Origin of the sequence: Clostridium neonatale, assembly GCF_001458595.1 — a bacterium.
Lineage (GTDB): Bacteria > Bacillota > Clostridia > Clostridiales > Clostridiaceae > Clostridium > Clostridium neonatale.
Window position 1 is genome coordinate 1095760 of sequence record NZ_LN890328.1, and the last position, 57671, is coordinate 1153430.

Annotated in this window: 47 protein-coding genes (2 of these 47 only partly in view); 2 read left to right on the forward strand and 45 right to left on the reverse strand. The window is 27.2% G+C overall.

Annotated features, from left to right (window positions below):
- The 3 genes from treC to BN2920_RS12110 all read right to left on the reverse strand — a co-directional run.
- Positions 1-1176, reverse strand: the 5' portion of a protein-coding gene (treC, locus tag BN2920_RS12100; protein WP_058295262.1) for an alpha,alpha-phosphotrehalase. It extends 483 nt beyond the left edge of the window; the window shows 1176 of its 1659 coding nt (coding positions 1-1176); its start codon is at positions 1174-1176; its stop codon lies off the left edge, out of view.
- Between the two features lie 72 nt (positions 1177-1248).
- Complete coding sequence (treP, locus tag BN2920_RS12105; protein WP_058295263.1) at positions 1249-2658, reverse strand: PTS system trehalose-specific EIIBC component; 1410 nt, start codon at positions 2656-2658, stop codon at positions 1249-1251.
- Positions 2659-2888: 230 nt separating this feature from the next.
- A complete protein-coding gene (locus BN2920_RS12110) occupies positions 2889-3578 on the reverse strand; it encodes a class I SAM-dependent methyltransferase (protein WP_058295264.1) in 690 nt (229 codons plus the stop codon).
- A gap of 183 nt (positions 3579-3761) precedes the next feature.
- Between BN2920_RS12110 and BN2920_RS12115 the strand changes: the two genes are divergently transcribed.
- A complete protein-coding gene (locus BN2920_RS12115; RefSeq protein WP_058295265.1) occupies positions 3762-4664 on the forward strand; it encodes a LysR family transcriptional regulator in 903 nt (300 codons plus the stop codon).
- A 243-nt stretch (positions 4665-4907) separates the two neighbouring features.
- Here the strand turns inward: BN2920_RS12115 and BN2920_RS12120 are convergent, their stop codons facing one another.
- The 10 genes from BN2920_RS12120 to BN2920_RS12165 form a co-directional block, all read right to left on the reverse strand.
- On the reverse strand, positions 4908-5765 hold the full coding sequence (locus tag BN2920_RS12120; RefSeq protein WP_058295266.1) for a DUF3298 and DUF4163 domain-containing protein: 858 nt from the start codon (positions 5763-5765) through the stop codon (positions 4908-4910).
- 3 nt (positions 5766-5768) lie between these two features.
- Positions 5769-6254 carry a sigma-70 family RNA polymerase sigma factor gene (locus BN2920_RS12125; protein ID WP_058295267.1) on the reverse strand — a complete coding sequence of 162 codons (486 nt, stop codon included), beginning with the start codon at positions 6252-6254 and terminating at the stop codon, positions 5769-5771.
- 244 nt (positions 6255-6498) lie between these two features.
- Positions 6499-7242, reverse strand: coding sequence for an OmpA/MotB family protein (locus BN2920_RS12130; protein ID WP_058295268.1), 744 nt, complete (start codon positions 7240-7242; stop codon positions 6499-6501).
- A 17-nt stretch (positions 7243-7259) separates the two neighbouring features.
- Complete coding sequence (locus tag BN2920_RS12135) at positions 7260-8033, reverse strand: flagellar motor protein (protein WP_058295269.1); 774 nt, start codon at positions 8031-8033, stop codon at positions 7260-7262.
- 312 nt (positions 8034-8345) lie between these two features.
- Positions 8346-9371 carry a hypothetical protein gene (locus BN2920_RS12140; protein WP_058295270.1) on the reverse strand — a complete coding sequence of 342 codons (1026 nt, stop codon included), beginning with the start codon at positions 9369-9371 and terminating at the stop codon, positions 8346-8348.
- Entirely contained in the window at positions 9364-9855 is a 492-nt protein-coding gene (locus BN2920_RS12145; protein WP_058295271.1) for an RNA polymerase sigma factor, read from the reverse strand. The genes BN2920_RS12140 and BN2920_RS12145 overlap by 8 nt, the downstream gene beginning before the upstream one ends.
- Positions 9856-10071: 216 nt before the next feature.
- A complete protein-coding gene (locus tag BN2920_RS12150; RefSeq protein WP_058295272.1) occupies positions 10072-12417 on the reverse strand; it encodes a glycoside hydrolase family 31 protein in 2346 nt (781 codons plus the stop codon).
- Positions 12418-12694: 277 nt separating this feature from the next.
- On the reverse strand, positions 12695-14071 hold the full coding sequence (locus tag BN2920_RS12155) for a sensor histidine kinase (protein WP_058296909.1): 1377 nt from the start codon (positions 14069-14071) through the stop codon (positions 12695-12697).
- Positions 14061-14753: a response regulator transcription factor gene (locus tag BN2920_RS12160; RefSeq protein WP_058295273.1), complete on the reverse strand. Its 693-nt coding sequence runs from the start codon at positions 14751-14753 to the stop codon at positions 14061-14063. Before BN2920_RS12160 ends, BN2920_RS12155 begins: the two co-directional genes overlap by 11 nt.
- 93 nt (positions 14754-14846) lie before the next feature.
- Positions 14847-15722, reverse strand: a complete 876-nt coding sequence (locus BN2920_RS12165; RefSeq protein ID WP_058295274.1) for a MurR/RpiR family transcriptional regulator — start codon at positions 15720-15722, stop codon at positions 14847-14849.
- 256 nt (positions 15723-15978) lie between these two features.
- Between BN2920_RS12165 and BN2920_RS12170 the strand changes: the two genes are divergently transcribed.
- Positions 15979-17358: a glycoside hydrolase family 1 protein gene (locus tag BN2920_RS12170; RefSeq protein ID WP_058295275.1), complete on the forward strand. Its 1380-nt coding sequence runs from the start codon at positions 15979-15981 to the stop codon at positions 17356-17358.
- A gap of 77 nt (positions 17359-17435) precedes the next feature.
- Here BN2920_RS12170 and BN2920_RS12175 read toward each other — a convergent pair whose 3' ends face one another.
- The 32 genes from BN2920_RS12175 to BN2920_RS12330 form a co-directional block, all read right to left on the reverse strand.
- Entirely contained in the window at positions 17436-18392 is a 957-nt protein-coding gene (locus BN2920_RS12175) for a flavodoxin family protein (protein ID WP_058295276.1), read from the reverse strand.
- Positions 18393-18421: 29 nt separating this feature from the next.
- Positions 18422-19255 (reverse strand): methyl-accepting chemotaxis protein, encoded by an 834-nt coding sequence (locus tag BN2920_RS12180; protein ID WP_058295277.1) that lies wholly within the window; start codon positions 19253-19255, stop codon positions 18422-18424.
- Positions 19256-20341: 1086 nt separating this feature from the next.
- Positions 20342-21313, reverse strand: coding sequence for a Gfo/Idh/MocA family protein (locus BN2920_RS12185; protein ID WP_058295278.1), 972 nt, complete (start codon positions 21311-21313; stop codon positions 20342-20344).
- A gap of 267 nt (positions 21314-21580) precedes the next feature.
- Complete coding sequence (gene mutS / locus BN2920_RS12190; RefSeq protein WP_058295279.1) at positions 21581-24409, reverse strand: DNA mismatch repair protein MutS; 2829 nt, start codon at positions 24407-24409, stop codon at positions 21581-21583.
- A 271-nt stretch (positions 24410-24680) separates the two neighbouring features.
- Positions 24681-25304 (reverse strand): cytidylate kinase-like family protein, encoded by a 624-nt coding sequence (locus BN2920_RS12195; protein WP_058295280.1) that lies wholly within the window; start codon positions 25302-25304, stop codon positions 24681-24683.
- 286 nt (positions 25305-25590) lie between these two features.
- Complete coding sequence (locus BN2920_RS12200; protein ID WP_058295281.1) at positions 25591-26535, reverse strand: L-lactate dehydrogenase; 945 nt, start codon at positions 26533-26535, stop codon at positions 25591-25593.
- 393 nt (positions 26536-26928) lie between these two features.
- A complete protein-coding gene (locus BN2920_RS12205) occupies positions 26929-27642 on the reverse strand; it encodes a gamma-glutamyl-gamma-aminobutyrate hydrolase family protein (RefSeq protein WP_058295282.1) in 714 nt (237 codons plus the stop codon).
- A 111-nt stretch (positions 27643-27753) separates the two neighbouring features.
- Positions 27754-28743: an ABC transporter ATP-binding protein gene (locus BN2920_RS12210; RefSeq protein ID WP_058295283.1), complete on the reverse strand. Its 990-nt coding sequence runs from the start codon at positions 28741-28743 to the stop codon at positions 27754-27756.
- Positions 28736-29728 (reverse strand): ABC transporter ATP-binding protein, encoded by a 993-nt coding sequence (locus BN2920_RS12215; protein WP_058295284.1) that lies wholly within the window; start codon positions 29726-29728, stop codon positions 28736-28738. Before BN2920_RS12215 ends, BN2920_RS12210 begins: the two co-directional genes overlap by 8 nt.
- Positions 29729-29741: 13 nt before the next feature.
- Positions 29742-30581 (reverse strand): oligopeptide ABC transporter permease, encoded by an 840-nt coding sequence (gene opp4C / locus BN2920_RS12220; protein ID WP_338132744.1) that lies wholly within the window; start codon positions 30579-30581, stop codon positions 29742-29744.
- A gap of 13 nt (positions 30582-30594) precedes the next feature.
- The gene (locus BN2920_RS12225) at positions 30595-31557 is read right to left on the reverse strand and encodes an ABC transporter permease (RefSeq protein WP_058295286.1); all 963 of its coding nucleotides are present in this window, start codon (positions 31555-31557) and stop codon (positions 30595-30597) included.
- A gap of 410 nt (positions 31558-31967) precedes the next feature.
- Complete coding sequence (locus BN2920_RS12230; protein ID WP_058295287.1) at positions 31968-33647, reverse strand: peptide-binding protein; 1680 nt, start codon at positions 33645-33647, stop codon at positions 31968-31970.
- Between the two features lie 468 nt (positions 33648-34115).
- Entirely contained in the window at positions 34116-34358 is a 243-nt protein-coding gene (locus BN2920_RS12235) for a cyclic-phosphate processing receiver domain-containing protein (protein ID WP_097919279.1), read from the reverse strand.
- A 1-nt stretch (position 34359) separates the two neighbouring features.
- Complete coding sequence (locus BN2920_RS12240; protein ID WP_242868368.1) at positions 34360-34983, reverse strand: hypothetical protein; 624 nt, start codon at positions 34981-34983, stop codon at positions 34360-34362.
- A gap of 108 nt (positions 34984-35091) precedes the next feature.
- Complete coding sequence (locus BN2920_RS12245) at positions 35092-35922, reverse strand: ATP-binding cassette domain-containing protein (protein WP_058295288.1); 831 nt, start codon at positions 35920-35922, stop codon at positions 35092-35094.
- 229 nt (positions 35923-36151) lie between these two features.
- Entirely contained in the window at positions 36152-40729 is a 4578-nt protein-coding gene (locus BN2920_RS12250; RefSeq protein WP_058295289.1) for a DUF5057 domain-containing protein, read from the reverse strand.
- Between the two features lie 205 nt (positions 40730-40934).
- Positions 40935-41420 carry a prepilin-type N-terminal cleavage/methylation domain-containing protein gene (locus BN2920_RS12255; protein ID WP_058295290.1) on the reverse strand — a complete coding sequence of 162 codons (486 nt, stop codon included), beginning with the start codon at positions 41418-41420 and terminating at the stop codon, positions 40935-40937.
- Positions 41421-41431: 11 nt separating this feature from the next.
- The gene (locus BN2920_RS12260) at positions 41432-43750 is read right to left on the reverse strand and encodes a hypothetical protein (RefSeq protein WP_058295291.1); all 2319 of its coding nucleotides are present in this window, start codon (positions 43748-43750) and stop codon (positions 41432-41434) included.
- Between the two features lie 10 nt (positions 43751-43760).
- A complete protein-coding gene (locus BN2920_RS12265; protein ID WP_058295292.1) occupies positions 43761-44603 on the reverse strand; it encodes a prepilin-type N-terminal cleavage/methylation domain-containing protein in 843 nt (280 codons plus the stop codon).
- A 10-nt stretch (positions 44604-44613) separates the two neighbouring features.
- Positions 44614-45882, reverse strand: a complete 1269-nt coding sequence (locus BN2920_RS12270) for a hypothetical protein (RefSeq protein WP_058295293.1) — start codon at positions 45880-45882, stop codon at positions 44614-44616.
- Positions 45883-45884: 2 nt separating this feature from the next.
- Positions 45885-46442 carry a PilN domain-containing protein gene (locus tag BN2920_RS12275; protein ID WP_058295294.1) on the reverse strand — a complete coding sequence of 186 codons (558 nt, stop codon included), beginning with the start codon at positions 46440-46442 and terminating at the stop codon, positions 45885-45887.
- A gap of 16 nt (positions 46443-46458) precedes the next feature.
- Positions 46459-47613, reverse strand: coding sequence for a pilus assembly protein PilM (gene pilM, locus BN2920_RS12280; RefSeq protein ID WP_242868370.1), 1155 nt, complete (start codon positions 47611-47613; stop codon positions 46459-46461).
- Positions 47614-47775: 162 nt separating this feature from the next.
- Complete coding sequence (locus tag BN2920_RS12285) at positions 47776-48258, reverse strand: prepilin-type N-terminal cleavage/methylation domain-containing protein (RefSeq protein WP_058295296.1); 483 nt, start codon at positions 48256-48258, stop codon at positions 47776-47778.
- 75 nt (positions 48259-48333) lie between these two features.
- Complete coding sequence (locus BN2920_RS12290; RefSeq protein ID WP_058295297.1) at positions 48334-49536, reverse strand: type II secretion system F family protein; 1203 nt, start codon at positions 49534-49536, stop codon at positions 48334-48336.
- Positions 49537-49571: 35 nt separating this feature from the next.
- On the reverse strand, positions 49572-51431 hold the full coding sequence (locus BN2920_RS12295; protein WP_479680407.1) for a type II/IV secretion system protein: 1860 nt from the start codon (positions 51429-51431) through the stop codon (positions 49572-49574).
- 142 nt (positions 51432-51573) lie between these two features.
- The gene (locus BN2920_RS12300; protein WP_058295298.1) at positions 51574-52329 is read right to left on the reverse strand and encodes a prepilin peptidase; all 756 of its coding nucleotides are present in this window, start codon (positions 52327-52329) and stop codon (positions 51574-51576) included.
- Positions 52330-52343: 14 nt separating this feature from the next.
- A complete protein-coding gene (locus BN2920_RS12305) occupies positions 52344-52832 on the reverse strand; it encodes an ATPase, T2SS/T4P/T4SS family (protein ID WP_058295299.1) in 489 nt (162 codons plus the stop codon).
- 912 nt (positions 52833-53744) lie between these two features.
- A complete protein-coding gene (locus BN2920_RS12310; RefSeq protein ID WP_058295300.1) occupies positions 53745-54932 on the reverse strand; it encodes a class I SAM-dependent rRNA methyltransferase in 1188 nt (395 codons plus the stop codon).
- Between the two features lie 147 nt (positions 54933-55079).
- Positions 55080-55931: a cysteine ABC transporter substrate-binding protein gene (locus BN2920_RS12315; RefSeq protein ID WP_058295301.1), complete on the reverse strand. Its 852-nt coding sequence runs from the start codon at positions 55929-55931 to the stop codon at positions 55080-55082.
- Positions 55932-55942: 11 nt separating this feature from the next.
- A complete protein-coding gene (locus BN2920_RS12320; RefSeq protein ID WP_058295302.1) occupies positions 55943-56731 on the reverse strand; it encodes an amino acid ABC transporter ATP-binding protein in 789 nt (262 codons plus the stop codon).
- Between the two features lie 20 nt (positions 56732-56751).
- Entirely contained in the window at positions 56752-57429 is a 678-nt protein-coding gene (locus BN2920_RS12325; RefSeq protein ID WP_058296911.1) for an amino acid ABC transporter permease, read from the reverse strand.
- A 10-nt stretch (positions 57430-57439) separates the two neighbouring features.
- Positions 57440-57671, reverse strand: partial view of an amino acid ABC transporter permease gene (locus BN2920_RS12330; RefSeq protein ID WP_058295303.1) — the end only. Its footprint extends 428 nt past the window's final position; only the last 232 of its 660 coding nucleotides appear in the window; the start codon falls outside the window, past its right edge; the stop codon is at positions 57440-57442.

Sequence of the window (57671 nt, forward strand, 5' to 3'; positions counted from 1 at the left end):
TGATTTTTGTAAGATTTTAAAATAATTTTTTGATTCCACATCTCTATATTGCTCTATTGAATCAAAGTCTGGATTAGTCATTCCAATTTCTTCTCCTTGGTAAACATAAGGTGTTCCTCTCATCATATACATTGTAGTTGCAAGCATCTTTGCACTTTCTTTATGATATTTATCAGTGTTCCCAAATCTAGATACTATTCTTGGCTGGTCATGGTTGCACCAAAACAGTGCGTTCCATCCATTTCCTTTCTCCATCTCTTCTTGCCAAGATTTAAAAAGTGATTTCAATTTTTTAAAGTCAAAATCCATTAATGTCCATTTATCACCTTTATCATAATCGACTTTTAAATGGTGGAAATTGAAGACCATTGACAGTTCCTTTTCTTTAGGATTTGTATACTTTATGCAACTCTCAATTGATGTTGAAGACATTTCTCCTACTGTTACTATGTCCTCATATTTACCAAATGTATTTTTGTTTAATTCTTTCAAATATTTATGAATTTTAGGCCCATCCGTATAAAATCTTCTTCCATCTCCAATCTGATCATTTTCAAATTTTTCTGGTTTTGAAATGAGATTTACAACATCTAAACGAAATCCTTTAACTCCCTTATTAATCCAAAAAGTAACGATTTTATATATCTCATTTCTTACTTCTTCATTTTCCCAGTTTAAATCTCCTTGTGTCCTATCAAATAAATGTAAATAATATTCATTAAATTTTTCTACGTATTCCCATGCACTACCACCGAATTTTGATTGCCAGTTAGTTGGCTCCTTTCCATTAATACCTTTTTTAAAAATATAAAAATCTTTATATTTTTGATCTCCATTAAGTGCATTTTTAAACCACTTGTGTTTTGTTGATGTATGATTAAATACCATATCAAGCATTATTTCAATATTTCTTTTTTTGCACTCTAATACAAGATTGTCAAAATCATCAATTGTTCCAAAAATAGGATCTATATTATAATAATCTTCTATATCATATCCATTATCAATCTGTGGTGATACGAAAAAAGGAGTAAGCCAAATATAATCAATACCTAATTCGCTTAAATAATCTAGCTTTTCAATTACTCCGTTTAAATCTCCAATTCCATCTCCATTTGAATCATTAAATGATTTAGGATATATTTGATATACAGTACTTTTTTTAAAGTCTTTCATACTGCAAATTCCTCCTTTTAAATTTATAGTTAATATTAATTTGGATTAAATACTGTTAACTTATATTATTTTTTATTCAACTAATTTTTTCTTACCTAATACTACTGTTAATATAAAAGGGACAACTATTGCTATTATCATGCATATAGCAAACATTAACATATGTTTAGGTTGAATTGAAAGAATTCCTGGAATACCTCCAACCCCAATTGAATTTGCCATAACTCCACTTGAAACTGATACAATTGCTGCTACCGCTGAACCTGTCATTCCTGCTAGAAATGGAAATCTATATTTAAGATTTATACCAAATAAAGCTGGTTCAGTTACACCTAAATATGCTGAAATACATGCTGGAATTGAAATCTGTTTTGCTTCTTCATTTTTTCTTTGAAGATAAATCATTGCTAAAACTGCTGAACCTTGAGCGATATTTGACAAAGCAATCATTGGCCATAAAGATGTCCCACCAAATTCAGCCATGAGTTGAAGATCTATTGCATTAGTCATATGGTGTAATCCTGTTATAACAAGTGGTGCATAAAGGAACCCAAATACTGCTGCAAATATACTTCCAAATGATGAAGTTAGTCCACCATAAACAATTTTAGAAACCCATGCTCCTATTGCCCAACCTATAGGTCCAAGTACAACATGAGCTATTAATACAGTTGGCACTAATGCTAGAAATGGAACTAAAATCATTGAAATAGAATCAGGTACTATTTTTCTAACAGCTCTTTCAAGATATACTAATACAAAGCCTGCAAGAATTGCTGGTATTACTTGTGCTTGATATCCAATCATATTTACTTTTGCAAAGCCAAAATCCCAATAAGGAATGCTTTCTGCACCTGCAACTGAATAAGCATTTAAAAGCTGGGGTGATACTAAAGTAATACCAAGAACTATACCAAGTATTTGTGTTGTCCCCATCTTTTTTGTTACAGCCCATGTTATTCCTACAGGTAAGAAGTGAAATATGGCTTCTCCTATTAACCATAAAAAGCTATGAACTCCTGCCCAAAATTGAGATATTTCTATCAATGTTTTTGTGCCATCTTCAAACATTTTGATTTCACCAATTATATTTCTAAATCCTAATATAAGACCTCCAACGATTATTGCTGGTATTAATGGTGCAAATATTTCTGCTATATTAGCCATAACTTTTTGAATGAAGTTCATATTTGATTTAGCAGCATCCTTAACACTCTCTTTACTAACTCCTTCTACGCCTGCAACTTTTGTGAACTCGTTATAAAAATTGGCTACATCGTTCCCTATAATAACTTGAAATTGTCCTGCTTGAGTAAATGTACCTTTAACAGACTTTATTGCTTTAATTTTATCTTCATCAGCTAAAGAAGTGTTATTTAATACAAATCTCATTCTTGTCGCACAGTGAGATACTGCACCTATATTTTCTTTTCCACCGATATACTCTAATAATTGTTTAACATCATTGTTATAATTCACCATAATCTTCTCCCCCTTCTTTTACATATACGTATATGTTGTAAATACATAATAACTTATACGCATATGTATTGTCAATGTTTTCATAAAACTTTTTTTAATTTAAATTTTTTTTATAAAGCCTAATACTAAGTATTTTCAAAACTTTAAATAATAAAAGAATAAGATCAATCCTCTTATTCTTCTATTATTTATTAAACATATATAATTTTATAAACTTGTATTATTAATGCTTATTTTATTGCATAAAATCCAGCCTGCATTTGTGAAACAAAAAATACTTCGCAATATTTAAATCCAGCTTTCCTTAATAAGGCTATATGATCTAATATAGTAATAGGATAATATGCTTTATCAAATCGCTTTTTGTGATTCTCAACTATCTCTTTACTCCTTCCAGAATTTAGCTGACATTCAGCCCACCTATTTAACCCTATTTCAATTCCTTTATCACTTAATGGTTTAATATTTTCAAAGGTTATATATATCCCTCCCTTTTTCAATATTTCATAACAATTTTTAGTTGCTTCTTCACGTCTCTGCCGATTTAAATAATGGTGTACTTGAATTGCTGTAACTACATCAACACATCTATTTATAGTATTTTTTAAATTTTCAGAAGAACATCCTGATATAAATTCAATTCTATCAGAAAAATTTTTTAATTTATTCTTTGCTATATTAATCATATTATCATTGCAATCACTTAAAATAAATTTAGTATTCTTAAATATATTATTTGCAATTTCTACAAAATTACCTGTACCACATCCTGTATCAAGCCATATTTCACAGTCATTCTTATATGATTGTACTAAATCAATAGTTTCTTTATAAAACAATTCATAATATTGAATTGTTTTATATATATTTCTATCATATTCTTTTGAATTATGTGCGGTTTTATTATCAATTATATTCACATTTTAAATACCTTTCTGCATAAGCGTTAATTTAGTTAGTTCGTCTAAATGTTTTATATGATTTTTCATACTCATTATTAGTCATTAATACAATCTTATACATATTATTGGTATAATAGAAATATCAATAATTCATATAATGTATAACTTATGGTTATACATTATAATGTGAGGGAGCCTTATATGAACATTAATTTAGAATACTATAAAATTTTCTATACAGTTGCAAAATGCAACAATATCTCTGATGCAGCTGACAAGCTTTTTATAAGTCAGCCTGCAGTTAGTAAAAGTATTAAAAAACTTGAAGAAATGCTTTCTATAAAACTGTTTTACCGCAAGTCACGAGGTGTTGCCTTAACAAAAGAAGGAGCATATCTCTTAGAATATGTAGAAAAAGCTTTAACAAGCTTAAATGATGGTGAAAAATTAATTGATAAATTAAAAACTCGAGAAACTGGAAATATAAAAATTGGCGTCAGTACTACTCTTGGAAAACATTATTTAGTTCCAAGATTAAAGAATTTTATAAGTTTATATCCTAATATAAAAATAATTATAATAAACAAAAGTGCTCAAGAAACATTAAAATTAATTGAAAACAATATAATAGACATTGGAATAGTAAGCAATTTAGTTTCATATGAGAAATTTAATTATAAAAGATTATATGAAATTCATGATATATTTGTCTCTGGTCCAGAATTTTCAAAATATAAGAATATTAATACATTTAACGATTTAACTAAATTATCATCACTTATTTTATTAGAAAAACATAATATTTCAAGAATGTATTTAGATAGTTTCTTTAAAATAAATTCTGTAGAATTGAATCCTACAATGGAAATTGACAATATGGATTTATTAATTGAGCTTACCAAATTAAACTTAGGCGTTTCATGTACAATTGAAGAATTTGTCTCTAAAGAGGTTAAGACAGGTGCATTAGTGAAAATTGATTCACTTCCTACGCTTCCTAAAAGACATATAATTATGATTTCAAATAAAAATTTTTCTTTATCTTTAGCAGCACAAAGTTTTTGGGATTGTTTGTCTAATAACTGTTTTAACTTTTTAATATAAGTTGAATAATTCAAATATCTTTAGAATTTGATAAATTTATACAATATAAGTAATTACATAGAAAATAAGAAATGCTTAAATTTATAAATATTTAAGCATTTCTTATTTTTTATAAAATCTTTTTTTAAAATCTAAATTAACTTCTACTTCAAACTGATCTGAAATAATGATTTTTTCTGGATTAAATACAACTTTATATTAATTAGCAGATATATTTTTATTAGTAGTATTAAATCTATTCTTTTATTTTGTTATTTCAAATTCTTGCATTCCCATAAATCCAGGTGCAACTTCATACTTATCAAATACAATTACAGGATTTTTTGATGAATTTAAGTAAAACTTTGTATTTTCATCAATAGAAGTGAAGCCTCCTTTTTCTTCAGAAAAATACACAATATTCAGATCTGCCTCACTTTTTTCCTTCATTTGTTTTTTTATGCTTTCATTTGCAATCTCTATATAGTTATCACCAAGAATATCTTTTAGTGTAAGTTCTTTATTATTTTTTATATCTAAGTTATAGTAATTATTTAATCCATATGCACTAACCCAGCTTTCTGTACCTGTTATTACAAATGAAACAATATCTTCATCTTGATACTTTACATCATATCCAACATTAACCTTTATGTTATGCTTAGCAAATTCTTCTTCTGTCCCGCCAGTTGCTATGAAAGCCTTTTTATATTCTTGTATTCTTTCATCAGCTTCTTTTACATAGCTGTCTATTTTTTCTTGTATTAAACTATTAACATCTTTAGCTTTTTCTGAATCTATTGCTGGAACTTCAACTTTTATGTTCCTATCTTTATTTTTATCTTCATATGAACGTACTGTTAATACTTTCATTACATTTCCTATAATAGGTATATTTTGCATTGTATCTGCAAATACTTCACTAGTATTTACTCCTATTAATATTGCTAATACGAATGCTGCTGCAATGGTTGTTAAATACTTTATATAGTTCTTCTTTTTCATTGGGACCACCTTATTTTTTCCTTCTTCATTTTTTATACATTTGTCTATAATCAAACTTAATTCATTAGGAATTTTAATGGATTCATATATTTTCTTTGCATCTTTTAATTCATTCATAAATCATACCTCCTTAACTAGAAGTTTTAGTTTTTTTAATCCAGAATATAATCGCGTTTTCACAGTATTTAAATTTGTATCTGTTATTTCAGATATTTCTTTTAAAGTCATTTCTTCATAATAATGAAGCATTATAACTGTTTTTATATCTTCTGATAATTTATCTATTGCATTATATAATTCAATTCCTTTATAATAAGCTTCCTCATGATATATATCTTTTTTTACATTCTCTTTTTCGTATAAAAGCTCCTTTTGAGCTTTCTTTATATACGCTAAACATTCATTAACTAATACCCTATAAAACCATGTTTTAATATAGTCTATATTTTTTATAGTATTATATTTTTCTAAGGCTATGCAAACTGCATTCTGAACTATATCAAGTGATGAATCTTTATTCTTAGTATAACTATAAGCTAAACGGTAAAACTTATCTTGATTATTTAAGATATAATGTACTACCTTTTCGTAATTATCATTTTTCATTTTAGTTACCCCTCCTCTTTTGATAAATATAATTATTTAGCTATATAAATTGGCACCATATTTTATATAGTGTTTATACTATATAGATAAATAACTATTAAAAAAAGTTTGAATTATATAAAATTTTTTTATTATATATTTATATTAATTTAGAATAAAAAAACAAGCAAACCTATATATAGTCTGCTTGTTTTTTTATAATATATATTTTTTTATAAGTCATTATAAATAAAATTAATACTCTTTAACTATTAGTTTCTGATACATTATATTTACTATTCAATATAACAATATCAACTCTTCTATTTTGAGCTCTACCATCTTCACTGTCATTTGATTGTAATGGCCTATATTCTCCATAACCTACTGCTGATACTCTGTTTGGATTTATATTTCCATCATTAACTAAAAATTCAGCAACATTTGATGCTCTAATTGATGATAGCTGCCAGTTTGAATGATAAAGTTCATTACTTATAATTACATTATCAGTATGCCCTTCGATTCTTATATAATTGTCCATTTCATTTAATACCTTTGATATTGACATTAAATCATTCTTAAAATCTTCTTTAACTATAGCTTGTCCAGTATCAAAAAATACATTATCACTAAAACTTATACTAAGTCCTCTTTCTTCAATTGATGTAGTTATTCTTCCTTTTAGGTCAGAGTTTTCTACAATTTTATCAACTTGTGCTTTAACGTCTTCTAGTTTTTCTTCCTCAGTCTCTTCTCCTAAAGTACTATCAATTACTGGTCCACTTTCCCCGTCTATTACATCTTCACCTTTGGGACCAGAATTTTCAAATATTCCACTTACATAAAATGCTTGTCTAAAAGAATCTGATAGCTGCTTATATTTTTTACTATCTACATTAGATGATGCATACAGTATAACGAAAAGTGCCATAAGTAATGTTATTAAATCTGAATATGTTAGTAGCCATCGTTCACTATTTTCAGGCTTTTCTTGTCTTTTTTTCATAAAAACACCCCTCTAAACTACTGTATATTAAATTTATTTGCTTCTACATCTGTTAAGAAAGTTTGTAGTTTGCTTACAAGTACATTAGGGTTTATTCCTTGTTGTAAGAGGCATATTGCTTCAAGACATAATTCTCTTTCAATTATTTCTTCTCTATCATATACCTTTAGTTTATTTGCTACAGGTAACCATAGGAGATTTGCTGATGATATTCCATATAATGTAGCCATAAATGCAGATGCTATTTTAGGCCCTAAAACTGTTGGATCACTTAAATTACTAACAACTAATACAAGTCCCATAACTGTACCTATTATACCCATTGTAGGAGCATATCCACCGGCAGCACTAAACATGTCTATTCCTGACTGATGACGCTCAGATATTTGCTCTATTTTAGTTTCTAAGATACTTCTTAGCTCTGTTAATTCAACACCATCAGTAACCAGTTGTAATCCTACTTTTATAAAAGGATCTAACTCTGGCTTTGTAGATTCTGCTTCAAGTGATAATAAACCTTCTTTTCTAGTTTTTATAGATAGATTATGAAAATATTCTATTTTTTGTTTTATATCGATATTTCTTTTTTTAAAAGCAATTCCCATGATCTTGAAAAATTTTTTTACTACTTTACTAGAACACGAAACCCCAACTGCTCCAAAAGTTCCTCCAAAAACAATAATCAATGCCGAAATCTGAATCAATGCTGCTGGCGATCCACCTTCCAACATAAACCCACAAATTAAACTTCCGAATGCAAATAACAAACTTAATATGATAATAATATCCATATTATCTCCTCCTTTATACCTTACAATGTTTTAATAAAAATTTAAATATTTTCATTCAATTGATAATAGCACTTTATTCATCGGAGTATTGTTAAAGAAATGTTAATTTTTTGTTAAATAAGTTAAATTTTCAAGGTGATTGTTATAAAATATTAGTTTTTTCTAAGCTTATTAACATTAAATAACAAAAATGAAGCATATGAAATTACTGATATTAAATCATCATATACTTCATTTTTATTAGAATAATATATAAGTAATTATAATTTTATACTTTTAAAATTATAACCATTAGATGAACATATAGTTCATTTAGTTAATACTCTTAATCATATCAATTAAATCATTTTCGTTAATGCCATTTGGACTATAAATAGAATATGAGGCATTTTCATCAGTCCAACTAGATTCATTAATTAAATTATTATCATATCCTTTTACAGCTACACTTATTTCATTTATATTAATCTTCTTTTCAAATGGATATATAGTATATTCTTCAGGTTTATTTTCTTTATTATTTTCAATTGTAAAAGTTAGTTCATTTTCAGCAGTTTTATAATCTATTTTTACTGTATTGTTAGAAATGACGCTTATATTGTCAATATTAAATCCTTCTGGAATATTTTTTAGCGTTTTAAATTTAAATCCAACTTCATTTTCAGCATCTTCTATTGTATTTACCTGTTTAATATTAGAAGCTTCTTCTTTTAACATACTTCTTTCTAATCCTGCATCATATGAAGCTACAGATATTTCATCATTTTTTTCTGAACTATTTTCAGAAGTATCAACTTCCTTACTCTTTGCAGTTTCCTTATTATTATCATGTTTTTCAATATTTTCATTTAAAGATTCATTTGCTTCACTAATTTCTTTTTCAGGTATTTCTATAATATTATTTTTTGAATCTGAATTTTTAATCAAAGGTGAATTAGATTTATCATTATTTTTTATATCTTCATTTTTAACATTTGAAGGAGAATTGCTTTCATTTTTTATAGTATCTTTCTTAGTATTTTTATTTAAGTCTTTACTATCTGCATTTGTCTTTTCTGTATTATTATTTAAGTCTTCATTGTGCTTCATTTCTATATTCTTAGTATTTTTATTATTTTCAAGACCAAATATCTTTAAGAAAAATCCTCTTAAATTTATGCATATCAATATACTTAGGCAAGCTACAAGTGTTCCCATGGATCTTTTATATAATCTATTTTTATTATTTTTCTTAATTACAAATTGCTTGTCCGAATTAATAGTATTATGTAATATTCTATTTTTTACTTCTTCACTCATGAAAACTGAATCCATTTGTTCTTTGTACTTCTTACTCAAAATCATATTCCTCCTTTAATGATTTTTTTAGAATATTTCTTGCTCTATGTAATAATGAGCGTACCGTTGATTCTTTTTGGTTTGTTATTTCTGATATTTCTGCTGTCTTATATCCTTCATAATAATACAAAAATATTATTTCTCTATATTTTACTGGCAGCTTCATAACAGCATCGAGAACAGTAGTATCTTTGTACTCATCATAATATGGCATTTCTATCAACTCTTCTTTTTTCTTAAACCATGAAGACTTAAGTTTATTTTTGCAAATATTTCGCGTAACACAAATAAGCCATGATTTTTTATGATCATTATTTTCAAATATATCGATATTTTTTAATAATTGTATAAAAACTTCTTGAACTATATCCTCTGCATCATGCATATTTTTCATATATGAATATGCAAGTCTATACAATGTGTTTCCATAAGTTTCTAAATCTTTAGAAATAATTTCATCCGTACGCAATGAAACATCATTCATAAAGCTCATCCTTTCATCTACTCAACAATATGAATAGTCCTAATTTAAATATTATATCTATGAAATTATATAAAATACGTATTTAATAATTATTTTTCCAATTATAATACAACCTACCAGTGGAAAATGTTGCACTTTAAATAAAAAAATATTCAATACTAATTTTTTAGTATTGAATATTTTTATTACTTAATTAGCTTTAAAAATACTACAATATTATAAATTAATAGTTATAATATTATTATCACTAATTTTTTCATTTTGTCCATTAATTATTACTTTTTTATTATTTAAATTGTGGATTCTAAATTCCATTTCTCTTAATTTATCATTATATCCTTTTTCTAATGTTTTAACTTTTATTTCAACATTATCATCTACAGATACTTTAATCTTGTAAGCATTATATTCTCCTATTTGATATTTAAATGATTCCCCATCATCTAAATAATGATAATATCTGCTCTTACTTTCTTTGTTTCCTAAGAATACTTCAAATATCATTTTCTCAGAAACTTTTTCACCAATATAATTTTGTTCTTCTGAAGTTGCAATAACAGATCCTGCTTTAATATATATAGGGCAAATATCTATTGGTGTTTCTTTTATTATATATGAGCCTCCTTTAAATTCTTCTTTAGTCCAATAATCTATCCAGTTATTACCAGAAGGTAAATATACCATTCGAGCTTTCTTGCCTTGTTCAACTACTGGTGCAACTAATATGTTATCACCACACATAAATTCATCATTTATTTCATATGTGTTTTTATCATTTTGATAATTAAATAATAATGGTCTGATAACTGGAGCACCGTTTTTACTCATGTTCCACATTAAGTCATATAAATACGGAATTAATTTATAACGAAGCTTAATATATTTTTTATTTATTTCTTCAGTTAACTCATCAAATGCCCATGGTTCTTGGTCTCTTGTTCCCATTGCGGAATGATTTCTAAAAAGTGGTGTAAATGCACCTACTTGTACCCATCTTTGAAGAAGTTCAGCTGATGCATCATGTCCAAATCCTCCTACATCAGTTCCACAAAAGCCAAAGCCTGAAAGCCCTAAATTCATAAGCATTGGAATAGACATTCTTAAATGCTCCCATGTACTTACATTATCCCCAGTCCATACTGTAGAATATTTTTGAGTACCAGAATAGCATGCTCTAGTAACTATAAAAGGTCTCTTTCCGGTCTCACATTTTATTCCTTCATAAGTTGCTTTATCCATAAAATGAGCATAAACATTGTGAGCTTCTTTATGCATTACAGGTATACCATCATTATCAAACATAACATCGTCTGGAAGAGGTCCATTAAAACTTGCTGGTTCATTCATATCATTCCAAATTCCACTAACGCCATTATCCATCATTATTTTTTGATTTTTAGCCCACCATTTTCTAACATTTGAATTTAAGAAATCTGGAAATACAGATGTGCCAGGCCATACTTCATTTCTATAAGTTATTCCTTCATTATCTTTTGCAAAATAACCATTTTCAAGCCCATCTTTGTATATATTGTATTCTGTGTCTACTTTTACACCTGGGTCGATTATAGTTACTACTTTAAATCCCATATCTCTTAATCTTTTAAGAAGACCACTTGGATCTTTAAATTTATTTTTATCCCATGTAAATACTCTATAGCCATCCATGTAATCTATATCTAAATATAAAGTATCGCATGGGATGCCTCTCTCTCTAAAATTATCAGCTATTTCCATAAGTCTTTCCTCATTTTCATATGACCATCTGCATTGCTGATATCCAAGAGTCCAAAGTTGAGGAAGTGGAACTGTTCCCGTAAGTTTAGTATATCCTTCAACTACTTTTTTAACTTCTGGTCCATAAATAAAGTAGTAATCTAAATTTCCATCATCAGCTGCAAAATAATAGTACTCCTTATTATCATGTCCCATATCAAAATATGTTTTAAAATGGTTATCAAAAAAAATACCAAAGGCAGTTGTATCTTTTATTGAAATTAAAAATGGTATAGACTTATAAAGTCTATCAAAAGTCTCACCATGTGGACTTGGATTATCTGTATTCCAATTTACATAGTGGTATGATTTTTTATTTAAATGACCTGTCTTTTCACCAAGACCATAGAAATACATATTATCTTCCATTTTTTTTGATACATAAACTTTATATTCATTTTCACTATTTATATTATGTCCTTCTGCTTCAGCTAAAGAAAAATCTCCACTACGTCTTTTAAATGGCTTATACTCCCCCTTATAATCAGCACATAATATGTTTCCTTCTATATCATAGATATTTACAAGAAAGTTATCAAAAATATCTATTATTAGCTTTTCTGTCTTTATTTTAAGAAAATCGTTTGATTTTTCTACTTCAAATTTTATAGTATACTTTTTTAAATTTTCAACGGATTTTGAATTTCTTTCGTTTCTAAAAAATGGTACGAAAAAATTAATTATATCGGATTTTATTATTTTTATTGAAACATCTTGTTTTTCAAATTTTATCTTGACATCGTTATCATTAATAGCATAGTCTATTAGTTTTCCATATTTATTCACTAGTCAACACTCCTTCAAAACATAATCTTAATGTAATTTTTTTCTATGATTATATTATAACTGTATTCTACTAATATTTCTAACAATATTAAGAGAAATAATTACACTATATTGACATTTTTATAAAATTCTTTAGCATTAAATAATGTTTAACGTAGCTAAAAAATATAAATCTCTGATTCAACAAGCTGTAACTAAAAAATTGTGCTGCACAATTAAGAATATCTCATTGTGTAGCACAATTTTTGCCTTTACAAAATGTATTGATAGTATTAAATCATACTAACTTTTTATTCAAGCGTATTTTAAAGACTGTTCCTTCATTTTCATTACTTTTTACATCAATACTTGCAGAATGTAAGTTTAGTATAGTTTTTACTATACTAAGTCCTAATCCATTACCTTTAGTTTTATTTCTACTCTTATCTCCTCTATACATTCTTTCAAAAATGAAAGGCATATCTTCTTCTTTTATACCAATCCCATTATCCATTATTTTTATTATTACATGATCCGCATCACTTTTTATAAGAATATATATTTTTCCATTTTCATTTGTAAACTTAATACTGTTTGATATAATATTTATAAACACTTGCTTTAATTTATCAAAATCACCCAAGACATCAAAATCACTACCCTCTTTATTCAAAATAACTTCAATCTTTTTTTCATGTGCATGTAGTAAAAAATCACTTATTACTATTGAAATGAGCTCATGAATATTTATATTTGATATATTTAATACGGTATCTTCACTTTCAATAGCCTTTAATGAATTTAAATTATTTAATAATCTGCCAAAACGTATTACCTCATCGTTCAAATTGACTAGTTTTTCGTTAGTTATAGGAATTATGCCATCTATCATTGCTTCTAAATTGTTTTGAAGAATATTTAAAGGGGTTCGTATTTCATGAGAAATATCAGAAATAAGCTGTTTCCTAAGAGAATCTTGATTTTTAAGAGTGTTTCCTAAAGAATTTATACTAACAACCAAATTTTCAATTTCTTCTATATCACTTTCTATATTCAATTTTGAATCATAATTCCCTTTTGATAAATTTACTGAAGTATTAGAAACGGCTTTAATTGGGCGTGAAAATTGCTTTGATAGAATAAGGCTTATTATTATAACTATAACAATTGTAATTGTGCCGCTAAATAATATACTTTTATTTACTTGAAACTTAAAATTCATGTCTTCTGCTGAAAGTAGAAGTGGTGAATAGTCTCCTATGATAACATATCCAACTGTTTTTTCATTTATATTTATGTTAAATGTTTCAGTATTATATATTCCTTCTCTTTTTTCAGCCTTTATATTTTGTATATGTTCTTTATGTTTTATATCATTTGGATCCATCTCCCATACCACTTTGCCATTTTCATCTAAAAGACTCAAACAATAATCACTCATATACGCTTCATGCATCATTTCTTCACCAGAGTGTGAATCCCATTTTCCATCTCTTCTGTATATTTGCTGAAAATATCCTACTATTCTTGAATTCCTTTTATCTTTTACATTTTCTAAATATGAATCAAATGTTTTTGTTATAGTTAAATTAACAAGTATTGCAGTAAATGAAACAGCTATTACAGAGCAAAATATAATAATAATACTTATGTGTTTCTTTATACTATGCTTCATTTTTTTCACCAAATTTGTATCCTATTTTAGTAACTGTAAGTATGTATTCAGGATTTTTACTATCTATTTCAATTTTCTTACGCAAATTTTTTATATGAACATCAATGATCCTATCTGAACCATCAAAATCTATTCCTAGAACTCTTTCTATAATATTTTCTCTTGTAAATACTTTACCTTTATTAGAGGCTAAAAGATACAATATATCAAATTCATTAGGAGTTAAATTTATTTCCTTATTATTTAAACAAAAGGTTCTCTTATCATTATTAATTATCATATAACCATTATTGATGGATATAAAATCTTCTTTTTTAGTGCCTCTTAATCTTCTAAATAATGCATTAACACGTGCTGTAAGCTCTCTTGGGCTTAGTGGCTTTGTTAAATATTCATCAGCTCCAATGCTTAATCCATTGATTTTATCATTTAAAGTTACTTTTGCTGTTAACATAAAAATATATACATCAGATATTTTTCTAAGTATTCTGCATACTTCTTCACCTTCAATATCTGGAAGCATTAAATCTAATATAACAAGCTTAATATTGTTTTTTCTAAATAATTCAATGCCATCAAGTCCATTTTGACTGCAGAATACCTTATATCCTTCTTTTTCAAGATATGCCTTAAGTATTTCACTTACACTACATTCATCTTCAATAATCAAAATATTATTCATAATTTCACCTCACCTAATTTACTATATTATACTAGTTTATTATATAATTATGAATTTTATATGTAGATTTGATAAATAAATACATAATCTATGTTAATCATCATTAACAGGGCTATGTGGATGCCTTTGATCATACTTATTATCCATTGATATCTTATATTCAACGTTTTTATCATAATCTTTTTGAAATATGCATGAAAAAATCACATCCAATATATATTGCATAGATGTTTTAGATGCAAAAGGTGCAATTTTTCTAAATATTTTTTCACGTGAACCAATATTAATTATATAGTCTGCATACTTTATAAGTTCGTTTTCACCTATTGATGTAATTAATATTATTTTTGATTCTTTCTCTTTTAAAAGTTTTGCTATATTTACTATTTCTAGAGTTTCTCCTGAATATGAAAGTATTATTGAAATATGATTTTTTGAAGCATTATAAGCCTGAAATGACTGTTCTCCTGGAAGTGTTTTTACTCGTATGTTTCTTCCTATACGCATCATTTTATGTTCAAAATCTAAAGCTGCAAGTATTGAATTTCCAAGCCCATAAACATCAATGTCTTTAGATTTATATAATAAATCAACTATTTTATTAAGATTATCATAATCTATTAGGTAAAGTGTATCTTCAATTGCTTCTCTATTTAATAATGCTATCTTATGGGCTATTTCTTCTTTTCTATCATTTTTATTAAATGGGAAGTTTACATCAATACGATTACTTTTATTTAAATCAGCTTGGAGTTCTGCTGAATATTTAATTTTAAAATCACTATATCCTTTAAGTCCAAGCTTTTGGCAAAGCCTAACTATAGTTGCTGGAGATGTATATGTGTTATTTGCAAGATCTCTAGCTGACATTTGAAGTACCTTATCTCCTTTATTTAAAATATATTCTGATAATTTCTTTTCTGAATCTGAAAAATCCATTTGAAATTCTAATTTTGTCATTATACTCATTTAATTTCACCTCTTAACTATATCTGCATAGAAAAATAGTATTTAAATTACTATAAATGCGTTTTTATTTCCTATAACATATTTTGGATTTAATTATATCACGAAATTTTTTTTCATAATATAGTGAAAATATAATATTTTTATGAAACATAATTATAGGAATATCTAATAGTATTTACATAAAACTTTCTATAAAATACAATGAACCCATAGAAACTAATCAAAGTATTTATACCATTAGAGGAGGATATATATTATGAAAAAGACTTTAGATAGTAATTTTTATTGGGGTGGATCTGTTTCATCATTCCAAACTGAAGGTGCATGGGATGAAGGAGGAAAAGGCTTATCAATTTATGATGTAAGACCTACTAATCCTGAATTCTCTGATTGGAAGGTAGCAATTGATGCATACCATCGTTATGATGAAGATATAGTTTTAATGAAAGAAATGGGCTTTAATTTTTATCGTTTTTCAATTTGCTGGTCAAGAATAATACCAAATGGAGATGATGAAATAAATGAAGAAGGTGTTAAATTCTATAACGATTTAATAGATAAATTAATAGCAGCTGGTATTGAGCCAATGATTACATTGGTTCACTTTGACATGCCTTATAAATTAGTAAAAGAATATAATGGCTTTGCATCAAGAAAAGTTGTTGATTTATTTGAAAGATATGCTAGAGTTTGTATGGAGAGATTCGGAGACAGAGTTAAGCATTGGATGACATTTAATGAACAAAACTTACATGCTACTATGCTTAGAGTATCTAATGCAGAAGAAATTCCAGAGGGAGTATCTGAAGCTAAACACTTATACCAAGTAAACCATAATGTATTTATAGCACATTGCAAAGCTACTAAGGCTCTTAGAGAATTAGTTCCAGATGCTAAAATGTGTGGTATGACTACTGTCTCAAATTTCTATCCAGAAAAATGCACTCCTCAAAATAACTTATTTGCAAAACAAGCCTATAATTACATCAATGCATTTCATTCAGATGTGTTTGTAAACGGAGAGTATCCTTCTTACATGGTATCTTACTTAGAAAATAGAGGCTGGATGCCAAAATTTGAAGAAGGTGATGCTGAATTATTAAAATATACAGTAGATTATTTAGCATTTTCTTATTATAGATCAAATACATTAACTGAAGGTTCTTTTGATAATGAAAGACCATATGGAGAAATAATTAATGAACATGTTATTAAAAATCCTTATTTAGATGCTACTGAGTGGGGATGGGAAAAAGATGCTATTGGATTTAGATGGACTCTAAATGAAATGTATCAAAGACATCATATGCCTTTATTTGTTCTTGAAAATGGTATGGGGGCAAGAGAAGAATTAGATGAAAATGATGAAATTCATGATGATTATAGAATTGAATATCATAGAAATCACATTCAAGAAATGAAAAATGCAATTCTTGAAGACGGTGTTGACTGTATGGGATATATTACTTGGGGACCTATTGATATTCCAAGTTCAGGCTGCGAAATTGCTAAACGTTATGGATTTGTCTATGTAAATAGAACTGAAAAAGATTTAAAAGACTTAAGACGTGTACCTAAAAAATCATTTAAATGGATTAAAAAAGCATTTGAATCTAATGGTGAAGATTTAGTTTAATTATAAAAAGTAACAAGATTTATTCTTTAATTAATCTTGTTACTTTTCCTATTCATTAATAAAATTTTTTAGGTATACTACTTTTTATTTATTTCAATTGTAGGAAAGTTAATATCTTTATATTTTTGAATTTTTTCTTTTACAACTTTTAAATTTTCATCTGTATAAAAACCACCTTGTGTTGTAGCAATTTCTTGAACATGATGATTTCTACCTTCTGGTGTTGTACGATCTCGTATCAATCCATTTTCAGCAATAACAAACTTCCACTTTCCTTCTTTTGTTTTTTCGAGTGTTCCTCCTGCTCCGCATACTTGACATTCTACTTCAAAACTTACTCCATCCCATTGAGGCTCTCCTAAAATTAAAGCATTAGAATGACAGTTTGGACACCACCCCATATCTTCATCTCCAAGCCATTTTCTTTCAGATACAGGCGTGTTTAATGATTTCATTATATTTTCTCCAACTTTATGTGCTCTTTCAATTATTTCATTATGTAATAGACATTGTTTAGGAGCAGGAACTCTTGCTCCCATATACATATCAATTACCTTATAATCATTTAAAGAACAAGTTACTTGAAGTGCTTCCAGGGACATTGACTGCCATGCACGTGTAGAGCCTCCTACAGAAATAAGCCCTGCAACCTTATCTTTATGCACTATTTCCCCAAGTGCTTCTAAAAACGGTGTCTCATAGCATAAATTTCTATGCATAAATCTTAAAAATGTAGCACTTGGCATTAAATAATATGTAGGAACAGAAACAATAATTGCATCAGTGCTAAGCATTACATCCATAATTGCTTTTTTATCATCTTTATTTTCTAATGTACAAGGAACTTTCTTTCCTTCTACCATTCCCTGTGTACACGCAGTACAGCCTGTACAATCTAGAATATTATAATCTCTAAGATTTATCATTTTTACATCAGCACCTTGATCCTTACATGCCAACAGCGCTTCTTTTAATAAAATTTCTGAATTAGAATCTTTTCTTCCGGCTGTTATACCTAATACCTTAAAACTCATAACACTTTTCCTCCTTATATTCGAAAAATTTATTGATTTTCTGCTAAATCTTCTAGAATCTTTGATGTACTATTTAATTGTTCAAGGGATGCTGATATTTGCTGAAGTGCTGCAGATTGATTTTGTGATACTTCATTAGTTTTGCTTAGATTCTCATTTATACTTTCTATTGATACAGAAATATCTTTTATTATTGTGTCAATTTTGTCTATAGATTCCTTAGATGTATTTGATAATTTTCTTATTTCTTTAGCTACAACGGAGAAACCCTTTCCATACTCTCCTGCTCTTGCAGCTTCAATTGATGCATTTAATTCTAAAAGATTAGTTTGAGATGATATTCCTTGAATAATTCCAACAATTTGATTTGAATCCTTTGCCTTGCTATTGGCTTCCGTTGTTTGTTTAAATACATCTGCATTCATGCTTGCTAAATCTTGTACTCCAATTGTTACCTCATTTATTCCTTGAGATATCTGAGAAATAGACTCAACCAAACTCTCTACTATTCCAGTCATTGTATTATGTTTAGCTAAACTGAATGATAAAATTATTATTCCAGCTATATAATCATTATTATCTCTTATAGGGAATACGCAGCTCTTAAATGCCACTCCAAAAATATGTTCAGGAACTATTTCAACTTTTTCTTTACCAGTCTTTATGACTTCAAGTACTTGTGGCAATGTAGTATTCTCACCTTCAGATATATGCAAATCTAAATCTTTTCCGGGTTTATAATAGAGACATTTTTCTCTATCCAAAAGGCCTATTGAAATATCGTTATTAAATAAGATATTGATGTACGGAATCAACTTGTACACTACGTTTAAAGCTTCATTTTCAATTTTTTTAACTTCCATAAAACCCCTCTTTTCATTACATATTACAAATTATATTTCATAAGTAAATTATATCATCTTTTTCTAAAAAAATACTATATTTTTGTCATATTAATGTTTATATTATATAAGCTTAACTAAAAATAGAGTAACTTTAAAACATATCTTAAATAAGGGACGTAGAATCGGAGTTTAGTGGATAAGAACCGAAATTCAATATATGATAGGCTCGATTGTAGTGGAATTTCAGCTAAAAATTCTAATGGCAAAGGCTGCACCCAAAAATGTTTGCTCCAAAAAGCAAGTGTTTGAACAAACAATTTTGGTACAGCCTCTGCCAAAGAATTTAAATGCTGAAATTTCCAATACAATACTACGCCTATTCATATATTGAATTTCTTTGTTTTTCTCTAAAATAACAGACACCTAATTTATGTTTTGAGGATTATTCAATGCCTAAAAATATAGTTTTCAATCAATGGCATATAATTTATTGGACTACTTAGAAAAGTCATCTATTTCCCAATAAATAATAAAATATCTAAATTGCAGTATAGCCCATCTTCATCTACTGATGAAGATGTTTCCTTAAGCAGAGAACCCAAATCTATGATTTGGTGTGAATCGCTTATGCCTACGAATATATATGAGTAGGTATTTCATTTATTTATGATATGCCTTTTTTTTAAGGATAAGATATTAACTTTTTAAATCTTTAACATCTATAAATAACTATTCCTTAATTTAAAAATGTATTTATGCATAGCAACAATAATACCGATACTCTGAATTTAGATGAAACAAAGAAATAAAGATCTTATGTGTGCGGTGTCTTGCATTCAAAAATTGAGCTTTAGAATTCTTCATGTAGACTTGTTCCACAATTGTTTGTCCAAGGCATATTAAAGGAAACATCTTCATCGGTAAATGAAGATGGGCTATACTGCTAAGTTCGTACCTCACTAAGCATTATATGCCTTGGAGCAAACATTTGTGGGTGCAAGTCTGCATGTTTGAATTCTTAGCTTCATTTTTGTAGCAAGCGACCACAACATAAGAGCTTTATTTCGGTTATTCACACTAAACGCAGTACGTCCTTTATTTATGTTAAGAATACTTATTTATATCACGTATATGATCTATGATTTTTAATATTTCTATTGAGTTATTCCAAGTAAAGATATCACTTTCTATTTTTCCAAGTGCTAAACATTTATGTACTTCATGTATTTCTCCATACATGTCATCATTTATTAATGAAAGTTTTTCTTCATATTCTCTTCCATCATTTAAAATTACTTTATAACTTTCCGGCCTATTAAATATTGGTATGTACATTTTCCCAAATGTTCCTTCTATTATTGCAGTTCTTTCTTTCTCGCCATCAATTCCACCTTCTATATTTGCAGTAACATCTCCTTCAAATTTTATTGAAGCTTCAAAATGAACATCTATACTTACTTCATCAAATTTCTTTTTCTTAATTTTCTTATTTATTGATAAAATCTTTTTATCACTTAAAATTCCAAGTACAAATGCAATAGGATATGAAGCTACATCAAGTACTGCTCCTCCATCTTCTTTATTATATAAATATGAATTTTTATCTACATTTGGTTTTGAACAAAATCCAGCATATATATTTTTTATGTCTCCAATAACGCCACTTTTGAGTACATCTTTTATTAAATCAAACATAGGAACAAAAGGTGTCTTCATAGCTTCCATGTAAAAAGTTTTATTCCTCTTTGCACACTTTAAAATTCCACCTAATTCTGATGAGTTTAAAGTGCTAGGCTTTTCACATAATATTGCTTTTCCTTTATTTAATCCTCTAATAGACCACTTTGCATGAAATCTATGTGGAAGTGCTATATAAACTGCATCTATATCTTGATTGTTAAAAAGTTCATCATAAGATTCATAGACTTTAACATCTTTATAAGCTTCTTTAAAATACATTCTCTTGTTTTCTGTTTTGCCAGCAACAGCAACGAGTTTTCCGTCTTTCTCATATTCAAGGCTTTTTGCAAAGCGCTTTGCAATGTTTCCAAGTCCTATTATTCCCCATCTTACCATTAAAAATCCTCCAGTCTTAATATTTAAGAACTTACAAATAACTATAACTTATTATTTACTTTTTTCTTTACTTAAGTAATTTCTTTTAATTATCATAATCATTATTAATTATATACTATTAATACAAATAAAACCATATAATCAACAAATACGAGCTTTACTAAAATATAAGACAAATGTATTGTAAATTTTGGTCCTGTTAAAAATAGACCATATCAAAATTAATAATAGTATTGATATGGTCTAACATAATTAAAATATATACTTCTAGTTGCTTAATTTTTTAGAATCGCTAACCAGCTTATAAAGTCTATTCATAGCTTCCATAGGATTTAAGCCTAAAATATCAATTTTGCTTATTTCTTTTATAAATGAATCTTTTTCTAGTGAATCAAATCCTATTTGCATAGAATCATTAGTACTCTTTTTATGCTTTTTACTATGTTGTTCTTCTTTAAGCTGTTTTATTTCATTTTGCAATTCTTCAATAATTTGTTTTTGCTTTTCTATTTCTTTTAAATTATTACTTTCATCTATATCTACTTTATTCTCATAAACATTAACACTTGCATCACTACTTACTTTTTCTTCGACTATAACTCTGCTTTCATTTACATCTATAGCTGCTTCTTTAAATGATTCCTTATTTTCTTTTATTTCTGAAAAACTTGATACATTTTCAATATCAAACTTATTTTCACCTTCAAGATCAGATAAAATTTCACGAGCACGATTTATAACTTCATCTGGAAGACCTGCAAGCTTTGCAACTTCTATACCATAAGATTCATCTGCACCGCCTTCGATTATCTTTCTTAAGAAAACAACGCTGTCATTTGTCTTCTTAACAGCAACAGAGTAATTTTTAACTCCAGGTAATATTCCTTCAAGTTTAACAAGTTCATGATAATGTGTTGCAAATAAAGTTTTACATCTTAAATCTTTATTTTTAGTTATATATTCAATAACAGACCATGCAATTGAAAGTCCATCATAAGTTGAAGTACCACGTCCAACTTCATCAAGAAGAACTAAACTTTTAGATGTAGCATTTTTAAGAATATTAGAAACTTCCCACATTTCAACCATAAAAGTAGATTTACCGCCAGCTAGATCATCTGATGCTCCAATTCTTGTAAATATCTTATCACATATTGAAATATCTGCTTCTGTTGCTGGTACAAAAGATCCAATTTGCGCCATAAGAGTAATAAGTGCAACCTGTCTCATATAAGTAGATTTACCTGCCATGTTAGGTCCTGTAATAAGTAATAGTTCTTTATCTGTTTGATTACATGTTGTGCTATTAGATACAAATTCACCGTTGCCTATTACTTTTTCAACAACAGGATGACGTCCATCTTTTATTTCTATAGTTCCTTCTTCGTTTATCTTAGGTTTAACATAATCATTTTCAAGAGCAACTAAAGCTAAAGTTGAGACCGCATCTAAGTTAGAAATTATTCTTGCTGCCTTTTTTAATCTACCTATTTCTTTTTCAACTTTATCTCTTACTTCAACGAATAAGTCATATTCTAAATTAACAAGCTTTTCTTCAGAACCTAAAATCTTATTTTCTAAATTTTTAAGATCTTCAGTTATATATCTTTCAGCATTTGCTAGTGTCTGCTTTCTTATATATCTTCCTTCTGGAATACTATCAAAGTTAGCTTTGCTTATTTCAATATAGTAACCAAATACTTTGTTATATCCAACCTTTAATGATTTAATTCCTGTAAATTCACGTTCTTCATTTTCAAGCGCTGCAATTTTTTCTTTTCCATGAAGCTTCACATCACGAAGCTCATCTACAAGTTCATTATATTTATCCTTTATAATGTTTCCTTCTTTTATTGTAAGTGATGGATCTTCTTTTATTGAATCTTCTAAAAGAGTTCTTACATCAGAAAGTTCATCTAAGTTTTCATAATACTCCATTAAAAGATCACTTTTTGCGTATTTTAAAAGTTCTTTAAGCTCTGGTATTTTTTCAAGAGATGCTTTTAAGCTCAGCATATCTTTTGCATTTACATTTTTATTTGATATTTTTCCAACAATTCTTTCAATATCATAAATTTCTTTAAGTGCTCTTCTTAAATCTTCATTAAAACTTATTGAATTATATAGTTCTTCTACACCACTAAGTCTTTTTTCTATTTGGGATTTCACAATAAGAGGTTCATCAATATATCTTCTTATTGTTCTTCCCCCCATAGTTGTTGCACTTTTATCTAAAACCCATAAAAGAGATCCTTTTTTAGTTTTTTCTCTTATGCTTTCAGTAAGTTCTAAGTTTCTTCTTGAATTACTGTCAATAACCATGTAATTTACTATTTCATATTGTTCAAGTAAATTGATATTGCTTAAACTCATCATTTGAGTTTCATATATATATTTAAGAAGCACTCTACTTGTAATTTCACGTAAGTTTTCAAGAGCACCGGCTTCAAGATCTGAAAATTGAGCTATAAGTTCTTCCTTAGATACTACAAATGTATTAAAGTTCTTTTTAGTTATAAGTGCAGAACATACACCTTTTATTTCGTTTATAATATCCTCACTTGTATTTTCATCTAATAAAATTTCTTTTGGTGAAAGTTTTGCTATTTCATCTAAAAGACTTGCCATAGAATATGAAAAAGATGTTGTCTTAAATTCTCCTGTACTTATATCAGATGTAGCAATTCCAATTATTTCACCATCTTCATGTATAGCCATTAAATATGTATTATCATTTTCAAGATTAGAATTATTATCTACAAATGTTCCTGGAGTTATGATTTTAACTACTCCACGTTTTACAATTCCCTTAGCTTGCTTTGGGTCTTCAAGCTGTTCACAGATAGCTACCTTATATCCCTTATTAACAAGTCTTGGTATATATGCAGCTGCAGCATGATGTGGTATGCCACACATTGGAGCTCTTTCTTCAAGTCCACAATTTTTCCCTGTTAAAACAAGTTCAAGTTCTCTTGATACTGTTATAGCATCTTCGAAGAACATTTCATAAAAGTCACCTAATCTATAAAATAGGATACAGTCACTATACTGCTCCTTTGTCTTCATGTATTCTACCATCATTGGCGTTAAAGCCATAATAAAAAGCCTCCTTTATCGCAATGCTATACTTTTATATCTATAATTTAATTTCTAGTATTGTATAGCTAGAGTGTTGTCTATTTTTATATTTTTTAAACTTAAAATTCAGTCTTATTTTAACATAGCTTGATTATGTAATCAAAGTATTTAATATAACTCATTTGTAATGAGGAGTTAAAAATGAATAAAGAAGAAGAAATAAAAGTCAGATATTAGTTTAAAATTCAAATCATAAATTTTAAACTATATCTGACTTTCTAACAACAAATTAATTTTCCATTCTTAAATTTATATATGATTTAATTAATTGTACACTTTTTTCAAATCCGAGCACACTGGTATCAATACTCAAATCATAATTTTTAGGATCTTCCCATTTTTCTCCTGTATGATAATAATAATACTCACTTCTGTACTTATCCATTTTTTTAATATGCTTAGCTGCATCTTTTTCGTTCATACATAGGCGCTCCATTTCATGCTTAATACATTCTTCAGCACATGCATGAATAAATATTTTAAATACATTTGGCTTATCTTTCAATATATAATCTGCACATCTTCCTATGACAACATATGATTCTTTTTCAGCTAGTTCACGAAGTACCTTGGCCTGATAATTAAATAAATTATCATTAGACGTAAAATCACTGCTTTCAGGAGGTATTAGTTCTCCTTGATAAACTTTTTTAGATACTTTATATAACAAACTCTTTTTCACATGTTCATCTACGTTTAAGAATAATAATTCGTTAATTCCACTATCTTCTGAAGCAAGACGTAAAAGCTCTCTATCATACATATTGATACCATAATCATTTGAAATCATTTTCCCAATTGTTGTTCCACCACTTCCACATGTTCTTGTAATTGCAATCACAAAATTTTTCATATCTCTCTGCCCCCTCTTTTAATAAAAATGATTATATTTAATTATCGAAATATTTTTATTAAATTTATCAATTATTGTAAAAATATAATTTGCTTAAATTTTAATTATTAACCATTCTTTAAATTATATGTAATAAAATCATAAAAGAATCATATATGTTATTATTTATATAATTTTTTAATAAAATAGATTCTAAAAAAATGATTAATTTAAAATATAAAAAACTTATAAGCAAATGTATCGATTATTTTATTTGCTTATAAGCTTTTTATTATTTATCTAAATTCTACTTAATTTTACTAATGTTTTCTTTAATTACACTGCAAGAATGCTTAAATTCTTTTAATTCTCCATCATTTAATTTAAGCTCTAATACTTTTTCAACTCCATCTTTTCCTATAATACATGGAGTACTTGCAAATAATCCTTCTTCACCATATTGTCCTTCAAGAAGTGTTGAACAAGGCATTATTTGCTTTTCATCATGGAATATGCATTGAACAAATCTAGCCAAAGTTGAAGCAATTCCAAATTCTGTTGCACCTTTACCAGTAAATGTTATCCATCCTGCAGCAGCAGCTTCTTTAGCTAATGTTTTTTTATCTAAATTTCCAAATGTTTTTGGATCTTCAATTTCAAGTTCTGAAAGTGGCTTTCCAGCAAATGAAACTTGTGACCATGCAGCCATTTGAGATTCTCCATGTTCTCCAAGCATATATGCACTTATTGATTTATGATCAACACCTGTTTCACGAGCTATGATTGCTCTTAAACGTGAACTATCAAGGCCTGTACCTGTTCCAAACACTCTGTTTTTAGGAAAACCTGAAAGTTCATAAACTCTTTTTGCAATAATATCACATGGATTTGTTATATTAATAAAGATCCCATTAAATCCGCCATCTACAACTCTTTTAATAAAGCTATCAACCATGTCTATGCTTCCTTGTAATTCATCTAAACGATCATGAGTCTGAGTTATAATTCCAACACTTATTACTACGATATGGCAGTCTTTAAGATCCTCATATTCACCTGTTTTTATGTTTACTCTGTGAGGCAGATATGTAACACTATCAATTAAATCCTGTCTTTCACTGATTGCTTTTTGCTTGTTAGTATCAACTAAAATTAATTCATCTACAATTCCTTGAGTAGCTAAACTAAATGCACAATGTGCACCAACATGTCCAACTCCAATGATTCCCACTCTTTTTAAATTTGTTGTCAAAATAATCATCTCCTTACACTACTGTAAATTATAGTCTTACAGATGATAAAAATCAATTATTTTATATATTTTATTGATAAATTCACTATAGAGTTAGAGCTTTGTTAGCACATTCATATGTTTGGTTTTATCTTTTGACCTTTTATGCTTATCTTTTTTTGGATTAACATCTATTTTTGATAAAGCTCTTTCGCTGTTAATATGGAATGTAACTTTTACATCATTATATGCATATTGATACAATGTCTTAATATCAAAAATTCTATTAAATACCTAAATGCTCTTAATAAATAAACAAACCAAACTATAAAAATAGTTTGGTTATAAAAATTTAATCTATACCCTTCGTAAAATATTAACAGTAATACTAACATAAGTTTCACTCTGTATATTTTAATTCTGTGAGCATATTTCCACAAACTCTTGAAAAAGTCTTAGCTGATCTTCCATTCCTTCTGGATGCCATTGAACTCCAGCCATATAGAAGTCACCTTCATATTCAACTCCTTCAATGACACCATCTTCACAGCACTTTGCTGCAACTCTTAAATTTGATCCTATTATTTTTATACATTGCTCATGAAAAGAATTAACCTGAACTTCGTTCTCATTATATATATCTTTAAGAAAGGAATTCTCACACAGCGTAACCTTATGAAGCTTTTCATCAATCCTATGACCTGTTCCTTTATGATACACTTCAGTATTCAGTTCACTATCAATACTCTGTACAAGAGTTCCACCTTGAAGTACATTAATAAGCTGGCAGCCTCTGCATACACCTAAAATAGGTTTTTTCTTTTTCTTTGCTACTAAAAACAAATCTCTTTCAAATTTATTTCTAAGATCATCTTCTTTTGCTTCTTTTTCCAAAGACTTTTCTCCATACCAATTTGATTTTACATTACATCCTCCAGTAAATATAATTCCATCAACATCTTCAATAAGTCTATTAAGCTCTTCCTCACTATATTTCTGAAGCAATGGCAGAATTATAGGTATACCATTTGCTTTTTCAATTTTATCTATATATTCATATCCAACCTGTGAGTAATTTCTAAATACATCTTTTCTAATATATGATGTAATCCCTATAACTGGCTTCATTTTTAATCCCTTTCTTCTCAAATTTATTTATCATTTAGTATTTCTGATCTTATACATTATATTATGTTTAACAACTACATATATTTACATCATTTTATCACATATACATCATTATTTTTCAATATTATGACATGCTACAAAATGCTCTTTTTTTATCTCTATTAATTCTGGATTTTTTTTAAGGCACACTTCACTTGAATACCTACATCTGTTATAAAAGCTGCATCCCTTATTTTCTTTTGAAACTTCCAATTCATCCTCATCAAGATTTACCATGACTTTTCTAAGTTTTGGATGTTTTACAGGAATTGATTCAAGAAGCTTTTTAGTATATGGATGAACAGGATTTTCAAAAAGTTCATCTCTGTTTCCTATTTCAACTATTTTACCAAGATACATGACAGCAATCTTATCACAAAAATACTTCACCACACCAAGATCATGTGATATGAATAAAAAAGTAAGTGAATATTTCTCTTTAAGTTCATTTAATAAATTAATGATTTGCGCTTGTATAGAAACATCTAGTGCTGCTACTGGTTCATCTGCCACTATAAATTTGGGCTGTACTGCTAGAGCTCTTGCAATTACAATCCTCTGTCTTTGTCCTCCACTGAATTCATGTGGATAGCGATCCATAGCGTCTTTATCCACTCCGCATATTTCAAGATAATGCTCTGCCATTTCAAGTGCTTTTTTACCTTTTGCAAGTTTATGCTTTTCTATTCCTTCTGTAATTATCTTTCCTATTTTCATTTTGTTATCAAGGCTTGCAAAAGGATCCTGGAATATTATCTGCATATCCTTTCTCAAGGCTGACATATCTTTACGGCTTATTTCATGCTTATTTTCAAAATCGAATAAGATCTTATCTTCAAATACAACTCGGCCTCCATCACCTTCTATGAGTTTTAATATTGCTCTTGCTGTAGTAGATTTTCCACATCCTGATTCACCGACAAGACCAAAACTTTCACCTCTTTCAATGGAGAAAGAAACATTATCTACTGCATTTACAGATGATTTTTCCCTTCCAAAGAAATCTTTATCAATAACGTATTTTTTTCTTAATCCTTCAACCTTTAAAATAACATCACTCACTTTTATCCACCTCCTTTTCATAAAGCCAGCATGCAGCCATGTGTTTTTCATTTATTATAAATAAAGGTGGCTCTAAATCTGTACATTTTGAACAGAACTTTTTACTACACCTTGTGCTAAATCTGCAGCCCTTTGGCATTTCATCTAGTTTAGGCACCATACCATTTATACTTGGAAGAGACTTTCCAACTTGTCCCATATGAGGCTGTGATTCTAAAAGACCGATTGTATACGGATGTTTTGCATTATCAAAAATCTCATTAACATCTGCTTTTTCAACAATCTTTCCTCCGTATAAAACTACAACTTCATCACATATTTCTGCAACTACAGATAAATCATGAGTAATAAAAAGGATTGATGTATTCCTCTTTTCATTAAGCTGTTTAAGAAGATATAAAATCTGAGATTGTATTGTAACATCAAGTGCAGTTGTTGGTTCATCTGCAATTATTATTTCAGGCTCACAACTTAAAGCCATTGCAATCATGACACGTTGACGCATTCCTCCACTTAAATTATGTGGATAAGCATTATATATTTTTTCAGGATTAGGTATGTGAACATCCTTAAGAAGCTCAATGACTTTATCTTTAAGCTCCTGTCCCTTAATATTTTTATGTATCTTTAACGGTTCTCCAATCTGTCTTCCAATCTTGAATAACGGATTAAGGGAAGTCATTGGCTCCTGAAATATCATAGAGATATTGTTACCTCTTATTTTTTGAAGCTCATTTTCCTTAAGCTTTGATAAGTCTTTTCCATTAAAGAAGATCTCACCTTTATCAATACTGCTTGTCTTCTCTGGAAGAAGGTTCATTATTGATAATCCTAAAGTACTCTTACCACATCCTGATTCCCCGATCATGCCAAGGATTTTTCCATTATTCATATCAAAGCTGACATCATCAACTGCAGTAACCTTACTATCACCCTGAAGAAAGCTTACACTTAAATTTCTAATAGAAAGCTTTTTTTCATCCATAATATTACGCCTCCTAAATTTTCATTTTTGGATCAAGGGCATCTCTTAACCCATCACCTACAAAATTAATACACAATACTGATAAGAATACCAAAAGTCCTGTCGGTATCCATAACCACCATTCATACTGAAGCACCCTCATGCTCTGTGCTGCTGAAAGCATATTCCCCCAGCTTGGCTGTGGCTGTTTTACCCCAAGACCAAGAAAACTTATTCCTGCTTCCATCAAAATTCCATTAGCAACATTAAGTGTTGCATTTACAATAATAGGTGATAATACATTAGGAAGAAGGTGCTTACTTATTATTTCAAAACTACTAAGTCCCATAGCTCTTGCTGCTTCAATGAATTCACTCTGTTTTAAAGATAGAATTTTTGCCCTTACAATACGTGAAACTCCAGTCCATTGAAGACACCCTATTATAAGAATGATATTCCATACACTTGCACCAAATAGTGCTGCTATTGTAATTGCAATCACAAAAAAAGGAAAACACATTACAGTATCAACTACACGCATTACTATATTATCAACCCATTTTCCATAAAAACCACTTATGCATCCAAGACTTACTCCAATTAGAAGCTGTATTACAGTAGCGCATAATGTCACTCCAAGAGAAACCCTGCCTCCATAAAGAAGTCTTGTAAATACATCTCTTCCAAGTTCATCTGTTCCAAGAATATGTAATGAATTAGGTGCGCTTTCTATATTCATAAGATCTATAGAATCTCTGTCAAAAGATGTTATAAACGGAGCAAAGACTGCTGCTAAAACAAATATAGTCAGTATAACTAAGCCAATAACAGCCAGTTTATTTTTTAGAAATCTCTTTAAAACTTCATTTTTCACCTGTATCTTCCTCCTAATCATATTTAACACGCTTATCTACAACTACATAAAGCACATCTGCAAGTAAATTGGCAAAAAGGCTTATTACTGCAACCATCATTACAATTCCAATAATAAGAGGATAATCACGTGCCATTACTGCATTATAATTAAGCCTTCCTATTCCAGGCCACACAAAAATTGTTTCTGTAAGCAGCGCTCCTGAAATAAGTGATGGTATTTGCATTGTTACAACAGTAATCAAAGGCAGAAGTTCATTCTTTAATGCATGTACATAAATTATCGCCTTTCTTTTTACTCCCTTAGCCTTTGCTGTACGTATATAATCAGCCTTTAAAATCTCTATCATATCAGAACGTGTGTAACGCATTAAACTTGCAGTATTCATAAGTCCAAGGACAATCATTGGAAGTATCATATGTTTTGCAATATCAAATATCTGTGCCCATCCACTATAGGACATTCCAGTTGTAACCATCCCCGAAATTGGAAGCCATCCAAGTTCTACAGAAAATATCTTTATTAAAAGCATTCCAAAGAAAAATGCTGGAATAGACAATCCCATAAATGCAAATACTGTAACAATATAATCAATTTTTGTCCTCTGATGTGTTGCACTTATAACACCACATGGAATAGCTATTGCTATGCTTAATATAAGTGAGCATATGGATAAAATAACTGTATTTCCAATACAGCTTCCTATTACTGAAACAACCGGCTGTTTAAAGGCAATGGAATATCCAAGATCACCATGAAGTGCGCGTATAAGCCATTTGAAATACTGCACAGGAAGAGGATCATTATATCCAAGTCTCTCAAGCATTTGTTCCTTCATCTCAAGTGAAAGATTAGGATCCATCATTGTTGAAAATGGATCACCTGGCTGGAGATTTACAAGAGCAAATACAATTATAGATATTCCAATTAAAACTGGAATAGTCTGTATTAATCGCTTAACAATATATTTTTTCAAATTTTATCCAACCCCTTTAAATTGCTACATGAAATTAGTTTGACATTCTTATAATTAATGTTTATTTTTCATTCTTTTATTTATTAACAGATCTTTTATTAAATGATTTTATATATTTTAAATCTATGTTATTTCTAAATATGTATTTTTTAACTCAGTTAATTATCTAATATATTAATTTCTGAGTAAATTAACTTCTATTAAAGATGTCCTTATAGTTTATATAATATTTAATACACTTAAATTATTGAATTTTATATTTAAATAATTAATGAGCAAATTATTATATCGACTGAAGCACAGACTTCAGCCGATATTTTTAAATTAATCATAAAAACAGGACATTAATTAAATTGAAAAGTATTTTAAAATAGTATAGTTATTTTTCATAGATAGTTTAGGAAATCTTCTTACTTTGATATTGTCCAATTCTCTATTCCAGGAAATACTGAATATGCTGAATAAGTATATCCTTCTAATTTAGGATTATATGCACGAATATCATTTTGTGAATACAAAAATACATATGGTGCTTCTTCATTAATTAATTTTCCCCATTCTGCATAGATTTTCTTACGTTCATTTTTGTCAATTGTCTTTGTAGCTTTGTCTAATAATTCATCACTTTGTGTATTTATAAAGTTCGAGAAGTTGAACTGTGAACCATTTGCAATTGATGAAGCCCAATAACGGTCAGCATCACCTGGATCTACTTCAAGTGTGAATCCAAATAGTCCCATGTCATAGTCACCTTCGCCATGTGTTTTTGCCATTGCAGATGCAATATCCATTGTGCTTATATTAACTGTTATTCCAACATCCTTTAAGTTCTGCTGTATTATAGGTGCACTCTGCTCACGAACTTTGTTTCCAGTTGGAACTAGCATATCTACTTCAAATTTAACGCCATCTTTTTGAAGTACACCATCCTTTTCAGTCCATCCTGCTTCATTTAACAATGATTTTGCCTTATCAACGCTATAATCATAAGTATTAAGTCCTGATTCAGGATAAGCCCATCCTGCTAATGATATTGGTGCATTAACAACTTGTCCATGTTCACCTATAAGGCTTTTTGCCATTCCCTCTCTGTTAATTGCATAAGTAATTGCCTGACGAACCCTCTTATCCTTGAAGAATTCTTTGTTGCTGTTCATTGTCAAAAACTGATAATTTGCACTTGGCTTCTCTTCAATTTTTATTCCGGCATCTTTAAGCATCTTAAAATCTTCTTCTTTTGTGCTTGTAAGTGTTACAATATCAAGATCACCCTTAGCTAATTCTGATAATTCTGTTTCTGTATTTGTAACTTTAAATATGAATTTTTCAATCTTTGGAGCTCCTCCAAAATAATCTTCATTTCTTTCAAGTTCAACATATTGATCTGGCTTGAACTCAACAAACTTATATGGGCCTGTACCTATTGGCTTGTTAAGTAGTTCACTTGAATTTTCCCAATCAGCAATGTTCACCTTGCTCCATATATGCTTTGGAATAATTCCACGCTGTGAAAAATTAGATAATGATGGTGCAAACACTTCTGTATAAGTAAAGCTTATAGTATTTTCATCTATTACTTTTATTCCACTTATGGAATCAGCTTTTCCATCATGATAATCCTGTGCCCCAACAATCTTTGATATTTCATTGAATCTTGAACCTGTATAGTTTGGATCAGCCATGCTTGTAAATGTAAATAACACATCATCAGCTGTAAAAGGCTCTCCATCATGCCACTTAATACCTTTTCTCAAATGAAAGGTAATAGTTAAATTATCATCAGAGAACTCATACTTCTCTGCCAATCCTGGCTTGTATTCATTGTTTTCATCCAATAATATAAGTGGTGAATAAACTAAGTTATTTACATTGTTATCGTATGTGGTATTTGATAATAAAGGACTGAAAAGACCTTTAGGTGAAGAAGCTACTGCATATCTTAATACAGATGAATCACTTTGCGATTCATTTGATGCTGAGCCTGCATCACTTGGTATTTCTGCAGATGTACTTCCGCATCCCGTAAATAGTAATAAACTCAACGCTATTGAAGATAGCCCTGATAAAATTTTTTTCTTTTTATAAAGCATACATTTCCCTCTTTTCTCTTACTTACTGCTTTTTTTATTTATATTGTTATACCGTATTCAAATTAAATACAGTTTAACCACTTAATTAATAATAATCTATAAGTTCTAGTAATATAAAACTTAAATACAACAGAATAAATTTCAATAATACTCTTATAAAAAACACAATAGCCATTATAAATTGAGATATATTTACTATATTAGTTTATCTTTTTTAATTCATACTATTTCTATATGTTTTATTTTATTTAAGTATATACTCTCATATATATATTGTCAATGAATATAATAATGTGTATTTTTTCATATATTTATTTTTTGCGTATAATATTATATATTTATACTAGAAATTCTATAAAAATATACAGCAAACATGAATATTGTTTTTCATTGCTAATATCAATACTATAATCCCAAAATAAAAAGAAGCCTAAGCAGCTCCTTACATTTCAATCTATATTCTATTTTCTATGTAACAATATCTATATATATCTGTGCCGCTCTTAATAAATCCTCTACTCTTTGCCCTATTAATGTATAATACATATCATCCCTACAAACCACATTATCAGTATGAATATATATCTTTCTTGGATTTATACCATTTTCACATATGTACTTAACTATATCATAGCCATTTTTATCAATATCATTATCATCAATCCCTAAAGCATGATCTAATTTTAACTGTCTACTATAAAATGGGCCCATATCAAAACAATACTTTTTTCATTCCCTTTATTAATATAAAACACTCTATAAAAATATAAATTATCATAATAATTAATGGCATAATTAAATTATGTATATTAAAATGCATAAGATTTAAATATGCTTTTGAAATTTCATTTATAGGTGGAAAAACCCACAGTACATATTTTGAATATGAAAATTCCTTAAGCACTTCTACTTTAGCTATAGTCATAACCACAATAAAGATTGCACCTAGCATAGCCATTTTCCTATTTTCTATCATCCTTGGCTGCAATAACAGTCCTATTAATGCTCCCATTATTGATGAAGTCATATGAATAAGAAATGAAACAAATACATCGCTAAATGTAACAGGAGCTTTAAAAACATTAAAAATCAAATTGAAAATAATAGGAACTCCCATAGATAATATAGAAAAAAACACTCCTACTACACTCATAAAAATAATTTTAGATATCCAGTAGCGTGTATGACTCTTTAATTTTAATATTAAAACTTCTTCCGCAATTAAATCTACATTATTACAATAAGTAAAACCAATCCATGTCATTAAAGCAAAAATTAAAGTTGCTGAAGATATCATGCTGCCTACAATATCAACTGGAATTATATAATAAGACATTACTGTATATATTATAAACAGAAAAAAAAGGCATTATATATTTGTATGATTTCATATACATTTTAAAATTATATTTTAATACTGATATTAACATAATCTGTTTTACCCTTACCCTTCAAAATACTTTAAAGTATAACCATTATTGATCATTTCTGTTAGAACCTTATTGCTTTCGCTCACTTTTGTTTTAAATTTTATATAATCTTCATCTTCATAATAACCACAAATGCCTTTAACCTTTTGAGTTATAAAAGATTTATCTGCTTCTTTTTTATAAAAAGTCATTGAAGCATATTTTTCAAAACTAATATCTGTCTTTTTAATTTCAAATATTTTAGAATCTTTTATCTGTAATATTCTATTAGATAACTGATCTATTAAAAATGACTCGTGACATGACATTATTACTGTCACATCATCCTTTATAAGCTCTTTTACCATTTTAATAAACATTTTTTGTGACTCACTATCTTGTCCAGATAGTGGCTCGTCTAATAGCAAAATATCTGTTTTCGATAAAAATGCCTGAATTACAGAAATCTTTTTTAGTGTTTCTTTAGATAGGTTTTTCATAGAAATATTTATCATTTTCTCTAAGTTAAATTCCTTATAAAAATAATTAGTTTTTTTCAACAAATTATCTCTTGATATTCCTTCTATTTCTCCTATTAATTTAATATATTCCCCTGCTTTTATATTAAGTTGCGAAAACTTTTCTGGAATATAATTGAATTTGAGATTTTTGTCTCTAATGATTTCTCCAGAATTTATACTTGTAAGACCACATAAAGCCTTTATTAATGTACTTTTCCCCATACCATTATTGCCTGTTAAAGCAATGCTTTCACCTTTCATTATATTTAAGCTTACATTATCAAAAATTACTCTATCATCATATTTTTTCACTAAATTTTTTATCTTTATTATTGGTATATTCATAATCTTCCTCCATTTATGACAATAAATAATGGCTATTCATTTTATTATAGCACTTTTTACAATTAATTGTATTAATTGTAAAAATGTATTTTTATTAACTTTTAAAATTGACTATAACAGCTCTTATATGTCGTTGCTATTATTTTTCAGATTACTCTAAAATAAAAATAACTGTCCTTTTATATTTCTCTAAAAAAGGACAGTTATTTATTTATAATATATACTTCTTCTAGAATAAATCTGGTAAATATTTATTGTTATCAAATTTAATATATACCGATTTTTCATTATCTTCATTAACACTTATTGTATTCCTATAAATACCAGTATAATTATCTGATAATTTAACAGTATATATAATTATAATTTTTTGATTGTTGTTAGAATTAAAGTTATTCCATATAAACTCATTATTATTCGTATTATAAGTTAAGCTATTTATAGGATTTAGATTTTCATCTAAAACTCTTATATTAGATATATCAATTATGTTAGTATCTATATTTAATTTTATAGTATTATTATTTCCAGTTAAACCTGTTATCTCAGCTGCACATGTTACAATATCATTTTTATTTAATAAATATGGATCACTATAAGTATTTTCAGTTATTTCTCTTGATTCATCATTGAATATACCATGAATTATGACTATTTCTTTAGCTTTAGAAAGTGTACATATATATTCACCTACAGGATTGTCATAATTTATACTAATTTTACCATCTGATGGATTTTGTTCTTTTATAATATATCCATCAATATTTCCTAGAGTAACATTATAACTTCCTGATGCTTTATTAATTTCTTTACTTAAAATACTCTTCATATGGGCGTCCTCATTATTAATATAAACATTTGGATAAACATCCTCAGTTACTGTTTCATCTTTTTCAATTTTTACTTTTATATATCCATTTTTTATAGCAACAGGAAGTTCTCTTTCTATTGAATAGTTGGTACCATTATACTCATAGCTTATTATTACACTCATAGTACATCCACTTGGAGTTTCTCCTTTGGCTTCAAGCTCAAACTGTAACTCTTTTTCATTTACACTATTAAAATTAACACTAATTTCAGAATTACCTTTATACTCAAATAATTGATCTTCAATACTATCATCATTAACTTTTACTTTTACATTACTTACATTATCATTATTTTTTATTACCTTAATTGATGTATATATTACATCTCCAACTAAACCTTTAGCGCCACTAGTCTCTACTTTTAAAAGTGACTCTCTTTGATTTATTTTTATTTCTATTATTTTTTCACTTTGAGCACCATGTTCATCTTCTGCAACTATCTTTATTTTTATCTTATCTTTATTTGAATACTTTGATTTTTCAATTTCTAATACTTTACTTGTTCCTGTTTCCATATCATTATATTGTGATATAAGTAGTTCTTCATTGTCATCATTAACAATATATATACTAGCTTTAATTTTATCATTATCCATATCAGAAAAAGTATTATTTAATATTAATCTCTCATCCCTAAATATTTCATCTGGATAAATAGAATTAATAACTGGTGCATGATTAGCTGATTTAATAGCTTTTGTTATAGTATTAGCAAAAAGCTTTAGCTCCTCTGTTGGATAAGGTGTACTATTTTCTCTCGAATTTTCTCCTGTTCCTGAAAAAGTTATATTTCCTATAGAGTATGTATAATAATTATTTTTAACATCATATTGGTTAATTTCATTACTAATATCCCAGTAAGAATAATCATCATTTTTCATAGAATCTATACTCATATTATTATTCTGTAACTCTTTAATAATATCATTTGGAACTTGACCATCATAATCTGGTTTTGTACCACTACCACCAACAGTATTAGGAATTTCTGTAAATAACGGTATTACATTTTCGTTTTCTAAATCTAACCGATAATATTGGCTATGGGTTCTTCTTACATTAATATATTTATCATCATCGATTAATTTAAAAGGATAATTACTTACAACTGTACTATTATTATTGTAAACAACTTTGCTTTGGGCCCTATTAACACTATTGCTTTGACCATCAAAAATTGAGCGCTTATACTCTGATCTTTTTTCTGATACCCAGCTTTCTTTTTTATCTAATTCTTCAAAACCTAATCTCTCTATAAGTCCATTAGATAAATTTTTTGAAAACCATGGTGAAATAGTATCATGAGTTAGCATTATCCCTTGATTTGTATCTATATACTCATTTATTTTACTAACAGCCTTTTCATTAAGATCTAAGCTATTGAAAGCATCACCAAATCCTACAACTATCATTTGATATTTACCATTTAATTCAAAAATATTATTGTTAACCATCTCATTTATTTCAGCTACTGATTTTGTTTCAATCTTAATATTATAATCTTTTAACTGACTTAATAAGTTTTTAAATCTATCATTACCAACACTTCCTTCAGTTGATAAATTTAAATTTCCATTTATTTTATCATTTATATTGTTTTTATCATAAGGAGATATTTGAAGTACATTTATAGACATTTTATCTCCAGTAAGAGATCTAAATATTATAGATCCAGTTTCATATGATTTTACTAAATTATTTTCATTAATATCATTATCTTTATTTACTATCTCAATCTTCCAATTTAAGTAACCTATAAAATCACTGGATATTTTATATTCTAATTGTATTTCAGTACTAGACGTAGTTATATTTTCTAACTCCTTAACAACTTCATTTTCTTTAAATAAACTATCCCCGTTTTCATCTATATATAATCTTATATCGATTTTTTGATTTTCATTTATGGAATTTTCTTCAGGTCTAATTTTAAACACCATATTTCTTTTGTTTATATCTCCTTTTTCATCTTCCATTGAATCACCGACCGGAGAGCTTAGTGTAAACTTAAATCTTTTTCTAACATTACCACCTAGATAATCTTCAATGATTTTATTAAGAGTGAGATCACTTATTGAGTAGTTAGCATTATATGTATTGTTTTGAGCTATACTTGCAAAGTTTTTATATAACTTTAAATTTTTAAAGTTATTATCATTAGAATTAATAATTGTTTTATCAATATAAACAAGTTGACCACTTTGTGCAAAATCTATTATTTCATTAGCTTTTCTATCTGTTATATCATTTTCTACTGGTGAATTGCCTATTTTTTGGTCTAAATTATAATCTCTATATGGCAGCTGATCCTTGTTAATACTATCTGTTATATTATTATAATCAATATATCTTCCTATAACTATAACATCATACTTGCCATTTAATTTATCTACTTTACCCACAAATTCAGGCATTGACATATGCTCAATTTCAACTTGATATCCTTCATTTCCACTATTTATTATTCCATATTCTATGCCTGTTTTAATATGAGTTTCATTACCGAAAGTTAATTTAAAACTATCTGCAGGCTCAATTTCAAGTATTTTTATTGGCAAAACATTGCTATTATAATTTTCTACTCTTATATTAGGTAATTCTAATATTTTCTTTTGATTTGTATATACATTTCCTTTTTTTAATGTATATAATAAATAACTTTTACTTATTCCATTGGTATCTTTTGAAAAACTGATATTATTACCAACTGTCTTTGTATTTATGTTAAAAGATATCTCTATATTCTTTATATCTGGAACAAATGAACTATTTTCTATTTTATAAGTAATATAGTTTGATAAATCTATTTCTACAATGTTGTTATTATTACTTACTATAAGATTGTATTCTCTTTTTCCATACTTTATTTTAACTTCTAAATTATCATCTACATTAAAATCATCTCCCATGTCAAATCTTATTCTTGGATTTTGTATATTAAAATAATTGGATTCAATCTCTAAACTTTTAACTCCATTCATTATTACATTTGCAGATAATAATGATAAATCGTCATCAGAAAAACTAACATTATATCCATCATTAATTGATACAGGATTTAATTTAAAATAAATAGATTTATTTGATTTAATTTCATTTAAATCACTTTCATTTAAATCATTATTTTTATCTATACTATATTTTTTTATTTGATTATCTCCAATTGCCTCAATAATATTTTTTAAAGTATATTCACTATCTGGAATAGTAGTATAATTTTTTTCACTACTAATATCTAATAATATAATCTTGTATCCTATGTTTTTTATTTTATTTGCTACATCTTGACTTATATTAGCATTTCCTGCAGTTATAATAACAATAGACTTATTATTGCCACTATTGTCATCACCTAATAAATCAAAACTTTTTTCTAAAGCACGATCTAGTGAAACATCATTACTTTGTGTCCAATCATTAATTGTTACAATTTGATCTCCCATTGAATGTACAACTTTAGCATCATCACTATTACTCATATCATACATCTTTATCTTACTTGCATCTGTACCAGTCCAATCATTGGTTAAAAGATTGTAAATATTTTGTGCAAAACCAATAACTCCAACTTTAAAATCGCTATTATTTTTATCAATATTATTTATAATATTTTTTGCTAATTTTAGTCTGTCATTATCACTCCAATCAGAATTTTTTCTCATTCTAAGTGAAGTATCAATAAGAAATACTGCTTCATCAATACCGCTACTAAAATCATTTAAATTAATATTATATTTTATATTCAGATTCTCCCCAACACTTTTTATTCCACTATTAATTGAAGTATCAAAATTAATATTTATAATATTTTCATTTGATTCAATATAATCATCAAAATTATCAGCTTTTATTGGTAATAATCTTATTGATGTGACTACAAAAGTAAATACAGCTAATAGTAAAATTATCTTTAAACTATCTTTTTTGATTTTCATATATTCACCTCTTTTATCATATCTAATCATTTATCTAAGAAAGAATAATAAATATTCATTAATTCTAATAATAAATCGCCTTCTAATGGACTAATAAATGAAAAATAAAAATAGACTCTAGTTAATTTTTATTTTTTCATTTGTCTAATCAACATTAAATTCCTTTTTATTTATTATATATATACTGGAATTTATATAGCACCAATTACTTATTTCTAGCTATAACTATAAAATCTAAACTATAACTAATAGATTTTTTTTCTAATATAATATGAACTTTAAGAATTTTATTATTCTCTACATAAAATTCCAACTTTGAAACATTACTACTCATTATCATTTCTGTTCCACTATCTGATTCAGAATTTTGAACTTTAATAACTAAATTATTTTTATCATTATTTTCTTTTTTAATTGTAAAAATCTTTTCCGCATCATCTTCACCAGAGTATGATTTTACATTTATTTCTTCATCATTAATAGCTTCTATATTTGTTGCTTGCATACATATATTGGTTATTTTTTCTTGAATTTTCTGACCTTCAATTTGAAGATCAGTTTTAATATTAGAATGAGAAATAACCTTATTACCTCTCATAAATATTGATGTTACAGTTCCTATTACAACGCCTATTATGGCTATAACTATTATCATCTCAACTAATGTAAAAGCACTTTTTCTATTTATCATAGACTAAACCCCTATTTAAGTATTTTCCATCTATTAATTTTTACGAAATCATCTATATTATATTGTGAATTTAATATATTTTGAGTAGCTTCATTTTGGGTAATTTCTTCAGAAGTCATTACTCCAAATATTTCTTTAAATAAATCACTTTTGCTCTCTATTACTTTATCTTTAACATTCTTATCTTCTTTAATTTTAACATTACTACCTTCAATATTTAAATTATCTGTGGTTATTATATTGCCATTTATAGTTATATTATCATCTATAATAATATCTCCATTTGTAACAATTACAGCATTAAGTTCACCATCTTTAGCAGTTATCTTTATTTTCTTATCTGTTATTTCAATCTCATCATTATTTCCAGATTTTATTTCCATAATTTTTTTACTATTATCAAACAAAGCTTTATAATCTTTATTAGCTTCAGATTCAATATTGTATCCATCTAAATTACTTAGATTTATAATTTGTTCAATATTAATAATGTCTTCATTATTATAATAACTATAATAATCATCTTTATTTTCTTCATTTATTTCAACATTATCTAACTTATATACTCTTGCTGCATATTCAGCTTTCTTAGTCTTAATGATTTCTGAGTCATAATTTGTACTATTATTAACATTTCCTTCAGATACAGTAGCACCTACAGAATGAACTTCAGATGGTAATTTAATTACCTCAGACAATAGCCCTTCTTTATTTTCTTCTTTTGACCAATACTTCACAAAATGATCAACCTTTTCTTTTAAACTACCTTTTAATACTCTTAAAGGATCATCCTCTTCAAATTGTTGATTTGCTTTATCAGGATCTTCTACTGAATATGCCTTATAATTACCTTTAACTGCAACCGATTCACCAGTTTGATACTTATTTTCAGTATTAATATAAGCCGTTCCCATAATATACGCTTCATTATTTATTGTTATTTTAGAATCATCATCATAGTTATTAATTATAATACTACTTGAATTTTTTGATTGGTCTGAATACTCTGAATTAATGTTCTTATCATTAATTCCATAAAAATTATTTATTTTGATTTGAGTATTATATCCATTTAAAGTCAAGTCATTATCTAATACAACATTATTATATACGTTTAAATTTGAGTTACTTATTATACTACCATCTTTATTAATAGCTCCAGCATATATATTGCTTGCATATAAATTATTTTTAATTTCAACGCTAGAATTATCTTGAATATTAAAGGTAGACCTTGTCACTACATCTCCATTAAATTTAACATTTTTACTATCTTTTAAAGATATCCCACCATTATATTTATTATTAATATTCATTGTACTTGGCTTTACCCCTACTACAAATATATCTCCATCAACAGTTAAATTGGATACATTATTTATAATAAAATCTCTTCCTACAGTTATTCCTTTATCATTAAAAAATGAATTTTCATATATGTCTTCGCTAACTTTTTCAAAATATATATCATCAAAATTTGGAACATTCATTATGTATGATGCTTGTAATTGTCTTTTATTTTTTACATTAGAAAAACCATTTTCATTATCTTCTTTTTTATTAGTTCTATCATAAAAAGTTGATATTAACTTTATTTTATACGGTTTTTCTTTATCATAATATTGTAATTTAATATCATATTTGTGTCCATTAGACTTTGATATCTCTTTTTCATATTTTATTCTATCTATCTCTTGTTCTAAAATCTCTGATTCAATCTTTTGATTATTGTCATATCCAATACTAATATTTTGAGCCATATAAGTATCACTATAATTTTCTTTTATGTACTGGATATAGCTCCCATCTTCTGTGAAATTCTTTAAATTAGTATTTATGTATTCTTTAAAAGCTCTTTTAAATTCTTCTTTTTTAATCAACTCTATAAATTCTTTATCTTCTTCAATTAGCTTTCTTTTTTCACTTATTTGTTGCTTGAATTTTAAAGTATCCTTATTTTCATCAACATCCTTTATTTGATTTTGTAAATTTTTTATATCGCTTTCTAGTTCATCTATATCATTTATCAACGTAACATATTTTCCTCTATTTGTATTAATATCTATATTTTCATTTTTATACATATTGTATAATTCATTTACTTTTAAATATCCATATTGAGTTGCTGCCTCAAATGTTTTTGTAATTATAACATATGCTGTATTTATACCAGAATCTGCTCCATATAAATTCTTAATTCTGTTACTTTCTGAAACTCTAGCTTTGTAGTTACTACTTACCATTGATAACATAGAAGATGATATAATAGTCACGAACATAAAGATTATTACAACAAAAATCAAGCTACTTCCTTTTTTCTTAACTACCAAAACAATCACCTCAATTCTGGGTTATAGGTATACTTATTCTATTATTTCCTTCAAAAATGCAAGTATTATCAGTATTATCAACTATTTTTATATTAACATTATATAGAATACTTTTTTCATCACTCGAAGATTTATATATTTTTTTTGAGACTGTTCCCTTAGTAACTTTAAAATCTATATTTAAATTATCTTTAGATTTTATATATATATTAGGAATATTTTCAGTTTCATTAGAAACATTTATTTTTATATTATTACTGGAAGTTAATCTACTTAAATTTAAAATAATATTATCTTTATAAGAATTATTATTAACTTTTATATTTCCTTCCTTATCTTCTTCAATATAAATATTAAAAATATTATCTGTTAGATCATCATAATCTACATCTATATCTAAAGGATTATCAATATTAGAAATTTTTTTATCCAAATCTACATTAACATAAGAATCTGTTCCATCTATTTTGCCTTTTACTTTATTTATAGTAATTATTTCTGTATATCTACTCCCATTTTCATTCTCAATAATATTATAATTATTATCTAAATATAATTTAGTATCAAATTTTTCAGTATCAATATTACCTGGTAATTTAATATTTTTTTCATCTAAATTAAATGATAATGATTCTTCACCTTCAACTTCCTTTAATGTTATTGAAGAGCTTATACTTTCAAAAGATTTTTTTCCATTAATAGCTATAGCTTGTCTTGCCTCACCACTTTTGGTAACTTTCACAAGCAACATATATCCATTATAAATTCCAACAGATAATATAGATATTATTGCTATACTTATAATAACTTCCAGCAAAGTAAATCCACTTTTTTTCTTAGAAATATTTTTCATAGAAGTTCACCTACTTTTGATTAACACTTACCTTACTACTATCCCCTTCAACAACAACTCTTTTATTATTGCTATCATCATCAGAGATATTAACATTTACTAATTTATCTGTATTATTTATTACTTTTAATTTCATTCCAGATTTATCTTCTTGATTTACTCTATTCTCACTTAATACTGATATATTTATATTTTTAGATAAAGGATTAAATTCTACTTTATTTACTCCATATTCTACCGGATAGCTTTCTTTATTAGTTTTATATTTGTAATAATATTTATTATTTTCTTTTGTTAATTCTATTTCAACCTCTTCAACTGAATTATTATCTGCATAGATGTATGTACTTTTTAATTTATCATCTGCTTTTCCAATTGTTATTGTCGGTAAAACAGAATTTATGGATTTTACTGAAATTACAAAATCATCTAAGTTAATTTCAGTATCTATGTTAGAACTTGATGTTTCAGAACCAAATGGTACATATTTCCCATATTCCTTATTAAAGTCCCATTGTAAATATTCATTAATTTCATCATTTATTTTAGGAATAGCATATATTTCAATTACCATACTTCCTTTAATTTCTTCAAGTGATTCTTCTCCTATATTAATGGAGTTTACCACCATTTTATTATTATCATTTATTTCTTTTAAAAAATTCAGTAAATTTTCATAAGTACCAGTAAAGTTTATATTACATCTTAATTGATGAACTTTATCTTTGCTGATATTTTCGCTTTTTTCATTTAATTCATTATTTACTGAAATTTCTTCACTACTCAAATTTTTATCATTGCTTAAACTATCTGACTCAACCTTTTCTTCTTTTTCACTTGCTTTAATATTACTTTCTATTTCTATATATTCATCTGCAATATTTTGAAGTGAACTTTCTGGCAAAGAAACATTTTCATATTGTTCATTTTCAATATCTTCAGACTTTATATTTTCAAACTCAATTGATGCTTCCAAACTATTATTTTTTATTAAATTGTCTAACTCTAATATTAAATGTTCTTCACTAATTATAGGATAAAAAGCAACAGATATATTATCTATCTTATTTTTTAATATTTTTATATCACTTTTTTTACTTTCTATTGAATTTATAGTTTCAATAGCTTTATTATATCTTTCTTCTATTTGAATATATTCTTCTTCTTTCCCTTGAACTTTAAAAGCAAGTTCCTTATACACATAGTTATAGTAGCCTATCCCAATAAGCATAACTCCTAATATACCTAACATAATTTTTTCTTTATTGCTTATCTTCATTATTAATAATCCTCCTTTAACACACATTTTATATTAAAAGAGTACTCTCCTAAAACAGCATCTTTATTATTTATACTATTAACATAAACATATTCCATTTCATAAAGTTCACTTAAATTACGCTTTAATTCTGCAACACTTTCACGATTACTTGATGTTCCGTCAATTAGAATAGTATTACTTTCAATTGATAATGATTTAAAAACAACTTCACTTGGAACAGTTGAACTTATTTTATTTAATAAATCATAGGACACATTACTTCTTTTTCTAACCTTTGAATATATATTATTTAATGAAACATTATATTTATCCAATAACCCTATCTTTTTATTTGTCTCTTCTGCTTCTTTTAATTTTACTTGTATTGATTTTTCATTTAATTTATTATTATATTCTTGTATATTTTTATCTAATCTACGTAGCTTAAACATATTGAAGGCAAAACTCAAAATGATAATAGAAGATACCATAAACAGAGCACCATAAATATATAAATTTACATTCCTATTTTCTTTCTTTTTTCCCAGATATGGTTCAAAAAAATTTAAATCATTCATTTATAAATTGTCCTCCTTAATAGATTCTAATAAGTGCTCCAATTGCATTTATATATTCATCTATATAACTACCATCATCGTGTGAATTAAAAGTTGATTTATTCATATTAGTTACTTTCTTCGTATTAATCCCTAATTTATCACTAAAATATTTTTCAAAACCGCTTATATTTGATGCTCCTCCAAATATATAAATACAATCAATTTTATTATTTAAATTCTTATTATTATAATAATTAATTATTTTTTCTATTTTTTCTAACCATTCATCTATTATCTCTTTAACTTCATTTGTTAAATATTCATTTATACCTATGCAAATAAACTTATCATTTTCTATTTTAGCTTCCTTTATGAATACATGAAAATCATCATTATCAGATAATAATGTTTCCATATCCTTTCCTCCTGATTTTATTATTCTTGTAAAATCTATTTGTCCATTCTTATAAATGTTTACGTTAATTGAATCATAACCCAAATCAATCATACATATTACATTGTGCTTTTTATATGCCAAATCTACAAAGCCTATATAATTAATAAACTTATTTACAGAATTATAATTTACATCTAAAACATATGGCTTTAAATCTATTTCCTTTAAAAGATTATAATATTTTATTGCAAGCTTATTGGGATATGCTATTGCTCTTATATTTAATTTTATTCCTTCATCAGAAAATATCTCATTTATTATCTTAACTTGAATTATATAGTCATCTAAATTTATAGGTAAATATTGTTGTATTTCATATCTTACTACAGTTTCTAACTCCTCTTCTTCAACCTTTGGAATAATAACTTCTCTATTTATTATTAGACTAGAGTTAGTTGTAAAAGTTCCATATTTAACCTTTATATTATTTTCTTTTAAAAATGATTTTAATTTATTAGCTAATCTCTTTTCTTTTTTTATTTCTCCATCCACCACTGAATCAATTGGTGTTTTTATTTTATAATAATTTTCAATTGTTAAATTATCTTTATAGTAGGTTCCTACAACCGCCTTTATAAAATAACTTCCAATATCAAATGAGATTACCTTTATTTTCTTTTGTTTTCTATTTACCTTTCTCTTTTTAATCTTTTTTAATTTTCCTATTTTTAAATCTTTTATATCAGTTTTTAATAATTTCTTAAAATCTATCTTGCTTTTTTCTTTGCTCATAATCTCCTCCATAAGAGAATTTAATTTATGAATATTTAGAAATACGTGTAAGAATTTCTTACACGTATTTTTTCATTGATAAACTTATATGTTAATTATGTATTTAATTATTTAATAAGGTTTATAATCTACTACTTCACTATTTGTAATAGACCCACACCATTATGAACTAGATTTAGCTGTTGTTGGAGTTTTTTTATAACCTGTTAAGTCTGCTGAATTTTCTGGATATAATTGATAGCCATTATTTTTAACAATTATATCTTCGTCTGGCTCTATAGTAATGTCAAATTTAACCCCTGAAGCTTCTCCTTTTCCAGTTGTAGCTACTTTTCCATCTAATTGATTTCTTATTGCTTTTGCATCAGTAGCAGAAGCAGCTGTATCACTTAAATCAATTGTCTTATTAGCATTACCAACAGTTAATTCACCACTAGATACTAATGTTGCTGTTATTGTTGCAATATTTTTAGCTGCTGCTACGTCATTACTAGCTTTTGCTTGAAGTCTCATTGAACTAAACTTAGGAATAGCCATTGCAGCTAATATTGCTATAATAGCAATAACTATAATAAGCTCAACTAAAGTAAAACCTTTCTTCTTTTTTGTTAATTGATTTTTCTTTTTACTTAATAATTGTTTCATAAGAAACTCCTCCCATTTATATTTTTATATTTAATGCGCTTTGTATTACAAATTGCACATTATATCTTAAATAATCTATATTTGACTATAACTATCAAACATAGGCAACATTATTGAAATAACAATAAATCCTATTATTATTCCCATACCAACTATTAATATTGGCTCCATCATAGAAACAGCCGTTTGTATTGTAGTATCTAACTCTTCATCATAAAAATCAGCTGTCTTGTTTAAAATATCATCTAGTTTACCTGTTTCTTCGCCTATTTTGATCATTGAATAAAGCATAGTTGGAAAAATTTCACTTTCATTCATAGATGCATATAAGCTCTCTCCCCTCATTACCTTATCCTTTACTATAATAAGCTCTTTTTCGGCAATTTTATTGCCAGAAACAGAAGAAACAATTTCGAGTCCATTTATAAGTGAAACACCACTTGCAGTTAGTGTTGATAATGTTCTTGTAAATCTTGTTACTATTATCATTTGATTTAATTTTTTTATTAAAGGAAGTTTAAGTTTTAATTTACTAAAAATATACTCTCCAGTATCTGTTTTTAAATAAATTTTAAAAGCTATTGAAATAATAACTATAAAAAATATTATACTAATCCAATTTTCCTTTATTCCATTACTAAGGCTCATAATTAATTTTGTAGACCATGGTATTTCTGTTCCATTACCTTCAAACAATTCTGTAAATGTTGGCATTACATAGGTTAATATGAATATAACTGACACTAATGCAACAAAGCTTAGAATAATTGGATAAATCATAGCACTTCTAACTTTATTCATTATTTTATTTTCTTTTTCATAGTAATTTGAAAGTCTAAGCATTATTATATCCAAGTTCCCACTAGCTTCTCCAGATGCTACAAGCGAAATTAAAAAGCTTGGAAATATACTGGGGTATTTCTTCATTGCATCTGATAAAGCTTCCCCCTTTTCAACATCTTCCTTAATAGATTTAATAGCTTCTCTTAACTTTACATTTAATATTTGTTTACTTAAAATATCTAAACATATTAAAATAGGAACACCCGCATCAAGCATAGTATAAAACTGTCTACAAAATATAGCTATATCTTTAACTTTTACTTTCTGACCAAATGTAAAAGTTATATTTTTACTTTCAATTACTTCTTCAACCAAAAGAGGGTAATAGCCATTTATACTAATATAATCCATAACATCATTTTTCGAGTCAGCTTCATAATAACCTTCTATTTTCTTTCCTTCAGAATTCATTACTCTATACTTGTATTTAGCCATTTAATTTACACCTCCTAAAATAGTATTAAACAAGTTTATTCTAAGTCTCCAATTGAGGTTATTGTCAATAATTCATCTATTGTTGTTATTCCATCTAATACAAGTTTTTTGCATTGCATTGACAAAGTTCTCATGCCATTTTTTATAGCTATATCTTTAATCTCATCAGAATTTGCACCCATATTTATAGCATTTCTAATTTCTCTTGTCACTTCCATAATTTCATATATTCCGATTCTTCCTGAATAACCTATATCATTGCAATATCCACAACCACATTTTTTATATAGCTTTAATGATTTTTCTATTGGATAATTTAATAATTTCTTTTCATATTCATTAGCTTCATACTCAATTTTACATTTATCACATACTTTTCTAACAAGTCTTTGTGCCATTATTCCAACAATTGAAGTAGATAATAAATACGGTTTTATTCCCATATCTACAAGTCTTCCTATAGATGATGGTGCATCATTTGTATGAAGAGTACTTAAAACTAAATGTCCAGTTATAGCAGCTCTTACAGCTATTTCTGCTGTTTCAGCATCTCTTATCTCTCCAATCATTACAATATCGGGGTCTTGTCTTAATATACTCCTAAGACTACTTGCAAAAGTTAAACCTGCTTTTTCATTTACATTAACTTGATTTATTCCATTCATTGTATATTCTACTGGATCTTCAACAGTTATAATATTTAAACTACTTGAATTTACTTCACTTAAAACAGTATAAAGACTTGTAGACTTTCCACTTCCTGTTGGACCTGTAACCAATATTATTCCATGAGGGTTGGATATTATTTTATCTAATACTTTTATATCCTCTTCACTCATTCCAAGTTGATTCTTCGTTAATAAATTTGCTGATTTATTTAAAATTCTTATAACTATTTTTTCTCCATAAATAACTGGTAAGATGGAAACTCTAAGATCTATTTCTTGTCCATCTACTTTAATAATTATCTTACCATCTTGTGGTATTCTTTTTTCTGCTATATCTAAGTGAGCCATTATCTTTACTCTTGTAGTAAGTGAGCCTAAACTTTCTACTCCAATTTTGTTAATTGTTTTAAGTTTGCCATCAATTCTATATCTTATTATCACTTCATTTTCAAAAGGCTCTATATGTATGTCCGATGCTTTCATTTCTATAGCATTTTTAAATAAATAGTCAACCATTTTAACTACTGGTGAATTATTCGTTTCATTTAAATCATTTTCTTGTACAGATGTTTTGTTAAGTTTTGAATTTTCCTTTGATAACTGCATAGCAGCCTGATCTACTTCTTGGCTTGTATAATATATACCAATAAATTTAACTATATCTGCTTTTCTAGCAATAAATGATTCAACTTCAGAACCAGTTGAGATAGCAATATCATCAATAGCAAATATATTTAATGGATCTTCAAGTGCTACTTTTATTTTATTGTCTTCAAATCCAAAAGGAATCAAGTTGTATCTCTTACATAAATTCTTAGATATTAATACTATAGCTTTTTTATCAAAATCTATGGTATTTAAATCTACTTTCTTAATCCCAGTTTGTTGTTCTATTGACTCTATTATTTCATCTTCTGTTATTATTTTACTTTCAACTAAAATTTCACCTAGTTTTTTTCCCNCAGTTGAGATAGCAATATCATCAATAGCAAATATATTTAATGGATCTTCAAGTGCTACTTTTATTTTATTGTCTTCAAATCCAAAAGGAATCAAGTTGTATCTCTTACATAAATTCTTAGATATTAATACTATAGCTTTTTTATCAAAATCTATGGTATTTAAATCTACTTTCTTAATCCCAGTTTGTTGTTCTATTGACTCTATTATTTCATCTTCTGTTATTATTTTACTTTCAACTAAAATTTCACCTAGTTTTTTTCCCAATACTTTTTGAGTTCTTAAAGCTTCTTGCAATTGATAACTAGTTATTTTTCCGGCACTAACAAGTATATTACCTAATCTCTTTTTTTCACTTGCCATTATAAGTGTTTCCTTTCTAAATATTTTAAAGATCTTTTTATTAAAATTATATATTTAACAATTTCATATAAATTTCAATTATTTTTTCACCATATAAAATAGATATCAATACTCCAATTGCTATAAATGGTCCAAATGCTATTCTGTCTTTTAATTTCTTTAGATTTAATGTGAGAATTATAATTCCAACAATTCCCCCAATAATTATGGCTAAAAATAGACTTAATAATATATATTTGATACCTATAAATAATCCACAAATTATTGCTATTTCAATATCACCTTCGCCCATACCTTTTGTTGTAAACACTATTAATCCTATAATTAAAAATCCTATAATTCCGCCTAATATTAAATTTATAACTTCACTCTTATAAAAGAAATATTCATTGATTATAAATATAACTGCAATTATTCCTCCAAATACTGTTGTAGATCTATATACATATTGAGTTTTATAATCTATAACTCCAATGACAATTAAAAGTGATGCTAATATACAAAACTTAATAGTATAGAGTGATAAACCATATTTATTAAATATAAGTAAATAAAATATTGCATTAATTATTTCAATAATCGGATATTGAAGTGATATTTTCTTATTACAATATCTACATTTACCTTTTAAAATTATGAAACTCAATACTGGTATTAAATCTTTACCACTTAATCTATGATTGCAAGAAGTACAATGAGATGGTGGAAATAATACGGATTCTTCTTTTTCTATTCTACATATACATACATTTAAAAAGCTTCCTATTATCAATCCAAATAAAAATATTAGAAAGTAAAACATTTCCCCATTCTCCTTTAATACTTACCATTTCTTATCCATTTTTCATATTCCGCTTTTGATATAACTCCCTCACTAAATAATTTTTTCATATATTCTATTGGCTCCTCAAGTGTTATTATATGCTTCTCTTGAATTTTATTTATTTCATTTATCATTGTTGCAAGGGGTGTACTTTTACCAGAACCTGTTGGTCCAGTTATAAGAACTAACCCATATTTTAATTGCGTAAAATCTTTCAATATATTTAAGCTACTTATATCTTCCAGTCTAGGTATCTTATTTTTTATAACTCTCATTACAATTCCTAAGCTATTCATACATCTATATGCATTCACTCTGAAGTTACCAAAATTTTCACTTATATACTTAAAGTCAATTTCATCTTTTAACATAAAATCATCATATCTATTTGGTGCCATTTCTCTTATGAGCTCATCCACACTATTAAAGTCAAGTATATCATTTCCAAAAGCATTAATTAGCTTTCCGTCTTCTCTTACCATGGGAGGTAATTCTGAAGTTATACGAATATCTGATATATCTTTTATATTAATTTTTTATAATAACTTATCTATCTTAGGCATATTTTTACTCCATTTATGCTATAAAAAACATTAAAAAGCATATTATATAGGTAGCTTAAATCAATATAATTTAATATTAGATAATATTAAATTATACATTCTACATTTTTCGCCTTTTTTTAATTATAATTATATTCATAATTATGTATTATGTAAATATTTTTTAATCAAATAACATAATAATACTTATTTTTATTTAAACATATAATATAATTTAAATATATAATATGATTTAATCTTATATATTCTCTTATTTACATATCATACTTATACTTTTTTAATGAATCATTAAGGAACAAAGTTGCTTCGCCACGCTTTATACGTAAAATATAAACCTTAACACTATAAAATAAGCAATTACCCAAACACATTTTTAAATAAGAAGCCACTTTTTTACCCATGCAAAAGGTTCCAAAACTTGCTTTTGGAACCTTTTGCGGGACTATAATTTTTTTTTAACGTATTGAACTATCTATGTTACAGAAAAGCTCTATTCTTAAGGCTTTTGCTATTATAAAAATTTTATACTTTCCTATACATAAAAAAAACACCTCCTATATGAATAATCATATATATTCACATCAGAAGTGTACATTTTTTGACAATATTCCATTATTATTTTTTGATATTTTGATATTTAGATCTCCTATAAATATCCTATTTTTGAAATTACTTGGGGAATTCAGTTTTGTGATAAACTTCTTGAACATTGCCATCATGGCAAGTAAGTCTAACACCTTTTAGAACTTCTTAGTCGACCGATTGTGCTTTCTATAATTTACATAATTTATATATTATCAAGATTTTACTTTCTATAACTATATGTAATACCTACACAACCTTAACAAACACAACCTTCAAATAATCCCCTTCAGGAAATTTATCAGTAACAGCAAAGTCCATTGGCAGGCTATGTTCTTCTAATATATCATACTCTTTATTACTTTCTTTAAATGCATCATCAATAAACTTTTTAAACTTAGTCATATTAAATGTAGCACAGTTTGTTGAGCATACAATTACACCTTCATCCTTTGTTACATCTATAGCTAGTTTAACTAAGTTTTTATAATCTTTAGCTGCACTAAATCTATTATCTTTTGAAGTTGCAAAGCTTGGTGGATCTAATATTACCATATCATATTTTAATTCTTTCTTTTTTGCTTCTTTAAAATATATAAATATATCTTCGACAACTATCTCATGTTCATTATAATCTATATTATTTATTGTAAAGTTTTCTCTTGTCTTGTCTAAGCTTCTGCTTGCTAAATCTACGCTTGTTGTTATGGCTCCACCTTTAGCTGCTGCCATAGAAAATGCTCCTGTATATGAAAATGTATTTAAAACAGTTTTTCCTTTAGAGTAAAGATTTTTAATGGATTTTCTTACATCTTTTTGATCTAAAAATACTCCAACCATAGCTCCATCATTTAAGTAAATTGCAAAGTTTACATTGTTTTCTTTAACTATAAGTGGTTCTGGTGCTCGTTTTCCTATATAAAAACTGTCTTCATCAACTACCATTCCATTATTATCAAATCTCTTCTTTTCATATATTCCATCGAATGACACTAATGATTTTATTGCTTTTATTATATGATCTTTAAATACATACATTCCTCTGCTGTACCATGTAATAAGATAATATTCGTTAAAGTAATCAATAGTTACTCCGCCAATTCCATCACCTTCACCATTAAATACTCTAAAAGCATTCGTATCTCTTGAATGATATAATTTAAGTCTTTTTGAAAACGCATTTCTTAGTTTATCATAAAAGAATTTATAATCAAAACTACTTTTAGGACTATTACTTAGAACCCATCCTATTCCTTTATTTTGAACTCCATAATATCCTTTTCCTAAAAATTGTTTCTTTTTATCTACAAGTGTAACTATATCCCCTTCGTTTCTTAAAGCTTCTGGATCTTCCAAAGCCTCTTCTAATATTAAAGGATATTTATTTATATACTTTTTTGTATATTGATCTTTTACTACAACACTAATTTCTCTCATTTTGTCACATCCCAAATTTAATATATTATGATACCATGTGTTATTATATCATATAATTATTTAAAGCCATAACAAGAAATTAAACATTCCTGTTATGGCTTATATCTTTATTTAAAATTGTGTTTATTAAGTTTTTATTAGAACATTTTATTTTTCAACAAGAATTTCGCTTGGATCTATAGAATCTCCATAAGCAGGAAGTAATGTAGAATCATATGCTTCCTTCATAAATCCATTTCCATTAAGTGTATCCATTTCCGTATTAAGCCATTCTAAAAGATCAGTGTTTCCTTTTTTAACTGCTGGAGCAATTGTATCTTGTTCTCCAAGATTTGTTATTCCAACTTCAAATCCTTTATTTTCTCTTGCCCATGCAAATAATAATGTATTATCATGTGCTAAAGCATCTCCACGTCCATCTTTTAACGCTTCAAATGTTTCAGTATTTTGGTCAAATTTTAATAATTCTATATCTGGATAGTTTTCAGTGAAGTATGTCTCTGCTGTTGTTCCTTTATTAACAAGAAGTTTTTTGCCTTTTAAATCATCAACAGACTTAATTGTTCCATCTTTTGATACAACTCCAAGTGCAACTTTCATATAAGGATTTGCAAAATCTACTACTTCTTTTCTTTCATCTGTTACTGTAAAGTTTGCAAGGATTATATCAACCTTATCTGATTGAAGAAATTCTACTCTGCTTGCAGCTTCAACAAGAACAAATTCTACCTTGTTTTCATCTCCAAGTAAATCTTTAGCTATTCTCTTTGCAATATAAACATCATATCCTTGATTTTTACCATTAGAATCAACATATCCAAAAGGTGGTTTATCACTAAATACGCCTATTCTTACAGTTCCTCTTTTTTTAATTTCTTCTAATTTACTAGCAGTACTTGAACTAGCTTCTGATGAATTTGCATTACCACATCCTGCAAATATTCCTACGAATAATAACAGTGACATTAATAATCCAGTAATTTTTTTTACAGCTTTCATTTTTGGTCCCCCTAATTATTGTATTTAAATATATTTAAAAAGCGCCTAGCCCTTTCAGTTTTAGGCTCTTTAAAAAACTCATCTGGAGATGAAGTTTCAACAATCTGCCCTTCATCCATAAATATTATTTTATCCGCAACTTCTTTTGCAAAGTTCATTTCATGTGTTACAAGAATCATTGTCATTCCACCATTTGCAAGTTCAAGTATTACATCAAGCACTTCCCTTACCATTTCTGGATCTAGTGCTGCTGTTACTTCATCAAAAAGCATTATTTCAGGATTCATGCATAAAGATCTTACTATTGCAATTCTTTGCTTTTGTCCTCCAGATAACTTTCTTGGAAGTTCAAACTTTCTCTCAAAAAGTCCAACTCTTTTAAGTAATTCATCAGCTTGCTTCTCAGCTTCCTTAGGATCTCGTTTTTGTGCTTTTGTAGGCCCAAGAAGTATGTTTTTTATAACATTCATATGTGGGAACAATTCATAGCTTTGAAAAACCATACCTATTTTTTCTCTTGCTTCTTTCCAAGCTATGTCTTTTCCTATCAATTTATCTTCTAAGTAAATACTACCTGAATTTATCTTTTCAAGACCATTTAAACATCTTAAAAAAGTACTTTTTCCACATCCAGAAGGTCCAAGTATTACTATAACCTCTCCCTTATAAACATCTAAGTTTACTCCCTTTAATGCTTCAATATTTTCATAGTTTTTAGTCAGATTTTCTATTCTTAAAATAGATTTAGAAGAATCTATATTTTTTTTGTTTTCTATTATTTCGTTTTTTATTTCACTCATTTATTTTGCCTCCTTTTGTTCTAGCCTACCCACTTCTGTTCTAAAATTTTGGATATCTTAGAAAGAGGATAGCAAATTATAAAATATAAAAAGAATATAAATCCATAAACCCAAAATGATGCTGTTGGTGCTTTTAAAATTGAAGTTTCTATTATCTGCTGACCTATTTTAACAACTTCAACTACTCCAATTAAAACTACAAGTGATGTTGTTTTTATCATTCTTGTAGATAAATTTATTGCACCTGGAAGTATTCTCTTTAAAGCTTGTGGAAGTATTACATATAAATAAATATCTTTTCTGTTTAAATTAAGTGATATAGCCGCTTCCTCTTGATGTTTAGGTATTGATGTTATTGCGCCTCTTACAATATCACCCATTTCAGCAATTCCCCAAAGTGAAAATACTACAATTGAAACTACTTCACCACTTATATTTAAGTTAAAGGCTTTATCAACTCCAAAATACAGTATGAAAAGCCACACAAGTATTGGAATTATTCTTACTATTTCAAGATATAATCTACAAATAGCATGTACTATTTTGCTTTTAAAAGTCATTACTATTCCAAATAATACTCCTAATATGCAAGCAATTATAACTGAAATAAATGCTATTTTAGCAGTAACATATAATCCACCAAAAAGCCTTTGCATATTCATTCCTTCGAACAAAACTCTGTAATCAGTGTTTTGTATTCCTAATAAATTAGTTACCATATTGTGCATATCTACTTCTCCTTTCTAAAACGCTAGTTAATATTGACACAGGGAGTAGAATTATTAAATATGCAACAACAAGCATGAAAAGTGCTTCATTTGTTTTATAATACATACCAATCAAATCTTTAGCTACAAACATTAAGTCCGCTATGGCAATTGCTCCAACTATTGATGTTTCTTTTAATAAGAATAAGCAATTAGCCCCAATAAGTGGAACT

Excerpts from the sequence above, each read along its gene's own strand:
- BN2920_RS12265 (WP_058295292.1), bottom strand. The coding sequence starts at position 44,603 with ATGAAAAATATTTCTAAGAAAAAAAGTGGATTTACTTTGCTGGAAGTT.
- BN2920_RS12165 (WP_058295274.1), bottom strand. The coding sequence starts at position 15,722 with ATGAGTATAATGACAAAATTAGAATTTCAAATGGATTTTTCAGATTCA.
- BN2920_RS12300 (WP_058295298.1), bottom strand. The coding sequence starts at position 52,329 with ATGTTTTACTTTCTAATATTTTTATTTGGATTGATAATAGGAAGCTTT.
- BN2920_RS12145 (WP_058295271.1), bottom strand. The coding sequence starts at position 9,855 with ATGAATGATGTTTCATTGCGTACGGATGAAATTATTTCTAAAGATTTA.
- treP (WP_058295263.1), bottom strand. The coding sequence starts at position 2,658 with ATGGTGAATTATAACAATGATGTTAAACAATTATTAGAGTATATCGGT.
- BN2920_RS12185 (WP_058295278.1), bottom strand. The coding sequence starts at position 21,313 with ATGGTAAGATGGGGAATAATAGGACTTGGAAACATTGCAAAGCGCTTT.
- BN2920_RS12285 (WP_058295296.1), bottom strand. The coding sequence starts at position 48,258 with ATGAAACAATTATTAAGTAAAAAGAAAAATCAATTAACAAAAAAGAAG.
- mutS (WP_058295279.1), bottom strand. The coding sequence starts at position 24,409 with ATGGCTTTAACGCCAATGATGGTAGAATACATGAAGACAAAGGAGCAG.
- BN2920_RS12250 (WP_058295289.1), bottom strand. The coding sequence starts at position 40,729 with ATGAAAATCAAAAAAGATAGTTTAAAGATAATTTTACTATTAGCTGTA.
- BN2920_RS12120 (WP_058295266.1), bottom strand. The coding sequence starts at position 5,765 with ATGAATGAATTAAAAGATGCAAAGAAAATATATGAATCCATTAAAATT.
- BN2920_RS12170 (WP_058295275.1), top strand. The coding sequence starts at position 15,979 with ATGAAAAAGACTTTAGATAGTAATTTTTATTGGGGTGGATCTGTTTCA.
- BN2920_RS12235 (WP_097919279.1), bottom strand. The coding sequence starts at position 34,358 with ATGGGCCCATTTTATAGTAGACAGTTAAAATTAGATCATGCTTTAGGG.
- BN2920_RS12275 (WP_058295294.1), bottom strand. The coding sequence starts at position 46,442 with ATGAATGATTTAAATTTTTTTGAACCATATCTGGGAAAAAAGAAAGAA.
- pilM (WP_242868370.1), bottom strand. The coding sequence starts at position 47,613 with ATGAGCAAAGAAAAAAGCAAGATAGATTTTAAGAAATTATTAAAAACT.
- BN2920_RS12130 (WP_058295268.1), bottom strand. The coding sequence starts at position 7,242 with ATGAAAAAAAGACAAGAAAAGCCTGAAAATAGTGAACGATGGCTACTA.
- BN2920_RS12195 (WP_058295280.1), bottom strand. The coding sequence starts at position 25,304 with ATGAAAAATTTTGTGATTGCAATTACAAGAACATGTGGAAGTGGTGGA.
- BN2920_RS12255 (WP_058295290.1), bottom strand. The coding sequence starts at position 41,420 with ATGATAAATAGAAAAAGTGCTTTTACATTAGTTGAGATGATAATAGTT.
- BN2920_RS12175 (WP_058295276.1), bottom strand. The coding sequence starts at position 18,392 with ATGAGTTTTAAGGTATTAGGTATAACAGCCGGAAGAAAAGATTCTAAT.
- BN2920_RS12155 (WP_058296909.1), bottom strand. The coding sequence starts at position 14,071 with ATGAAGCATAGTATAAAGAAACACATAAGTATTATTATTATATTTTGC.
- BN2920_RS12205 (WP_058295282.1), bottom strand. The coding sequence starts at position 27,642 with ATGAAGCCAGTTATAGGGATTACATCATATATTAGAAAAGATGTATTT.
- BN2920_RS12320 (WP_058295302.1), bottom strand. The coding sequence starts at position 56,731 with ATGAGTGAAATAAAAAACGAAATAATAGAAAACAAAAAAAATATAGAT.
- BN2920_RS12215 (WP_058295284.1), bottom strand. The coding sequence starts at position 29,728 with ATGGATGAAAAAAAGCTTTCTATTAGAAATTTAAGTGTAAGCTTTCTT.
- BN2920_RS12160 (WP_058295273.1), bottom strand. The coding sequence starts at position 14,753 with ATGAATAATATTTTGATTATTGAAGATGAATGTAGTGTAAGTGAAATA.
- BN2920_RS12315 (WP_058295301.1), bottom strand. The coding sequence starts at position 55,931 with ATGAAAGCTGTAAAAAAAATTACTGGATTATTAATGTCACTGTTATTA.
- BN2920_RS12310 (WP_058295300.1), bottom strand. The coding sequence starts at position 54,932 with ATGAGAGAAATTAGTGTTGTAGTAAAAGATCAATATACAAAAAAGTAT.
- BN2920_RS12135 (WP_058295269.1), bottom strand. The coding sequence starts at position 8,033 with ATGGATATTATTATCATATTAAGTTTGTTATTTGCATTCGGAAGTTTA.
- BN2920_RS12230 (WP_058295287.1), bottom strand. The coding sequence starts at position 33,647 with ATGCTTTATAAAAAGAAAAAAATTTTATCAGGGCTATCTTCAATAGCG.
- BN2920_RS12245 (WP_058295288.1), bottom strand. The coding sequence starts at position 35,922 with ATGAATATACCAATAATAAAGATAAAAAATTTAGTGAAAAAATATGAT.
- BN2920_RS12290 (WP_058295297.1), bottom strand. The coding sequence starts at position 49,536 with ATGGCTAAATACAAGTATAGAGTAATGAATTCTGAAGGAAAGAAAATA.
- BN2920_RS12180 (WP_058295277.1), bottom strand. The coding sequence starts at position 19,255 with ATGGAAGTTAAAAAAATTGAAAATGAAGCTTTAAACGTAGTGTACAAG.
- BN2920_RS12115 (WP_058295265.1), top strand. The coding sequence starts at position 3,762 with ATGAACATTAATTTAGAATACTATAAAATTTTCTATACAGTTGCAAAA.
- BN2920_RS12270 (WP_058295293.1), bottom strand. The coding sequence starts at position 45,882 with ATGAAGATAAGCAATAAAGAAAAAATTATGTTAGGTATATTAGGAGTT.
- BN2920_RS12240 (WP_242868368.1), bottom strand. The coding sequence starts at position 34,983 with ATGTCTTATTATATAATTCCAGTTGATATTGTAGGCAGCATGATATCT.
- BN2920_RS12125 (WP_058295267.1), bottom strand. The coding sequence starts at position 6,254 with ATGAAAAATGATAATTACGAAAAGGTAGTACATTATATCTTAAATAAT.
- BN2920_RS12305 (WP_058295299.1), bottom strand. The coding sequence starts at position 52,832 with ATGGTAAGAGAAGACGGAAAGCTAATTAATGCTTTTGGAAATGATATA.